Origin of the sequence: Nocardia panacis (assembly GCF_003598715.1) — a bacterium.
GTDB classification, from domain to species: domain Bacteria; phylum Actinomycetota; class Actinomycetes; order Mycobacteriales; family Mycobacteriaceae; genus Nocardia; species Nocardia panacis.
Genome location: NZ_QZFU01000016.1, coordinates 980,418 through 1,037,365 on the forward strand (window position 1 = coordinate 980,418; position 56,948 = coordinate 1,037,365).

The 56,948-nt window shown below is 68.4% G+C and carries 52 protein-coding genes, 1 tRNA gene and 2 pseudogenes (2 of these 55 cut by a window edge); 24 read left to right on the plus strand and 31 right to left on the minus strand.

Annotated features, from left to right (window positions below; translation table 11 throughout):
• On the minus strand, window positions 1–947 hold the 5' portion of the coding sequence (locus D5S18_RS12710; protein ID WP_120040690.1) for a DUF4407 domain-containing protein. Its footprint begins 661 nt before the window's first position; 947 of the gene's 1,608 nt are visible here — the first part of the coding sequence; it begins with the start codon at window positions 945–947; its stop codon lies off the left edge, out of view.
• A 197-nt stretch (window positions 948–1,144) separates the two neighbouring features.
• Between D5S18_RS12710 and aroQ the strand changes: the two genes are divergently transcribed.
• The 4 genes from aroQ to D5S18_RS12730 all read left to right on the plus strand — a co-directional run bounded on the left by aroQ (window position 1,145) and on the right by D5S18_RS12730 (window position 9,972).
• Window positions 1,145–1,732, plus strand: coding sequence for a gamma subclass chorismate mutase AroQ (gene aroQ, locus D5S18_RS12715; RefSeq protein ID WP_120040170.1), 588 nt, complete (start codon window positions 1,145–1,147; stop codon window positions 1,730–1,732).
• Window positions 1,733–2,630: 898 nt separating this feature from the next.
• Window positions 2,631–7,277 carry a glutamate synthase large subunit gene (gene gltB / locus D5S18_RS12720; RefSeq protein ID WP_120040172.1) on the plus strand — a complete coding sequence of 1,549 codons (4,647 nt, stop codon included), beginning with the start codon at window positions 2,631–2,633 and terminating at the stop codon, window positions 7,275–7,277.
• Window positions 7,270–8,739 carry a glutamate synthase subunit beta gene (locus tag D5S18_RS12725; protein ID WP_120040174.1) on the plus strand — a complete coding sequence of 490 codons (1,470 nt, stop codon included), beginning with the start codon at window positions 7,270–7,272 and terminating at the stop codon, window positions 8,737–8,739. Before gltB ends, D5S18_RS12725 begins: the two co-directional genes overlap by 8 nt.
• A gap of 333 nt (window positions 8,740–9,072) precedes the next feature.
• On the plus strand, window positions 9,073–9,972 hold the full coding sequence (locus D5S18_RS12730; RefSeq protein ID WP_120040692.1) for a cutinase family protein: 900 nt from the start codon (window positions 9,073–9,075) through the stop codon (window positions 9,970–9,972).
• Between the two features lie 63 nt (window positions 9,973–10,035).
• Here the strand turns inward: D5S18_RS12730 and D5S18_RS12735 are convergent, their stop codons facing one another.
• The 5 genes from D5S18_RS12735 to D5S18_RS34850 all read right to left on the minus strand — a co-directional run bounded on the left by D5S18_RS12735 (window position 10,036) and on the right by D5S18_RS34850 (window position 14,859).
• A complete protein-coding gene (locus tag D5S18_RS12735; protein ID WP_147403942.1) occupies window positions 10,036–10,314 on the minus strand; it encodes a hypothetical protein in 279 nt (92 codons plus the stop codon).
• A 123-nt stretch (window positions 10,315–10,437) separates the two neighbouring features.
• Window positions 10,438–11,046, minus strand: coding sequence for a histidine phosphatase family protein (locus tag D5S18_RS12740; RefSeq protein ID WP_120040694.1), 609 nt, complete (start codon window positions 11,044–11,046; stop codon window positions 10,438–10,440).
• Between the two features lie 45 nt (window positions 11,047–11,091).
• On the minus strand, window positions 11,092–11,316 hold the full coding sequence (locus tag D5S18_RS12745; RefSeq protein WP_120040179.1) for a hypothetical protein: 225 nt from the start codon (window positions 11,314–11,316) through the stop codon (window positions 11,092–11,094).
• Window positions 11,317–11,401: 85 nt separating this feature from the next.
• On the minus strand, window positions 11,402–14,722 hold the full coding sequence (gene lysX, locus D5S18_RS12750; RefSeq protein WP_120040181.1) for a bifunctional lysylphosphatidylglycerol synthetase/lysine--tRNA ligase LysX: 3,321 nt from the start codon (window positions 14,720–14,722) through the stop codon (window positions 11,402–11,404).
• Window positions 14,719–14,859, minus strand: a complete 141-nt coding sequence (locus D5S18_RS34850) for a hypothetical protein (protein WP_158607860.1) — start codon at window positions 14,857–14,859, stop codon at window positions 14,719–14,721. Before D5S18_RS34850 ends, lysX begins: the two co-directional genes overlap by 4 nt.
• Between D5S18_RS34850 and D5S18_RS12755 the strand changes: the two genes are divergently transcribed.
• Window positions 14,858–15,073, plus strand: coding sequence for an RNA-binding S4 domain-containing protein (locus tag D5S18_RS12755; RefSeq protein ID WP_120040696.1), 216 nt, complete (start codon window positions 14,858–14,860; stop codon window positions 15,071–15,073). The genes D5S18_RS34850 and D5S18_RS12755 overlap by 2 nt on opposite strands.
• A 3-nt stretch (window positions 15,074–15,076) precedes the next feature.
• Here D5S18_RS12755 and rraA read toward each other — a convergent pair whose 3' ends face one another.
• From rraA to D5S18_RS12785, 6 genes are all read right to left on the minus strand, one after another.
• On the minus strand, window positions 15,077–15,565 hold the full coding sequence (gene rraA / locus D5S18_RS12760; RefSeq protein ID WP_120040183.1) for a ribonuclease E activity regulator RraA: 489 nt from the start codon (window positions 15,563–15,565) through the stop codon (window positions 15,077–15,079).
• Window positions 15,566–15,633: 68 nt separating this feature from the next.
• Window positions 15,634–15,999 (minus strand): DUF5313 family protein, encoded by a 366-nt coding sequence (locus D5S18_RS12765; protein ID WP_120040185.1) that lies wholly within the window; start codon window positions 15,997–15,999, stop codon window positions 15,634–15,636.
• Window positions 16,000–16,065: 66 nt separating this feature from the next.
• Window positions 16,066–16,989, minus strand: a complete 924-nt coding sequence (locus D5S18_RS12770; protein WP_120040187.1) for a CopD family protein — start codon at window positions 16,987–16,989, stop codon at window positions 16,066–16,068.
• The gene (locus D5S18_RS12775) at window positions 16,990–17,529 is read right to left on the minus strand and encodes a copper resistance CopC family protein (protein ID WP_120040189.1); all 540 of its coding nucleotides are present in this window, start codon (window positions 17,527–17,529) and stop codon (window positions 16,990–16,992) included.
• Window positions 17,526–18,173 carry a YcnI family copper-binding membrane protein gene (locus D5S18_RS12780; RefSeq protein WP_120040698.1) on the minus strand — a complete coding sequence of 216 codons (648 nt, stop codon included), beginning with the start codon at window positions 18,171–18,173 and terminating at the stop codon, window positions 17,526–17,528. Before D5S18_RS12780 ends, D5S18_RS12775 begins: the two co-directional genes overlap by 4 nt.
• A 567-nt stretch (window positions 18,174–18,740) precedes the next feature.
• On the minus strand, window positions 18,741–19,373 hold the full coding sequence (locus D5S18_RS12785) for a DUF6474 family protein (protein ID WP_120040191.1): 633 nt from the start codon (window positions 19,371–19,373) through the stop codon (window positions 18,741–18,743).
• Window positions 19,374–19,762: 389 nt separating this feature from the next.
• On the opposite strand from D5S18_RS12785, the gene D5S18_RS12790 reads away from it, so the two are divergent.
• The 3 genes from D5S18_RS12790 to D5S18_RS12800 all read left to right on the plus strand — a co-directional run bounded on the left by D5S18_RS12790 (window position 19,763) and on the right by D5S18_RS12800 (window position 24,348).
• Window positions 19,763–21,409 (plus strand): TM0106 family RecB-like putative nuclease, encoded by a 1,647-nt coding sequence (locus D5S18_RS12790; protein WP_120040700.1) that lies wholly within the window; start codon window positions 19,763–19,765, stop codon window positions 21,407–21,409.
• Between the two features lie 9 nt (window positions 21,410–21,418).
• Window positions 21,419–23,377 (plus strand): molecular chaperone HtpG, encoded by a 1,959-nt coding sequence (htpG, locus tag D5S18_RS12795; protein ID WP_120040193.1) that lies wholly within the window; start codon window positions 21,419–21,421, stop codon window positions 23,375–23,377.
• A 155-nt stretch (window positions 23,378–23,532) separates the two neighbouring features.
• Window positions 23,533–24,348, plus strand: a complete 816-nt coding sequence (locus D5S18_RS12800; RefSeq protein WP_120040702.1) for a class I SAM-dependent methyltransferase — start codon at window positions 23,533–23,535, stop codon at window positions 24,346–24,348.
• Between the two features lie 102 nt (window positions 24,349–24,450).
• Here D5S18_RS12800 and D5S18_RS12805 read toward each other — a convergent pair whose 3' ends face one another.
• Entirely contained in the window at window positions 24,451–25,218 is a 768-nt protein-coding gene (locus tag D5S18_RS12805; protein WP_120040704.1) for an SDR family NAD(P)-dependent oxidoreductase, read from the minus strand.
• Between the two features lie 249 nt (window positions 25,219–25,467).
• Here D5S18_RS12805 and D5S18_RS12810 point away from each other — a divergent pair, with 249 nt between their 5' ends.
• The gene (locus D5S18_RS12810; RefSeq protein ID WP_120040195.1) at window positions 25,468–26,346 is read left to right on the plus strand and encodes an SDR family NAD(P)-dependent oxidoreductase; all 879 of its coding nucleotides are present in this window, start codon (window positions 25,468–25,470) and stop codon (window positions 26,344–26,346) included.
• A 220-nt stretch (window positions 26,347–26,566) separates the two neighbouring features.
• Window positions 26,567–26,683, plus strand: a pseudogene (locus tag D5S18_RS36115) (TetR/AcrR family transcriptional regulator); the annotation flags it as partial.
• Window positions 26,684–26,999: 316 nt separating this feature from the next.
• On the opposite strand, the gene D5S18_RS12820 reads toward D5S18_RS36115, so the two are convergent.
• From D5S18_RS12820 to D5S18_RS12830, 3 genes are all read right to left on the minus strand, one after another.
• A complete protein-coding gene (locus D5S18_RS12820; RefSeq protein WP_120040197.1) occupies window positions 27,000–27,764 on the minus strand; it encodes a TMEM165/GDT1 family protein in 765 nt (254 codons plus the stop codon).
• 465 nt (window positions 27,765–28,229) lie between these two features.
• A complete protein-coding gene (locus tag D5S18_RS12825; protein WP_120040199.1) occupies window positions 28,230–28,751 on the minus strand; it encodes a peptidase in 522 nt (173 codons plus the stop codon).
• Window positions 28,752–28,921: 170 nt separating this feature from the next.
• The gene (locus D5S18_RS12830) at window positions 28,922–29,545 is read right to left on the minus strand and encodes a superoxide dismutase (RefSeq protein WP_120040201.1); all 624 of its coding nucleotides are present in this window, start codon (window positions 29,543–29,545) and stop codon (window positions 28,922–28,924) included.
• A 175-nt stretch (window positions 29,546–29,720) separates the two neighbouring features.
• Here D5S18_RS12830 and msrA point away from each other — a divergent pair, with 175 nt between their 5' ends.
• On the plus strand, window positions 29,721–30,401 hold the full coding sequence (gene msrA, locus D5S18_RS12835) for a peptide-methionine (S)-S-oxide reductase MsrA (protein WP_120040204.1): 681 nt from the start codon (window positions 29,721–29,723) through the stop codon (window positions 30,399–30,401).
• Between the two features lie 86 nt (window positions 30,402–30,487).
• Here the strand turns inward: msrA and D5S18_RS12840 are convergent, their stop codons facing one another.
• Window positions 30,488–31,099: a hypothetical protein gene (locus D5S18_RS12840; RefSeq protein WP_120040206.1), complete on the minus strand. Its 612-nt coding sequence runs from the start codon at window positions 31,097–31,099 to the stop codon at window positions 30,488–30,490.
• A gap of 352 nt (window positions 31,100–31,451) precedes the next feature.
• Here D5S18_RS12840 and D5S18_RS12845 point away from each other — a divergent pair, with 352 nt between their 5' ends.
• Genes D5S18_RS12845 through D5S18_RS12860 form a run of 4 tightly spaced genes read left to right on the plus strand, consistent with a single transcriptional unit; the run spans window position 31,452 to window position 34,654 of the window.
• Window positions 31,452–31,811: a rhodanese-like domain-containing protein gene (locus D5S18_RS12845; protein ID WP_203236693.1), complete on the plus strand. Its 360-nt coding sequence runs from the start codon at window positions 31,452–31,454 to the stop codon at window positions 31,809–31,811.
• A 12-nt stretch (window positions 31,812–31,823) separates the two neighbouring features.
• Window positions 31,824–32,915 (plus strand): DUF4328 domain-containing protein, encoded by a 1,092-nt coding sequence (locus D5S18_RS12850; protein ID WP_120040208.1) that lies wholly within the window; start codon window positions 31,824–31,826, stop codon window positions 32,913–32,915.
• Window positions 32,912–33,679: a glycerophosphodiester phosphodiesterase gene (locus D5S18_RS12855; RefSeq protein WP_120040210.1), complete on the plus strand. Its 768-nt coding sequence runs from the start codon at window positions 32,912–32,914 to the stop codon at window positions 33,677–33,679. Before D5S18_RS12850 ends, D5S18_RS12855 begins: the two co-directional genes overlap by 4 nt.
• A gap of 54 nt (window positions 33,680–33,733) precedes the next feature.
• On the plus strand, window positions 33,734–34,654 hold the full coding sequence (locus D5S18_RS12860; protein ID WP_120040212.1) for a DUF5926 family protein: 921 nt from the start codon (window positions 33,734–33,736) through the stop codon (window positions 34,652–34,654).
• Between the two features lie 100 nt (window positions 34,655–34,754).
• On the opposite strand, the gene D5S18_RS12865 is transcribed toward D5S18_RS12860, so the two are convergent.
• The 4 genes from D5S18_RS12865 to D5S18_RS12880 all read right to left on the minus strand — a co-directional run bounded on the left by D5S18_RS12865 (window position 34,755) and on the right by D5S18_RS12880 (window position 38,843).
• Entirely contained in the window at window positions 34,755–35,309 is a 555-nt protein-coding gene (locus D5S18_RS12865) for a ferritin (RefSeq protein WP_120040214.1), read from the minus strand.
• A gap of 86 nt (window positions 35,310–35,395) precedes the next feature.
• Window positions 35,396–36,694 carry an LCP family protein gene (locus D5S18_RS12870; RefSeq protein WP_120040216.1) on the minus strand — a complete coding sequence of 433 codons (1,299 nt, stop codon included), beginning with the start codon at window positions 36,692–36,694 and terminating at the stop codon, window positions 35,396–35,398.
• A 65-nt stretch (window positions 36,695–36,759) separates the two neighbouring features.
• Window positions 36,760–37,527: a CPBP family intramembrane glutamic endopeptidase gene (locus tag D5S18_RS12875; protein WP_120040218.1), complete on the minus strand. Its 768-nt coding sequence runs from the start codon at window positions 37,525–37,527 to the stop codon at window positions 36,760–36,762.
• A 548-nt stretch (window positions 37,528–38,075) separates the two neighbouring features.
• Window positions 38,076–38,843 (minus strand): DUF2470 domain-containing protein, encoded by a 768-nt coding sequence (locus tag D5S18_RS12880; RefSeq protein WP_120040220.1) that lies wholly within the window; start codon window positions 38,841–38,843, stop codon window positions 38,076–38,078.
• 165 nt (window positions 38,844–39,008) lie between these two features.
• Between D5S18_RS12880 and D5S18_RS12885 the strand changes: the two genes are divergently transcribed.
• From D5S18_RS12885 to D5S18_RS12895, 3 genes are all read left to right on the plus strand, one after another.
• Entirely contained in the window at window positions 39,009–39,413 is a 405-nt protein-coding gene (locus tag D5S18_RS12885; RefSeq protein WP_120040709.1) for a hypothetical protein, read from the plus strand.
• 133 nt (window positions 39,414–39,546) lie between these two features.
• Window positions 39,547–40,461 carry a prephenate dehydratase gene (gene pheA, locus D5S18_RS12890; protein ID WP_120040222.1) on the plus strand — a complete coding sequence of 305 codons (915 nt, stop codon included), beginning with the start codon at window positions 39,547–39,549 and terminating at the stop codon, window positions 40,459–40,461.
• 25 nt (window positions 40,462–40,486) lie between these two features.
• Window positions 40,487–41,146: a histidine phosphatase family protein gene (locus D5S18_RS12895; protein WP_120040224.1), complete on the plus strand. Its 660-nt coding sequence runs from the start codon at window positions 40,487–40,489 to the stop codon at window positions 41,144–41,146.
• A gap of 55 nt (window positions 41,147–41,201) precedes the next feature.
• Here the strand turns inward: D5S18_RS12895 and D5S18_RS12900 are convergent, their stop codons facing one another.
• The 6 genes from D5S18_RS12900 to D5S18_RS12925 form a co-directional block, all read right to left on the minus strand.
• On the minus strand, window positions 41,202–42,032 hold the full coding sequence (locus tag D5S18_RS12900) for an ESX secretion-associated protein EspG (protein WP_120040226.1): 831 nt from the start codon (window positions 42,030–42,032) through the stop codon (window positions 41,202–41,204).
• On the minus strand, window positions 42,029–43,189 hold the full coding sequence (locus D5S18_RS12905; RefSeq protein ID WP_120040228.1) for a PPE domain-containing protein: 1,161 nt from the start codon (window positions 43,187–43,189) through the stop codon (window positions 42,029–42,031). The genes D5S18_RS12900 and D5S18_RS12905 overlap by 4 nt, the downstream gene beginning before the upstream one ends.
• Window positions 43,190–43,224: 35 nt before the next feature.
• Window positions 43,225–43,542, minus strand: coding sequence for a PE family protein (locus D5S18_RS12910; protein ID WP_120040231.1), 318 nt, complete (start codon window positions 43,540–43,542; stop codon window positions 43,225–43,227).
• A gap of 132 nt (window positions 43,543–43,674) precedes the next feature.
• Complete coding sequence (locus D5S18_RS12915; RefSeq protein WP_120040234.1) at window positions 43,675–44,025, minus strand: metallopeptidase family protein; 351 nt, start codon at window positions 44,023–44,025, stop codon at window positions 43,675–43,677.
• Window positions 44,026–44,038: 13 nt separating this feature from the next.
• Entirely contained in the window at window positions 44,039–45,127 is a 1,089-nt protein-coding gene (locus tag D5S18_RS12920; RefSeq protein ID WP_120040237.1) for a septum formation family protein, read from the minus strand.
• Window positions 45,128–45,210: 83 nt separating this feature from the next.
• Entirely contained in the window at window positions 45,211–46,920 is a 1,710-nt protein-coding gene (locus D5S18_RS12925; RefSeq protein WP_120040711.1) for an aldehyde dehydrogenase family protein, read from the minus strand.
• Window positions 46,921–47,012: 92 nt separating this feature from the next.
• On the opposite strand from D5S18_RS12925, the gene serS reads away from it, so the two are divergent.
• The 3 genes from serS (at window position 47,013) to D5S18_RS12940 (ending at window position 51,617) form a co-directional block, all read left to right on the plus strand.
• Window positions 47,013–48,272, plus strand: coding sequence for a serine--tRNA ligase (gene serS, locus D5S18_RS12930; protein WP_120040239.1), 1,260 nt, complete (start codon window positions 47,013–47,015; stop codon window positions 48,270–48,272).
• 164 nt (window positions 48,273–48,436) lie between these two features.
• A complete protein-coding gene (locus D5S18_RS12935; RefSeq protein ID WP_239003704.1) occupies window positions 48,437–50,224 on the plus strand; it encodes a putative bifunctional diguanylate cyclase/phosphodiesterase in 1,788 nt (595 codons plus the stop codon).
• A gap of 133 nt (window positions 50,225–50,357) precedes the next feature.
• The gene (locus tag D5S18_RS12940) at window positions 50,358–51,617 is read left to right on the plus strand and encodes an oxygenase MpaB family protein (RefSeq protein ID WP_120040241.1); all 1,260 of its coding nucleotides are present in this window, start codon (window positions 50,358–50,360) and stop codon (window positions 51,615–51,617) included.
• A gap of 9 nt (window positions 51,618–51,626) precedes the next feature.
• Here the strand turns inward: D5S18_RS12940 and D5S18_RS12945 are convergent, their stop codons facing one another.
• Both D5S18_RS12945 and D5S18_RS12950 read right to left on the minus strand, forming a co-directional pair.
• Window positions 51,627–53,168: a Rieske 2Fe-2S domain-containing protein gene (locus D5S18_RS12945; RefSeq protein WP_120040715.1), complete on the minus strand. Its 1,542-nt coding sequence runs from the start codon at window positions 53,166–53,168 to the stop codon at window positions 51,627–51,629.
• A gap of 42 nt (window positions 53,169–53,210) precedes the next feature.
• Window positions 53,211–54,119: a hypothetical protein gene (locus D5S18_RS12950; protein ID WP_120040243.1), complete on the minus strand. Its 909-nt coding sequence runs from the start codon at window positions 54,117–54,119 to the stop codon at window positions 53,211–53,213.
• A gap of 166 nt (window positions 54,120–54,285) precedes the next feature.
• Here D5S18_RS12950 and D5S18_RS12955 point away from each other — a divergent pair, with 166 nt between their 5' ends.
• The 3 genes and pseudogenes from D5S18_RS12955 to D5S18_RS12965 all read left to right on the plus strand — a co-directional run bounded on the left by D5S18_RS12955 (window position 54,286) and on the right by D5S18_RS12965 (window position 55,566).
• A complete protein-coding gene (locus D5S18_RS12955; protein WP_120040245.1) occupies window positions 54,286–55,032 on the plus strand; it encodes a lysophospholipid acyltransferase family protein in 747 nt (248 codons plus the stop codon).
• Window positions 55,033–55,069: 37 nt separating this feature from the next.
• A pseudogene (locus tag D5S18_RS12960) lies at window positions 55,070–55,183 on the plus strand (1-acyl-sn-glycerol-3-phosphate acyltransferase); the annotation flags it as partial.
• A 307-nt stretch (window positions 55,184–55,490) separates the two neighbouring features.
• Window positions 55,491–55,566 (plus strand) — tRNA-Gly (locus D5S18_RS12965).
• Between the two features lie 39 nt (window positions 55,567–55,605).
• On the opposite strand, the gene D5S18_RS12970 is transcribed toward D5S18_RS12965, so the two are convergent.
• Together D5S18_RS12970 and D5S18_RS12975 are read right to left on the minus strand one after the other, a co-directional pair.
• Entirely contained in the window at window positions 55,606–56,070 is a 465-nt protein-coding gene (locus D5S18_RS12970; protein ID WP_158607861.1) for a cupin domain-containing protein, read from the minus strand.
• Window positions 56,071–56,190: 120 nt separating this feature from the next.
• A protein-coding gene (locus D5S18_RS12975) for a heavy metal translocating P-type ATPase (RefSeq protein ID WP_120040249.1) crosses the window boundary here: on the minus strand, window positions 56,191–56,948 show its end. 1,489 nt of this gene lie beyond the right edge of the window; only the last 758 of its 2,247 coding nucleotides appear in the window; the start codon falls outside the window, past its right edge — the gene reads right to left on this strand; it ends in the stop codon at window positions 56,191–56,193.

The following is a 56,948-nucleotide window of genomic DNA, read 5'->3' on the forward strand; positions in this document are numbered from 1 at the left end:
GTGGCGGAAATGGAGGTGTCGGCGGCGTGGTCGGCCCGGTCCTGCGCGATGCGGGCGGCGAGGCGGCGATCGAAGAAGGTCTCGCCGCGCCACCAGCGCAGCAGCAGCGGCAGCAGTGCGAGCAGGATCCCGCCGAGCCAGGTGAGCGCGCGCAGCGCGAACGCGCCGCCGTCGCGCCGGGTGTGCGCGTTCATCGCCGACCAGCGGGCGCCGAGGCCGCGATCGGCGGCGGCGACGGCGCCGGATTCGGCGGTGGTGAGCGCCTTTTCGGCCGCGGCGACGCGTCGGTCGGCCGGATCGGCCTTGGCCTGGGTCGCGGTGAAGCGTTGGCGGGCCTCGTCGAGCATGTCCTCGGCGGTGCGGGCCTCGGGGCCGCGACCGGGGACGCCGGTGATCCTGGTCTGCGGGCATTCGGGTGTCGGATGGAATTCGCATCTGGCGATGACCAGTGTGCGGTCGATATCGGTTCGCGCGGCGGCGATGGCGCGACCCAGGGCGACCCGATCCGCTCGCGCGCGTTCGAGTTCGGTGCGCGCGGCCACCACGGCGGGTGCGGAATCGACCGCGCGCCGGGCGTTCTCGGCGATGATCCGGTCGACGGTGCCGCCGAACATGGCCAGTACCGCCAATTCGGCGACCACCGCGCCGATTAGGACCGCGACTCCGATTCGAACGGGCGGGCCGAGCCGGTCGGGCATCCGCCCCGGTTTCGCCGTGGCCAGTGCCCGCCCGATGGCCCCGGTGAGTATGGCGACCAGCACCGCCACCGAGATCGCCGCGCCCGCAGGCCAACTCCCGATCAGCGCACATCCGGTGACGATTCCGGCGACGACCGCGCACAGCAGCACGACCGCGCCCGTGACGGCATAGCCGGATCGCTCACCGCGTTCGAGGTCGGCGCCGCGCCCGGATCCGCCGAGCCAGCCGAATACGCCGGTGACCGTCATCGGATCCCACATCCTCCACGCCCCAGTCGTCTTCGCGTACCCGGCCACGATCGGTGCTGACAGCGTGACAGGCCGCGGCCCGACACACCGAGCACGCGTCCCGGTCTGTGGGCAGCCTCACATCGTTCCGAATCCGGTATGCCCGCGGTCCGCCTACGCTGGCTCGGTATTTCGTTGTCGAGGGGACGGAGTCGAGCATGCGGGTGCTTTTGGCGTCGGTCGCGGCGGCGCTGCTGGCCTCGGTGGTGGGCAGCGCGGCGGTGGGTAGTGCGGGCCTCGCGCGGGCCGAGGCGTCCGGGTCCCTGGATCGCCTGGTGGGACTGGTCGCCGACCGGCTCGACACCGCGGATTCGGTGGCCGCCGCCAAATGGGCGAGCGCGGGCGCCGATGCCGCGGTCGATGATCCGGCGCGGGAGGCGCAGGTGTACGCGGCGATGACGCGCCTGGGCGCCGCGAGCGATCTGCCCGAGAATTGGGTCGGCCAGGTGTTTTTCGGTCAGATCGAGGCGAGCAAGACGGTGCAGCGCGGCTTGCTGCTGCGCTGGCGTTTCGATCCCGCGCGGGCGCCCGCGGCGCCGCCGGATCTGTCCGCGGTGCGGCCGCGCATCGATGGGCTCAATGCCGAGATCGTGGCGGAGTTGGCCGCGCATCGCGCCGAGCTGGCGGCACCGGATTGCGCGCAGCGCTTGGCGCGCAGCGTCTTCGAGGCGTTCGCGTCGCGGCCCGGTGATGCGCTGCACCGGGTGGCGCTGGTGCGGGCGACGGTCGTGCTCTGCGCGGGGTGAACCGGAAGCTCTGGGCATTTTGCCCAGAAACCTTGCCGAAATATTTCCGGCTCGGGCAGCTCCGGTCGGAGTTACTGTCGAGTTCGGCGGCGAAGTACCCGAAATATCCTGTGGTCCGGGCCACTTCGTGACGGTTGCTGGTGGTGTGCTGAAAACCACAGGCCCCGAAAGAGTCCGGACGGTCGGATGGGTGTGGCCGCGCCCGGTCCCGCTGTCGGAAATCTCTCATTCGTGTCCGGTTTAACTCCGCGACGACCATCTGGTTTGTCCGCCCTCGCGCCGGGGAAATCCTCTTCGACGCAGGTGAACGGCAGTGCCGTCGGACCTGTGCTGTTGCTCGAGCCCATGTGCCGCCAGTGTGGGGAAGGTGCGCGCGCGGGTTCGGGGTCTCGATCGCGCCGCATTCGCTGCTTTACACTGAATAACGCGCACACGTGGAGGACCGAATGAAAAAGCCCAGCTAGACCAGGTTATTAGTGCAACCTAAGTTGGTTGGGCCACGGACCTGACTTATCGTTTGCTCTTACGCCGGACTCAAAAATGTTCGGCACCATCGCCCGCTCGGGCAGCCCCCAGCGTAGCGGGCGAGCACCCGCACGAAGGTAATGATCGTGTTAGAGATCCGTTACCGACGCAGCACCCACGACGTCACTACGGCGGGTGACACAACTGGAGACCGACTGCACCAGCGGTGCGGGTCCAGGCTCACCAGGCGAGATCCTGCGCGAGAACGCAGCGCCGGGGAGCACCGCGAATCGAACACCGAAACCATCAGCGCGGCTGGTTTCCGGAACGTACGGGCGCAGTCTTGACAGAGGCGTTCGACGCAGGCCGTTCATCTAGAGCCGAACGCTCTTCGTGACGGACTAGAGAAGGCCGATTTCTTGAAGGCAGAGGCATGACGCAACTACCTGGCCACAGGTCACCCGGAACCATCGGGCTCTACGACCCGGCGAATGAACACGACGCCTGCGGCGTCGCGTTCGTCGTCGATATGCACGGCCGTCGCAGCCGTGACATCGTCGACAAGGCTATTACCGCCCTGCTGAACCTGGAGCACCGAGGCGCCGCCGGCGCCGAGCCGAACTCCGGCGACGGCGCGGGCATCCTGATCCAGGTGCCGGACGCGTTCTTCCGCGCTGCGGTCGATTTCGAGCTGCCCGCCGAGGGTTCCTACGCCACCGGTATCGCCTTCCTGCCGCAGGCCCGCCGCGAGGCCGCGCGCGCCGCCTACGGCGTGGACCGGATCGTCAAGGAGGAGGGCCTCGAGGTTCTCGGCTGGCGCGAGGTGCCGATCGACGAATCCTCGCTGGGCGCGCTCTCGCGCGACGCCATGCCCACCTTCCGCCAGATCTTCATCGCCTCGCCGCGCGATTCGGCGGCACCGCTCACGGGGATGGACCTGGAGCGCCGCGCCTACGTCGTCCGCAAGCGGGTCGAGCACGAACTCGGCAGCGCGGGCGCGGGTGCGGGCGCGGTCGGCAAGGAGTCGGTGTACTTCCCGAGCCTGTCGGGCCAGACCTTCGTCTACAAGGGCATGTTCACCACGCCGCAGTTGCGCGCGTTCTACCTCGACCTGCAGGACAACCGGGTCGAGAGCGCCCTGGGCATCGTGCACTCGCGCTTCTCCACCAACACCTTCCCGTCCTGGCCGCTGGCGCATCCGTTCCGCCGGGTCGCGCACAACGGCGAGATCAATACCGTCACCGGCAACGAGAACTGGATGCGCGCGCGCGAGGCGCTGCTGCGCTCGGATGTGTTCGGCACCGATTCGGCGGGCAACAACCGACTGGAGAAGATCTTCCCGGTCTGCACGCCCGGCGCCAGCGATACCGCGCGCTTCGACGAGGTGCTGGAACTGCTGCACCTCGGCGGTCGCAGCCTGCCGCACGCCGTGCTCATGATGATTCCCGAGGCGTGGGAGCGCAGCGAGAACATGGACCCGGCGCGGCGGGCCTTCTACGAGTACCACTCGATGCTGATGGAGCCGTGGGACGGCCCGGCCTCGGTGTGCTTCACCGACGGCACCGTGGTCGGCGCCGTGCTCGACCGCAACGGCCTGCGCCCCAGCCGCGTCTGGGTGACCGAGGACGGCTTGGTCGTGATGGCCTCCGAGGTCGGCGTCCTGGATATCGACCCGTCGAAGGTGGTGCGCAAGGCGCGGTTGCAGCCGGGCCGGATGTTCCTGGTGGACACCGCCCAGGGCCGCATCGTCACCGACGACGAGATCAAGTCGCAGTTGGCGGCCGAGCAGCCGTACCAGGAATGGCTCGACGGCGGCGTCACCAAGCTGGCCGACCTGCCCGACCGCCCGCATGTGCACATGTCGCACGACCGGGTGCTCATCCGTCAACAGATCTTCGGCTACACCAACGAGGAACTGAACCTGCTGATCGCGCCGATGGCCAAGACCGGCGGCGAGGCGCTGGGCTCCATGGGCACCGACACCCCGATCGCGGTGCTCTCCGCGCGCTCGCGGCTGCTGTTCGATTACTTCTCCCAGTTGTTCGCGCAGGTCACCAACCCGCCGCTGGACGCGATCCGCGAAGAGGTGGTCACCAGCCTGAAGCGGGCCATCGGCCCGGAGGCCGACCTGCTGCATCCCGGTCCGGATTCCTGTCGCCAGATCGCCATCGAACAGCCGATCCTGGACAACGACGAGCTGTCCAAACTCATCCACATCAATGACGACGGCTCCCAGCCGTCGCTGCGCTCGGTGGTGGTGCGCGGCCTGTACCCGGTCGCCAAGGGCGGTAAGGGTCTGCGCAAGGCGCTCGAGGCCATCAACACGCAGGTGTCGGCGGCCATCGAGGGCGGCGCGCGCATCATCGTGCTGTCGGATCGGGAGTCCAACGAGAAGTTGGCGCCCATCCCGTCGCTGCTGCTGACCTCCTCGGTGCACCATCACCTGGTGCGCGAGCGCACCCGCACCATGGTCGGCGTGGTGGTCGAGGCGGGCGATGCCCGCGAGGTGCACCACATGGCCATGCTGGTCGGCTTCGGCGCGGCCGCCATCAACCCCTACATGGCCTTCGAATCCATCGAGGACATGCTCGAGCGCGGTGTGCTCGACCTGGGCACCGGCAGCCTGCGCGGGGACTACCGCAAGGCGGTGGCCAACTACAACAAGGCCGCGGGCAAGGGTGTGCTGAAGGTGATGTCCAAGATGGGCATCTCCACCATGGCCTCCTACAACGGCGCGCAGTTGTTCCAGGTGATCGGCCTGTCGCAGGAATTGGTGGACGAGTACTTCACCGGCCTGCGCTCGCCGCTGGACGGCATCGGCCTGACCGAGATCGCGGGCGAGGTGGCCCAGCGGCACGCGCTGGCCTTCCTGGAGAACCGCAACGAGCGCGCGCACCGCGAACTCGAGGTCGGCGGTGAGTACCAGTGGCGGCGCGAGGGCGAATACCACCTGTTCAACCCGGACACCGTCTTCAAGTTGCAGCACGCGACCCGCACCGGGCAGTACTCGATCTTCAAGGAGTACACCAAGCTGGTCGACGACCAGTCCGAGCGATTGGCCTCGCTGCGCGGCCTGTTCAAGTTCAAGACCAAGGAGCGCAAGCCGATCTCGATCGACGAGGTCGAGTCCGCCGCGGCGATCGTCAAGCGCTTCTCCACCGGCGCGATGAGCTACGGCTCCATCTCGGCGGAGGCGCACGAGACGCTGGCCATCGCCATGAACCGGCTCGGTGGTCGCTCGAATTCCGGTGAGGGCGGCGAACATCCGGCCCGCTTCGAGGTCGAGGAGAACGGCGACTGGCGGCGTTCGGCCATCAAGCAGGTGGCCTCGGGTCGCTTCGGTGTCACCGCGCACTACCTGACCAACTGCACCGATATTCAGATCAAGATGGCGCAGGGCGCCAAACCCGGTGAGGGCGGCCAGCTTCCGGCGCACAAGGTGTACCCGTGGGTGGCCGAGGTGCGGCACTCCACACCCGGTGTCGGCCTGATCTCCCCGCCGCCGCACCACGACATCTACTCGATCGAGGATCTGGCGCAGCTCATCCACGACCTGAAGAACGCCAATCCGCAGGCGCGGATTCACGTGAAACTTGTCGCGGAGCCGGGTGTCGGCACCGTGGCGGCGGGTGTGTCCAAGGCGCACGCCGATGTGGTGCTCGTCTCGGGCCACGACGGCGGCACCGGCGCGTCCCCGCTCACCTCGCTCAAGCACGCGGGCGGCCCGTGGGAGCTCGGCCTGGCCGAAACCCAGCAGACGTTGCTGCTCAACGGACTTCGCGACCGCATCGTGGTGCAGGTGGACGGTCAGCTCAAGACCGGCCGCGACGTCATGATCGCCGCGCTGCTCGGTGCGGAGGAGTTCGGTTTCGCCACCGCGCCGCTGGTGGTGTCGGGCTGCGTCATGATGCGCGTCTGCCACCTCGACACCTGCCCGGTCGGCGTCGCCACGCAGAATCCGCTGCTGCGCGAACGTTTCACCGGTAAGCCGGAATTCGTCGAGAACTTCATGCTGTTCATCGCCGAGGAGGTGCGGGAACTGCTGGCGCAGTTGGGCTTCCGCACCCTCGACGAGGCCATCGGCCGGGTCGATATGCTCGACACCGCCAAGGCGAAGGCGCATTGGAAGGCGAGCAAACTGGATCTGTCGCCGATCCTCGACAATGTCGAGACGGCGTTCATGTACCAGGACCGCCGCAATACCAAGGGCCAGGACCACGGCCTGGACAAGGCGCTGGACCAGCAGTTGATCGCGCAGAGCCGCGACGCGCTCGAGCGCGGCCGCGCGGTGCGGTTCGATACCAAGATCTCCAATGTCAACCGCACCGTCGGCACCATGCTCGGCCACGAGGTGACCAAGCTCTACGGCGGCACCGGCCTGCCCGACAACACCATCGACATCACCTTCACCGGGTCGGCGGGCAACAGTTTCGGCGCGTTCGTACCCGCCGGTATCACCCTGCGGGTGCACGGCGACGCCAACGACTATGTCGGCAAGGGCCTTTCGGGCGGTCACCTGATCGTGCGGCCCGCGCTGGACGCACCCGCCGAGTTCGTGGCCGAGCAGAACATCATCGCGGGCAACGTGATCCTGTTCGGCGCGACCAGCGGCCTCGCCTTCATTCGCGGCGTGGTCGGTGAGCGGTTCGCCGTGCGCAACTCCGGCGCCACCGCGGTGGTGGAGGGCGTCGGCGATCACGCCTGCGAGTACATGACCGGCGGCCGGGTCGTCATTCTCGGCGAGACGGGACGCAACTTCGGCGCGGGCATGTCCGGCGGTGTCGCCTTCGTCTACGACCCCGAAGGCGCCTTCGCCGACCGGGTCAATCCGGAGCAGGCGGGCGCGCTCGAGGCGCTTTCGGGTGACGACTTCACCTGGCTGCACGAGATCGTCGCCCAGCATCGGGATCAGACGGGTTCGGCCGTGGCCGAGCGCATCCTCGGCGATTGGTCCCAGCAGGTGAACCACTTCGTCAAGGTGATGCCGCGCGAATACAAGAAGGTGCTGCTGGCGATCTCGGAAGCCGAGAAGAGTGGCAAAGATGTCGACGAGGCGATCATGGAGGCCGCTCGTGGGTGACCAGCAAGGATTCATGAAGCACACCTCGCGTGAGCTGCCGACGCGACGGCCGGTGCCGCTGCGCCTGATGGACTGGAAGGAGGTCTACGAGGAGAAGTTCTCCCACGACACCCTCCGGACCCAGGCCAGTCGCTGCATGGACTGCGGTATCCCGTTCTGCCACAACGGCTGTCCGCTCGGCAATCTCATTCCCGAGTGGAACGACCTGGTCTACCGGGACCGCTGGCGCGAGGGTATCGACCGACTGCACGCCACCAACAACTTCCCGGAGTTCACCGGGCGGCTGTGCCCGGCCCCGTGCGAGGCGTCCTGTGTCCTCGGCATCAACCAGGACGCGGTGACCATCAAGCAGGTCGAGGTCGAACTCATCGAGAACGCCTTCGAGGAAGGCTGGGTCACCCCCGTCTACCCGACCCGGCTCACCGGTAAGCGGATCGCGGTCGTCGGCTCCGGCCCGGCCGGGCTGGCCGCCGCCCAGCAGTTGACCCGCGCGGGCCACACCGTGACGGTGTTCGAGCGGGCCGACCGGATCGGCGGCCTGATGCGCTACGGCATTCCGGAATTCAAGATGGAGAAGCGCTTCATCGACCGGCGGATGGCGCAGATGGAGGCCGAGGGCACCATCTTCAAGACCGGCGTCAATGTGGGCGTCGATATCACCGCCGAACAACTGCGCGAGCAGTTCGACGCGATCGTGCTCTCCGGTGGCGCCACCATCGCGCGCGATCTGCCGATTCCGGGCCGCGACCTGGACGGGATCCATCAGGCGATGGAGTTCCTGCCGTGGGCCAACCGGGTGCAGCTCGGCGACGAGGTCACCGACGCCGACGGTCTGCCGCCCATTCACGCGAAGGGCAAGCGGGTCGTCATCATCGGCGGCGGCGACACCGGCGCGGACTGCCTCGGCACCTCGCATCGGCAGGGCGCGGCCTCGGTGCATCAGTTCGAGATCATGCCGCGTCCGCCGCAGGAGCGCGCCGTCTCCACGCCGTGGCCGACCTATCCGCTCATGTACCGGGTGTCCTCGGCGCACGAGGAGGGCGGCGAGCGGGTGTTCTCGGTGAACACCGAACGTTTCGTCGGCGCGGACGGCAAGGTGACCGGACTCGACGCGCACGAGGTCAAGATGGTCAATGGTCGTTTCGAGAAGGTGGCGGGCACCGACTTCACCCTCGAGGCCGATCTGGTGCTGCTGGCCATGGGCTTCGTCGGACCCCAGAAGCCGGGCCTGCTCACCGATCTCGGTGTCGGCTACGACCAGCGCGGCAATGTCCAGCGCGACAAGAACTGGGCCACCAATGTTCCCGGCGTCTTCGTCGCGGGCGATATGGGTCGCGGCCAGTCGCTGATCGTGTGGGCCATCGCCGAGGGGCGGGCCGCCGCCGCGGCGGTCGACCGGTTCCTCGAGGGCGAGTCGGCGCTGCCCGCGCCGATCGCGCCGACCGCGGTCGCCCAGCGCTGAGGTTGCCGTGCCGACCCCAACCGGCTGACTCCAATCACGGGACGCCTGTGGACAACTCGTCCACAGGCGTCCTTCGTGCGGCCGGGGCGACGGAAATCGGACTACCTAGGCGGTTCGTCTGGCATCAGCCCGCGCGACCCTTTATTGTGTTCAGCGGCGTGCTGTTGATCTTGGCACTCGTTAGTGGACGACGCTCTCGTATAACGCACGTCATATCGTCTGGTCAGCCGAGTTAACCAGGCGTGCACGGGAAAGACATCCGTCGAGTTCAGCATCGGTGCGGCAACTTGTCGGTGGATGTCCCACACAGGGCGACATGTGAACTGGAGCGGTATGCGGTTGAGAAAGGTTGTCGCGGCCCTCGGTGCGTCCGCGGCGTTGACGTCCGGCATGGTCCTCGGGACCGGGTCCGCGAGTGCGGATTCCGGCTGCCCCAACCTGTATGTGGTTGCGATTCCGGGAACTTGGGAAACCGGCCACGAGAAGAAACCCCAGCCCGGCATGCTCTCGGGCGTCACCAACAACATGCCCGGTTCGGCCGAGGTCAACTACGTGAACTACGCCGCCACCGCGTTCCCGTGGGAGGGCGACGTCTACGCCCAGTCCAAGCGCGAGGCCGTCGACAATGCGCGCGGCATGGTGCTGAACATGGTGAGCCGCTGCGGCAACACCAAGGTCGCCATCCTCGGCTACAGCCAAGGCGCGGACGCCGCGGGCGATCTCGCCGCCGAGATCGGCACGGGTGTCAGCGCGATCCGTCCCGAGCGGGTGGCCGCCGTCGGCCTGATCTCCGATCCGCGCCGTTCCCCGACCGACGCCCAGGTGGGTCCGCCCGCCCCCGGCGCGGGCGCGAGCGGTCCGCGTATCGGCGGCTTCGGCTGGGTCAGCGACCGGGTGCGCACCATCTGCGACTCGGACGACCTGTACTGCTCCACCTCGGAGGACGATTTCGTCACCCGCTTCGCCGGATTCGCCGCGCAGAGTTCGGATCTCAATCCGGCCAACCTGTGGCGCTACCAGTTGGAGCTCGGTGCGATCACCAATGACCTGTTCGCGCACGGCGGCATTCCGACGCTGCAATCGCAGTTGACGGATTCGGCCAATCAGCAGCGGGCCAAGGATCTCGAGCACTTCTACAAGTCCCAGGCGCACACCCTCTACGGCAGCTACCCCGTAGGCGGCGGTCAGACGGCGGTGTCCTGGATGCACAACTGGATCGCGGGCCAGATCTGAGTCGCTACGCGAAAATCCCCTCCGCCCGATAGCGGAGGGGATTTCTCGTCTTCGTGGCTGGAATCAGCCCGCCGAACCGGAGGGCGGCGGCGGGGCGATACCGGGGGCGGGCGGCTGCCACCGGTGCTGACCGTGACCGTGGCCGTGACCGTGCCGGTGGTGATGTCCGGCATCGCCGCCCTGCTGATCGTCCTGCGCGACCGTCTGCGCGGTCTGGTCGGTCGCGGCGGGCGCCTCGGCCGAAGCGGTGGCGGCGACGGCGCCGAGCGGAATGGCGATGAGCGCCCCGGCCACTGCCACCTGAACGGCCCGACGACGCATGGATGTTCTGCTGAGCAACACGCGATTCCCTTCACTTGGTTGATGTCCCGCCGGGTGGCGGGCGCACCGTGTCCATGGAAGGCGCGTCGGCTGGGATCGCGGTGCGACCCGCCTGGCAATCGACTGTGCGTGCCTGTGAACGCGTCAGCCGATATTGCGCGGCAGCAGATCCCAGACGTGCCCGTTCTCGTTGACGGTGGCGGCCGTGCGCCGACCGGTGCGGGAGAACAGGATCCGAGTGATCGAGCAGTAGTCGATGGGGAAGGTGAGCGGGCGCGCCAAACCGAGCACGTCTTGCAGCAGGACATTGATCACGCCGCCGTGCGCGAAAGCCACCACCGTCTGCTCCGGTTCGGCGGCCGCGACGACCGTGCCGATCGCCGCGAGGACCCGGCCGGTGAAGGCGGCGGCGTCGATCTGCTCGGGTAGGTGGCCCGCCTTCACCCGCTCGTAGATCGCGCGGAACTCGACTTTGGCGTCCTCGATGGGGATATAGGAGGGCAGGTCGCGATCGTATTCGGCCAGATCGTCCACCACGTCGACGGTGTGTCCGAGCGCGGCGGCCAGCGGTGCGGCGGTCTGGCGCGCCCGCGACTGCGGACTGCTGAGGATCCGATCGATCCGATGCCGACTCAGGGCGGCGGGCACCCGCTCGGCCTGTTCGATTCCGATCGGGGACAGTTCCGGATCGGCCACGCCCTCGGCCCGCGTCACCCGCACCGGCTGCGCGTGACGCACGAGTATCAATTGCACGCGTTCCACTTTGCCGGACGGGATCGGGACCGGCGCGCCCGGTGCCTACCGATCGGCGGGCGGCTGCTTCTTCTTGCGGACGATCAACCACACGATCAGCGCGATGACCGCGATCACGCCCACACAGCACAGCCCGCCGATGAAGCGGAAGAATCCGCCGCCGCGACCGGTGCGCCTGGCCTGGTGGTCCACGGCGGCGGCCAGCACATCGGGACTGGCCCATACCGACGGATCCACCAGGTGCGCGGTGGTGAGCAGGTCAAGGTACATGGTGCTACCCCCGTTCGGAGCGGCCTGCGGCAGGCCGAAACACCAACAGTAGTACCGCCGTTCGTCCGGTGTGGCCGACGAATGTTCAGCGCGGCTTGACCAGCGGGAACGGCAGGGTCTCGCGAATGCTGCGGCCGGTGATGAGCATGACCACCCGGTCCACGCCCATGCCCAGGCCGCCGGTGGGGGGCATGGCATGCTCGAGGGCCTGCAGGAAGTCCTCGTCCAGTTCCATGGCCTCCGGATCGCCATTGGCCGCGAGCAGCGACTGTTCGGTGAGCCTGCGGCGCTGCTCGATCGGATCGGTGAGCTCGCTGTAGGCGGTGCCGAGTTCGACGCCCCAGGCCACCAGGTCCCATCGCTCGGTGACGCCCTCGATACTGCGGTGCGCGCGGGTCAGCGGGGAGACCGAGGTGGGGAAATCGATGTAGAAGGTGGGTTCCTCGGTGCGGGATTCCACGAGGTGCTCGTACATCTCCAGCACCACTTGGCCCGCGTCCCAGCCGTGCTGATAGGGCACATGCGCTTTGTCGCACAGTTCGCGCAGCGTTTCCACCGAGGTTTGCGGGGTGATCTCGGTGCCGATGGCCGTCGAGATCGCGCCGTGCACCGTCCGGACCGGCCAGTCGCCGGAGATGTCGACCTCGTCGAAACCGCCGTCGGGCCTCGGGCGCAGCGCGACCATCGCGCCATTGGCGGCCAGCGCCGCGTCCTGGATCAACTGGCGGCACAGGTGGCGCATGCGTTCGTAATCGCTGTGCGCCTCGTACGCCTCGAGGATGGTGAACTCCGGATTGTGGCTGAAGTCCACCCCCTCGTTGCGGAAGGTGCGACCCAGTTCGAACACCCGCTCCATCCCGCCGACGCAGAGCCGCTTGAGGTAGAGCTCGGGTGAGATGCGCAGGTAGAGGTCCATATCGTAGGCATTGATATGGGTTTGGAACGGGGTGGCGTTGGCGCCGCCGTGCACCTGTTGCAGGACCGGGGTCTCCACCTCGAGGTAGCCGAAACCGTGCAGCGAATCGCGCAGCGAGCGCACCACCGTGCTGCGCTTGGCCAGCACCTCGCGCGTCTCAGGATTGGTGGCCATATCCAGGTAGCGCTGCCGGACCCGCGCCTCGGGATCGGCCAGACCCTTCCACTTGTCGGGCAGCGGGTGCAGGCATTTGCCGAGCATCCGCCAATCCGCCACGAGCAGCGACAGTTCGCCCCGGCGGCTCTGCCCGATCTGCCCGCTGACCTCGACCAGGTCGCCCAGGTCGAACAGGTCGCTGAATTCGCCGCTGCGCTCGGCCCCGACCCGGTCCCGGTCGATGACGAGTTGGATCTCGCCGCTCCAGTCCCGCAGCACCGCGAAGATGACCCCGCCGTAGTCGCGAATCCGCAACAGCCGCCCGCAGATTCGCACCGTGGTGCCGCGCGGTGCGCGCCTGGCCTCCGCCACGGTGTGCGTCGGGGGATAGGCCACCGGGTACGCCTCGATACCCGCCGCGGCGAGCCGGTCCAACTTCTCCATCCTGACCCGCACCTGTTCGGGTCGGCGCGGCCCCTGGTCGACGCCCGCGAGGTCGGGGGCGTCCGGGGTGCTGCCGTCCACGTGCAGGCCCTGCATGGTGGGCGGCACCGCGCTGTGGGTGCCGGTGTGCACGGTGGTGTCGGGCTCCTTGCCGAAGCGGGGGAGGAAGCCCTCGGCCAGCGCGCCCGCCATGGCGACGCGCGGCAACTGCCTGCGCTCCTCGAACAGGAAGAACCTCGGCACCCAGTACGGCTGGTATTTCACATTGGAGCGGTACAGCGCCTCGAGCTGCCACCAGCGCGAGAAGAACAGCAGCACCCCGCGCCACAGCCGCAGGATCGGCCCGGCCCCGATGCGTCCACCCTCCTCGAATACCGAGCGGAAGACGGCGAAGTTCAACGACACCTTGGTGATGCCGTGCTGTTCGGAGTTCAGCGCCAATTGGGAGACCATCAGCTCGACGGTCCCGTTGGGGCTCTTGGGGTCGCGCCGCATGAGTTCCAGTGAGACCCCGGTGCGTCCCCACGGCACCATCGACAGCAGCCCGAGCACCCTGCCCTGCGGATTGATCGCCTCCACCAGCAGGCAGTCGCCGTCGAGCGGGTCGCCGAGGCGGCCGAGGGCCATGGAGAAGCCGCGTTCGGTCTCGGTGTCGCGCCAGGCCTCGGCGCGCGCGATGATCTGCGGGAACTCCTCGGTCGGAATATCGCGGTGGCGGCGCGCCCGCACGGTGATGCCGTGTTTGCGCAGCCGGTTGGCGGCCTGGCGGACCTGCTTCATCTCCGGACCCGCCATGGAGAACGCGCGGGTGTCGAGGATGGCCTCGTCGCCGAGCTTCAGCGCCGAGAGCCCGGCCCGGCGGTAGGCGGTCGCACCGAGTTCGCTCGCGCCCATCACCGCGGGCGCCCAGCCGAACTGGTCGGCCTGCCGCAACCAGGCGTCGATGGCCTGCGGCCACGCCTCCCGGATACCGATCGGGTCGCCGCTGGCCAGGCTGACACCCAGTTCCACGCGGTAGGTGATGGCCGCCTTGCCGCTGGGCGCGAACACCACCGCCTTGTCGCGGCGGGTGGCGAAATAGCCGAGCGAGTCATCCACATCCGAGCGCTCCAGCAGGCCGCGGATCGCGGATTCGTCGATCCCGGTCATGGCATTGCCTGCGCGCTGGGAGCGCAGCAGCACGATCACCGCGGTCAGCAGCGCGATCGCGCCGAACAGGCCGAGCAGGAAGTTGACGAACGGTTTGGGATGACCGTCGAAATGCTCGTTGTCCACCAGCACCGCCGCCGTGACCCGGTACACCGCCCACAGCGGGCGCTGCACCCCGGCGGGCAGCGTGCCGGGAAACAGTTCGACCAGACCCCAGCCCAGCAGGATCCCTGCGGTCAACCCGGCGGCCAGGGTGCCCAACGCCGTCCAGCCCGCGCCGCGCCGCACCCTGGTGTAGAACTCGCGCCACGCCGCTATCAGCACCGCAAGCACCCCGATGTGCACCAGCAGCGCCACCAGCGAGGAAATGCTGTCGTTCTCGATGAACTCGATGGCGTTGGCCAGCGCGAACAGCGTCTGATAGCCGACCAGCAGCCACCACGCGATGCGTTTGCGGGCCGCCAGGGCCCCGGCCATCAGACCCACCACCAGCGCCCAGACGAGGCTGGTGTCCGGCGCGTCGAAATAGAAGGCGTCGATATAGCGGCGCGGGACGTGGGTCAGATAGCGCAGCCCCGGCGACATACTCCACAGCAGACACAGCACCGCGAACACACCGAGGACGATCGCCGTGATGTGCGGCACCTCGCTGAGTCGTCCGTGCCCACGGTGCGGGATCGGCGGCGTCGGTCTCTCCGGTGATTCGGTGTCCGTGTGGTGCCGGGCTTGCGTGGAAGTCACCGCACCAGTGTGAGTGTTGCCCCCGGCGCGGTGCTCGAAGACCCGCGTGGCATGTCGCCATAGCGCAGGACCAGCCGGTCGTGGGTGGGGGGCCGCCGTTGGGCGGCGCGGTCGCGCACGGTAAGGATGTATCTCATGTCTGATCCAGTCGATGTGCCGATCGATGACGAAGTCATTCGACTCGGTCAGTTCCTGAAGCTGGCCAACCTGATCGATTCCGGCTCCGAGGCCAAGACGGTGATCGCCGCCGGTCTGGTGCGGGTCAACGACGAGGTCGAGCTGCGCCGGGGGCGCCAGTTGCACAGCGGGGATGTGGTCACCCTCGCGGGCCGCCGCGCCCGCGTGGGCTGAGCTTCAATCCTGCGCGCGGACGACGACGCCGTCTTCGTCGCTGTAGAGCATGTCGCCCGGTACGAAGGTGACACCGCCGAATTCGACCGGGACGTCCCGGTCACCCGAACCGGTCTGCGTGCTCTTGCGCGGGTTGGCGCCCAGCGCCTTGATGCCGATGTCGAGGGTGCGCAGGATGGCCGAGTCGCGGACCGCGCCGTTGACGATCACCCCGGCCCAGCCGTTGTCCACGCCGCGTCCGGCGATGATGTCGCCGACCAGTGCGGTGTGCACGCTCGCGCCGCCGTCGACGACCAGGACCCGGCCCGCGCCCGGCTCGCCGAGGGTCTGCTTGACCAGCAGGTTGTCCTGGAAGCAACGGATGGTGACGATGCGGCCCGCGAAGGCCGCTCGCGCGCCGAATTGCCGGAACTGGGTATCGCAGCTGCGAATCTCGGGGCCGATCTCGTCGGCCAGGTCGGCGGTGGCGATGACGTTGCTCTGTTCGGTCACGGGCTCGATCTTGCCGTGTCCGAGGCGCGGTGAGCGCGCGACCCCCCGTCAGCGATGCTGTGCGATTGCTAGCGGTGCCCGTGCTGCATTTGGTACTTGACGCGGTCGTGCTCGCGAACCTTGTTGTGGTTGATCCAATCCGGATCGAGGCCGTGCTGGATCATCCGGAACCTGCGCCAGACGTAGCTGAGCGAGACCACGAAGAAAGCCAGCGGGACCAGCATCATCACGAACATGCCGACCTTGAGCCCGAGGGGGCCGGGTAGCAGCAGGACCAGCGCCAACAGCGCGATGGTCGGAACGAGGAACCGGACGAGGTAGCGCTCCATGGCCCCGTGTCCGACGAGGTCGTGGATGACCCACTCGTGCAGCTCCGCGGGAAGCTCGCGGCCCAGATCGTAGGCGATCCGCTGCCCTATGGTGGGGGTTCTCATATCACAAGGCTATGCCTGTGTTGTTGGTCACCGCCAGGTTGCCGGCGTATTCGCCGGCCGGGTTGTTCAGGCGCTGACGGCCAGGGTGGCGGCCAGGCCGAACGCCACCGCCATGGCGCACACCTCGACCACCGCGCGGCGCAGTGAAGTCTCGGCATCCATCCGGTGCTCGCTCGCGCGCGGCACCCAGGTCCGCCGCCACCACCAGCCCAGCGCCAACAGACCGAGCAGGACGCCGGTCTTCGCGAGCATGATCCGCCCGTACCCGGTGTCGAACAGCGCGGAAAGGCCGTCGATTCGGACGAGCCCGTTGATGATTCCCGTCACCGCCAGGGCGGCCACCAGCCACGGCGCGACCGCCGAGTAGCGGGGCAGCGTCACCGCCCATTCGCCCCTGGTGCGCACCACCAGGGCCAGCGCCACCAGCAGCCCGAACCAGGCCGCGGCCGCCAGCGCGTGCACCGCGCCGAGCACCGAGCCGAACGGCTGCTGCGACATATGCCCGGTGATGGGTCGCAGCGCCAGCGCGACCCCCGCGAAGACCAGCACCAGATCGGGCGAGGCCGATACGGGTCTGCGGTAGGCCAGCATCGAATAACCCGCCGCGGCGCCGGTCCCGATCACGATGGCCAACCCGACCTGCCCGCCGCTCAAACGCAGCAGGAAGGTGCCGAAATCGTGTGCGCCGAGCCGGTGCGCAGGCACCCCGACGATCCCGGCCGCGTCGCAGACGAGCACCCCGAACTCGGCCACGCACCACAGCGCGGCGAGCAGGGCCAGCGGGCGCCACGCGGGCCGCAACCGCTCATGCAGCCGCGGCAGCGCGGCCAATCCGAGCACCGTCGCGCCCGCGCCGTCCGCGATGGCCCGCACCCCCGCCTCGACCGGCACCCCGCCGGAGCGGGTCAGCGCCCAGGCCACCACCACCCCGAGCAGCCCCGCGGGCACGACGAGCGGCAGTGGCGAGCCGAACGCGCGAACCCGATTCACCTATCCCTGCCGCGGCTTCCTGCGGCCGCCCCACAGGGCGAAGACGAGGCCGCCGCCGAACAGCACGGCCGCACCGACGATGAACACCCACACCGGGACCCCGCCGGAATCGCCGCCGTCGGAATTGCCGCTGCCCTTGGCCTTCGGACCCGGTGTGCCCGCGCCCGGCTTGCTCAGGGTGAAGGTCCTGGTCCCGCTGACGGGATGGCCGTCGGCGGAGGTCACGCGGTAGGCGATGGTGTACTTGCCCGCCGGTCCCAGTTCGCCGACCTCGATGCTGACGGTGTTGCCGTCCACCGCGGGCGCGCCCTTGGACCAGAGATTGTCGTCGGGGCCGACCACGGTGAGCGAGGGGAAGCTCGTCTGCAGCGCCTCGTTGAAGCTGACGCTGACCCTGGCCGGACCGCTGTCGACGGTCGCGCCGTCGGCGGGGACGCTGCCGGTGGGGGTGGAATGCGCGGCGGCATTGCCCGCGCCGAGCAGGCCGATTCCGAACAGCAGCGATCCGAGCGCGACCAGTCCGGTGAGCGCGCGCCTCATGCGCGCCTGCCCCGGATGACCGAGCCGAGACCGAGGCCGAGGCCGAGTACGCCGAGCGCCAGACCGATGCCGCCGAGCCAGCGGGCGGTGTTGTCGGGTTGCGCGGCCGCGTGGGCATCGGCGGCGGCGTGCGCGTCCTCGGTGTTCTCGGCTCCGGTGAGCGCGATGCTCGGCACCGGATGCTCGGGCTCCTCGCCCTTGCCGTCGTAGGTCTGATCCCAGGCGACGATCTTGCCGTCGCTGTAGGTCTGTTTGGCCGGGAAGGCGACCCGTTCGGCTTGCGGCAGCGGCCCGAGGGAGACGGCGAACCGCTGGAACTGGCCGGGCGCGATACCGTGCGATCCGGCGTCGGCGGTCCAGGTGATGGCGGTGATCTCGAACTTCTCGTTCTTGTCGACCTTGACCGACCAGCCCGGAATCGGTTCCGGGCGCGCGCTTTTCAGGTTGGGGACCGCGATCGAGAGCGCCGTGGTGGCGGCGGTGTCGGATTCGTCGGGCACCTTGAAGGTGGCGACCGCGTACTTACCCGGTGCGGCCGTGGGCGCGTCCACCGTGACGTGGGCCGCGGCGGTGCCGGCGCCGAGCAGTGTCAGCCCGACCGCCGCCCCGACCGCGCCGCAGGTGCGCGCGAAAGGGAGTCTCATGGAAAGTCCTTCTGTCCGAAGCGAAGTGGTGGCGGAATGCACCATCCTCGGCGGGGCGCGCGGACCGATCGCGCCATTCGGACGGGAGGAGGGGCGGGGCAGGCGCGCATCGGCGATGCGGGTGCGCGGCTGGGCGCGGCGCGGGCGGATGGGGCCGAGTAGCGCGCGGACCGCCTGTGCGATCAGGGAATACAGTCGGTCGGCGAGCAGTATCAAGGCGGCGGTGACAACGGTGGCCACCGCGTGCGCCGCGAACATCCATCCGGCGGGCAGCAGCCCGACTGTGCTGTGCCCGAGTGGTCCGGAGCCGTGTCCCAGCAGCCCCGACAGGGCGAAGTGACCGCCGAGTTGCCCCAGTGCGAGCAGCCCGATCATCGCGACCCGACCGACCCGCCGGGCGGCGGCCGCCCAGCCGATGACCGCCGAGACCAACAGCACCAGCGCCGATTCGGCCGATCCCGGCGCCCCGCCGCCCGCCGCGCCATGCGCGGCCACGGCCAGCGCCCCGACCGTGACGCCGACCAACCCGCCGCGCACGCGGCAGGTGGGGACGCCCGGTCGCATCGCTCAGCTCACGCCGAGGCGAGCCAGCACATCGGCCTCGATACCGGACAGCTCATGGGAGATGGAGGCGTGCACGGCGCGGCGCCGCGTGGCGGGCATCTGCTCGGCGGTCTGCACGGCGGCGCTCAGGCTGTCGAGGCGTTCGCGGGTGGCCGTGAGGAATTTCGAGTTCTCGTCACCCTTTTCGCCGACCTTCGCCAGCGCCGACTCGGAATTGGCGATGCGCGCCCGCAGCTTGGCTCCGTGCCCGCCGAAATCGCCGAGCTGATCGATGCCGATACCCAACTGCTGGGCGCGGCGCTGGTCGATCCGGCCGCGGACGAAGGTGGCGGCGCGGTAGGCCAGCGGCGCGAGCACCGGGACCAGCACCCGCGCGACGCCGATGTACTTCTTGATCTGACCGGGACTGAACAGCTCGCGCTCGGCGCGCGCCGCGGTCTTGATGGCGGCCTGCTCCTCGGCCTGCAGGGTCGCGATCTGCTGCTTGGCGACCTTGCGCTGGGTGCGTGATTCGGCGCGGTCGGCCTTGCGCACGTTCTTGGCGGCGAGTTTGGCCTCCAAGCCCGCCTTGTGCTTGAGGGCCTTGGCCTCGGCCCGGCGGCTCGGGCGCCGCTTGCGCTTCGTGAACAACCCCATCGAAGGCCCTCCGTATTGCTTGTCCGCCAAGCCTGTCTGCCCGGTGCACGCGGTGTCTGATTTCACGGCGTTCTGCGCTACCTTCTGCGGTCCCGTCGCTCACGCCGCGGTGTTCGATTTGCGGCGTTCGCGGGTTCCTTCGTGGTCACGCTGCGCTACCTCCTACGGTCCCGTCGCTCACGCCGCGGTCGGTCTCACCCTATCGGGTCGATGCGCCCGCCGGTGCGCAGGTGGGGGCGGTCGCGTTCTGTCGCGTCGCGAGCGGGACCGGTTTGTGTCATGCGGTTCACGGGTTTGTCGGGGGTGGGGACCATACTGCTTAGGTGTATTCGGGCATTGATGATCGCGCCGACAGCGGCGAGGGCGGCGGCGAGGACGCGGGTTCGGCAGTGGGATCCTCCGTCACGCCAACGGCTTTCGTCGACGCGCGCGCGCTCATCGGCTGCCGCCACCGCCTGCACCTCAATGCCGCCCATCCCGAGCGGCTGTCCGGTCTCACCGAGGATGCGGGGGTGCGTCAGCGCCGCGAGGCCGCCGCCGCGCATCGCACAAAAGTGCGCGACGCGCTCATCGATGCCGATCCGGGCGGCTGGGTCGTCATCGATGCGGAGCAGCGCGCCCGCGAGCGGGCCGCCGCCACCATGGCCGCGTGCGCCGATGGGACACACCACATTTGGGGTGCGCTGCTGCCGCAGGAGCCCGATACCGGTCGTCGCGGCGGTGCGGAGATCCTGCTGCGCGACCGCGACCGCGGCGGATACATCCCCGTCATCGTCGTCAATCACAAGGTCACCGACCCCCGCCAGCCCGAACCCGCGGATTTCCACCCGATGACCTCCGACCCGTATCTGTGGAATCCGCAACCCGATCCGCATCGCAAGATGCGCCAGCAGCCGCGCGATCAGCAGCGTCTGGCGCACCTGTACCGAATGTTGCAGCGCCACGGACTGGCGAGTCCGGCGCTGGTGGGCGGCGTCATCGGCTACCACTTCGATCGCATCCTGGTGCACGATCTCGGCCCGATCCTCCCCGATTACGACCGGCGCTACGCCGACCGGATCGCCGTGGTGCGCGGCGAGTTGCCCACGGTCCCCTCGAAAGTGCCCGAATGCCGCCAGTGCCCGTGGTGGTCGCGCGATGTCGAAGGCCCGAGTTGTCAGGGCTGGCTGGCCGAGCATCACGATGTGAGCCTCGTCGCGCCGGGTTCGCGGGCCGAGGTGCTGCGCGGCCACGGTGTGCAGACCATCGAGGATCTGTCGGCCTGGTCCGGTCCGGACCCGGAGGACTGGCAGCACGGCCCCTTCGACGAGGCGGTCGTCACCGCGCGCGCCTGGCTGGCGGGTGCGCCGCTGGTGCGTCGGGTGCAGCCGATCCGGGTGCGCCGCGCCGATGTCGAGGTCGATGTGGATCTGGAGAGCTACCAGGAGTACGGCGCGTACCTGTGGGGCACCCTGCTCGACGGTGTCTACCGCCCGTTCGTCAGTTGGGATCCGCTGCCCACCGAGGACGAGGGCCGCTCCTTCGGCGAATTCTGGACCTGGCTCACCGAGATCAGGGCGCAGGCCGCCGCCGCCGGGAAAACCTTTGCCGCGTACTGCTATTCGCGCACCGCGGAGGACAAGTGGCTCTACGAGTCGGCGCGCCGGTTCGCCGGTCGGCCCGGTGTGCCCACCGTCGAGCAGGTGCGCGCCTTCGTCGACGGTCCGCAATGGGTGGATATGTTCCAGGCCGTCTCCGAACAGTTCATCTGCCCGAATGGCAAGGGACTCAAGAAGATCGCCCCCGTCGCCGGATTCCACTGGCGCGATCCGGAGGCGAGCGGCGAGGCGTCGATGAGCTGGTATCGCCGCGCGGTCGGCTATGACGCCGCACCCGATCTCGGTCAGCGCACCCGCCTGCTGGAATACAACGAGGACGATGTCCGCGCCACCAGGGTGCTGCGCGAGTGGATGAGCGAGCGCGCCGACCGCGAGGTCCCCGCCCTGGCCGACTTCGGGGCTACTCCGCTGCTGCCCCGCGTTCCGTCGCGGGGATAGTATCGCGACGTGACAGAGCATGTCGAACAACTCGAGTTTCAGGCGGAGACGCATCAGCTGCTCGAGCTGATGATCCATTCGGTCTACTCCAATAAGGACACGTTCCTGCGGGAGCTGATCTCGAATGCCTCCGACGCACTGGACAAACTGCGGCTGGAATCCTTCCGTGACAAGGATCTGCACGTCGACACCTCCGATCTGCACATCGAACTGGAGGTCGACGAAGACAGGCGGATCCTGACGGTCCGGGACAACGGCATCGGGATGTCGCGCGCCGAGGTCGTCGATCTGATCGGCACTCTCGCCAAATCCGGCACCGCCGAGCTGCGCAAGCAATTGAACGAGGCCAAATCCGAGGCCGCCGCCGAGGAGCTGATCGGCCAATTCGGCATCGGCTTCTATTCCACCTTCATGGTGGCCGACAAGGTCACGCTGAGGACCCGCCGCGCGGGGGAGACCAGCGGCACCCGCTGGGAGGCGGCCGCGGGCAGCTCCACCTACGCCATCGAGGAGTTGGACGAGGCGCCGCAGGGCACTTCGGTGACCCTGGAGCTCAAGCCCGCCGACGAGGAGGATCACCTCTTCGACTACACCAAGGAGTGGAAGCTCCGCGAGATCGTCAAGAAGTACTCCGATTTCATCGCCTGGCCGGTGCGCATGCAGGTGGCGCGCACGGTCACCGAGGGCGAGGGCGAGGACCAGAAGGAGACGACGGTCCTCGAGGAGCAGACCCTCAACTCCATGAAGGCGCTGTGGACTCGTCCGCGCAGCGAGGTCACCGACGAGGAGTACCGGGAGTTCTACCGGCACGTCAGCCACGCCTGGGACGATCCGCTCGAGATCATCCCGCTCAAGGCCGAGGGCACCTTCGAATATCAAGCGCTGCTGTTCATTCCGACCTCCGCGCCGTTCGACCTGTTCATGCGCGAGCACAAGCGCGGTGTGCAGCTCTACGTCAAGCGGGTGTTCATCATGGACAACTGCGAGGAGCTGATGCCGGAGTATCTGCGCTTCGTCAAGGGTGTGGTGGACGCGCAGGATCTCTCGCTCAATGTCTCACGCGAGATCCTGCAGCAGGATCGGCAGATCCAGATGATCCGCAAGCGCCTTGTGCGCAAGGTGCTTTCGACCATCAAGGACCTGCAGGGCAACGAGGACCAGACCGGCTACCAGACCTTCTGGAAGGAGTTCGGCCGCGTCCTCAAGGAGGGCCTGCTGTCGGATTTCGACAATCGCGAAACCCTGCTCCAGGTGTCCTCTTTCGCCTCGACCGATTCCGAGGCGGAGTCGACCACGCTCGCACAGTACGTGGCGCGGATGCCCGAGGGTCAGGACAAGATCTACTACATGACCGGCGAGAGCCGCCAGCAGATCGAATCCTCGCCGCATCTGGAGGCATTCCGGGCCAAGGGCCGCGAGGTGCTGATCCTCACCGAACCGGTCGACGAGATGTGGGTGGGTTCGGTTCCCGAATTCGAGGGCAAGCCGTTCCAGTCCATCGCCAAGGGCGAGGTCGACCTGGAGACCGAGGAGGAGAAGAAGGAGTCCGAGGCCCTGCGCGAACAGCAGGACAAGGATTTCGCCGAGGTCCTGGGCTGGCTGGGTAAGACTTTGGATGCCGAGGTCAAGGAGGTGCGCCTGACCTCTCGGCTCACCACCTCGCCCGCCTGCCTGGTCGGCGATGTCTTCGATTTCTCCCCGCAGTTGGAGCGGATGTATCGGGCCTCGGGGCAGGCGCTGCCGGAGTCCAAGCGGATCCTGGAGCTCAACCCGACCCATCCGCTGGTGACCGGGCTGCGCGATGCCTACGCGGGCGATAAGGACGCGGCCGAGGCCGGATCGGCGACCGAGTTGTCGGAGACGGCCGAACTGCTCTTCGGCACCGCGGTGTTGGCCGAGGGCGGCGAGTTGAAGGATCCGGCACACTTCGCGCACATTCTCACCGATCGGCTCACCCGCACGGTGTGAGTCCGACGGCGGCGGTGTGGCAATCGGCCCGCACCGCCGCCGATTTCGGTACAGACCAGTCGGAATGTGAATGGGCGCAGGGCGATTCGTGCAGGTTCGGCATTCCCCGCTGCGGGATGCGGTTAGCCTTGGGCGGTCGAAAGGATCGTCAGCACATGTTCGCAAATCCGCTCGCCCGCGCCGAGATCTGGGATCAGGTGGCCGACGGCTATGCCGAATTCGCTCCGGCAATCATGCAGCCATTCTCGGCACGCGCCCTCGAATTCGCCGCGCCGACACCGGATTCGCGCATTGTCGACGTGGCGGCGGGCACCGGCGTCCTGAGCCTGCTCGCCGCGCCGGAGGTGGCCGAGGTGCAGGCCGTCGACTTCTCCGCGGCCATGGTCGAGCGGTTGGACAAGGCCGCGAGCGCGGCCGGGCTGTCGAATATCACCGCGCAGGTGGGCGACGGACAGGCCCTGCCCTACGCCGACGAGCGATTCGACGCGGCCTTCTCCATGTTCGGGCTGATGTTCTTTCCCCGGCGCGCCAAGGGTTTCGCCGAGATGTTCCGGGTGCTGCGGCCCGGCGGGGTGGCCGTGGTGTCGAGTTGGGCGCCGGTGCTGGAATCGCCGCTCATGCGCATGCTGTTCGGCGCCTGCCACGCGGCCGATCCCGCTGTGCACGAACCGAATCCGAACTATCTGAGCCTGGAGAATCCCGAGGTCTTCGAATCGGAGATGCGGGCGGCCGGATTCGCGGCCATCTCCATCCAGCGGCATTCGACGGCGCTGACCTTCCCGGATGGCGCGGCCATGTTCGACACCCTGGTGCGCAGCAGCGCGCCGATGAGGGTGCTGCGCCGCGATTTGGGCGAGCGGCGCTGGGCCGAGCGGACCGAGGTCATGCGCGCGTACCTGCTCGAGAACTATCGCCCGCACCATCCGCTGTCGACCACGGCCCTGATGGGTGTCGGCCATCGGCGGGAATGACATGGTCGCCGTCGCTCGGCTTCGGGCCGCGGTAACCCACGAAGGCCGCCCCGAGCACTGCTCGGGGCGGCCTCCTCGCTGTCGGTAGCGCTGCGGACTCGACTAGCGCGGCGCCATGCGCAGCGCGCCATCCATGCGGATGGTCTCGCCATTGAGGTAGTCGTGCTCGACGATGTACTGCGCCAACTGCGCGTACTCGTCGGGGCGACCCAGGCGCGACGGGAACGGCACGCCCGCCTCGAGGCCCTTGCGGTATTCCTCGGTGACGCCCGCCAGCATCGGGGTGTCGATGATGCCGGGGGCGATGGTGTTGACCCGGATGCCGAACTGGGCCAGGTCGCGCGCGGCGGGCACGGTCATACCGTGCACACCGCCCTTGGAGGCGGAGTAGGCGATCTGGCCGATCTGGCCCTCGAACGCGGCCACCGACGCGGTGTTGATGACCACGCCGCGCTGGCCGTAGTCGTCCACCGGATCGGTCTTGGCGATGGCATCGGCCGCCAGTCGCATGACATTGAAGCTGCCGAGCAAGTTCACGGTGATGACGGTGCGGAACAGTTCCAGATCGTGCGGGCCGTTCTTGGACAGGATGCGTCCGGCCCAGCCGACGCCCGCGCAGTTGACCACGATGCGCAGCGGCACACCGGATTCGACCACCTTGGTGATGGCCGCGGCGACCTCGTCATTGCTGGTGACGTCGGCGGCGATGAGGGTGACCCCGGCGGGGACGTTCTCGCCCGCCCGCTCGATGGACTGCGGCACGTCGAGGCCGAAGACGGTGGCCCCCTGATCGGCGAGACGCTTGGCGGTGGCGGCACCCAGGCCGGATGCCGCTCCGGTGACAATGGCGGCGGAACCGGAAATCTCCACGGTGGTCCTCTCGTTCGTGACAGCCAGTTGGCCTTTCGTCAATTGCACCCTAGCCGGTGCGTGCTGCGACCCCGATCACCGCACCCGCTCATCCGATCCGGCTCGAGTGCGCGGCGCGTGCGCGAGGTTTGTCCGGTCCGCGGTCGAAATCTATTCACCGACAACCGAATTCGCGGATCATTTCAATTCGTGGCTTCCTTCGGAAAGTTATTTGCGAACACCCATGTTCATCGGTGGTACCTTGCTGCTATGAGGCTGTTCTCCCGCGCGTCGGTCGGCGGGCGCAAGATTCTGATCACCGGGGCAGCGCGGGGGATCGGCGCGGCACTGGCCCGGCAATTGCATGCGGGCGGGGCTCGAGTGGCCCTGCTCGGTCTGGAACCGGAACTGCTCGCCGAGGTGGCCGCCGACTGCGGCGACGCGCCGTGGCGCTACTGCGATATCGCCGATCCCGCCCAGGTCGACCGGGTGATCGCCACCCTCGTCGACGAACTCGGCGGACTGGACGCGGTGGTGGCCAATGCCGGTGTGGCCCGGCAACTTCCGCTCATCGGTGGCGACCCGCAGGTCATGGAGGAGACCTTGGCGGTCAATGTGCTCGGCGTCTACTACACGCTGCGCGCGGCGGGTCCGCACATCGGACATGCCGAGGGCTACGCGCTGATCATCTGCTCGCTCGCCGCCGCCGTCCACCTACCGCTCGCGGGCGCCTACAGCGCGTCCAAGGCGGCCGCGGAAGCACTCGGCAACACCGTGCGCGCCGAGATCCGCCACACCGGCGCGCGGGTCGGCATCGCCTACTTCGCCGAACTCGACACCGATATGACCGCCCGAGGTTTCGACACCGCCGCCGCCCGCGCCATCCTCGGCCGCGACACCGTCTCCGGCGTCGCACCGCTCGGCCCCGCCATCGACGGGCTGGAACGGGCCATCGCCCGCCGCCGCCGCCGGACCGTCTCGCCGTGGTGGGTCGCCATGGCGCTGCCGCTGCGCCCACTCGTGCAGCGCCTCGTCGACTATTCGCTGCGCCGCGGCGTGGCGCACGCCATGGAGATCGCCAGGGTCGAGCAGCCGCCCTGCACCACCGACCAGCCGCCGCGACCACACCGCACGCGGCGGCCGACCTGAAAGCCGAGGCAGCCCACGCCGCGGCGAGCCGAATACCCCGAGCCGGATTAGCCTGAACAACCCACGCCGGGTCCGAACAACTCCGGCCGAGCCGAGCCTGGACAACACGGAGCAGCGCATGACCGAATCGGGTGCCACCACTCGCCAACTCCCGCGCGGCAGACACGGTCTGCCGCGCGAGCAGGTGATCGCTTCGCAGCGCGAGCGCATCCTCGACGCCATGGCCGCGGCCATGACCGAGAACGGCTATGCCGGAACATCGGTCGCGGCCGTCCTCAAGCGGGCGGGTGTCTCCAGGGAGACCTTCTACGAGCAGTTCCGGTCCAAGGAGGACTGCTTCGATGCCGCCTACGAGCGGGCGGTGGGACTCATGCTCGGGCATCTCGCGGCGGCGGGCATGGCCACCGAAGCCGTAGCCGTCCCACTCGACCGGATCGATCGACTCCTCGCCGCGTACCTCGACGGACTCATCGCCGAACCCGCCTACGCCCGGCTGTTCCTGGTCGAGGTCTACGCGGTCGGCGCCACGGCGGTAGCCCGGCGCGCCGAACTCCAGGAATCCTTCGTCGACCTGGTGTGCCAGGTGCTCGGCGCGCGATCGGAACCGCAGCGCTTCGCCTGTCGAACGCTGGCGGCGGGGCTCGGCGCGATGGTCACCGCTCGGATCGCGGCAGGCGATCCGGAAGGTCTACCGGCCCTGCGGGCACCGCTGCTGGATCTGCTGCGTCGCAGCGGAGATCTGTACGGGACGTTCGGCGCGCCCGCAGCCTCAGCATGACCGCGCCCGCGACCGCGGGAGCGAGCAGCGCCAGACCCGCCACCGCGGGGCCGGACAGTCCCGGCGCGGCGGCCGTGAGCAGCGAGGCCGCGCCGAAGTAGAGGAACAGCAGACCCGACCCGATCCCGATGACATGTTCGGGCAGATGCTTGCCGATCAACAGTCCGATCGCCATGGCCAGCGCGTCGGCGAGCACCATGCCGATCGTGGAGCCGATCCACACCGCGACCCAGTCGTAGTCGGTGGCCAGCGCCGCCGCCGCGAACATGGTGCGATCACCGAGTTCGGCCAGCAGGAACGCCGAGAGCACCACGAAGAAAGGCGGGATCCTGGTACGTGTGCGCGCCGGCGCGTCCTCGTCCTCGGAGCCGCCGCCGAGGTGTTCGCGCAGCGCCCACAAACCGACGCCGAGGAAGGTCAGCGCCGCGAGCAGTTCGATGGCCCTGGTCGGCAGCGCCGCGCCGAGGAAATAGCCGACGCCCACCGAGAGCAGATGCACCAGCGCCGAGGAGGTCGCGATCGCGGCCAACACCACCCACCAGCGGTAGCGCATCGTGAAGGTCAAGGCCATGAGCTGGGATTTGTCGCCGAATTCGGCGAGGAAGACGATGCCGACTGTCAGCAGGACGGTGGCGATCATGGGGGCGCTCCTGAGTCTTCGGCCTGTCTGCCGGAGTTCGGAAAAGCCTCCGGCCGACAACCATCGGGGTTGTTCGGGCCGAAGGTCTCGCCCACCGAAGAACATTCGGTTCACGCCGCCGGATCCCCGCCGGGCGGTGGATCAGTATGTCGACTGCGTGATTGGGGGCTACTCCCCTTCGCTGCTGCCGACTCTACCCGCCCGAACCGCATCGCGCCAACACGTCGAATGCGAAATCACAATGGGCACAATAAGTTTGGCAATCCGGCCGGGAGTTTTCGGTGACCCGTCACGGCAGCGTGCGGGCCTGCGGATCGCCCGATTTCGCCCGCCCGGCCGCGCCGATATGGCGAGCCGGGCGCATGCGACAGGGCCGAGTCGTCGCGACAGGGCAGGGTCGTCGCGACAGGGCTGGGGTCGGTCCGACCGGCAGAGCCACGTGACGGCAGCCGGTCCGCGTGGCGATCAGGCGGCCAGCAGCATGGCCAGCACGGCGGTATCGGGATCGCTGATCGGATCGAGGCCGACCCGGCTCACCAGCGAGGTGATCGTTCCGTCCGATTCCGCCTCGACCCAGGCCGCTCGATGCTCCAATCCCAGATGCGGAACGCCCGGCAGCAAGACGCAGCCGGAGGCCGCACCGGCGCATTCGGGCAGCGATGGCCTGGTCTCCGACGGTGGATGCAGCATGAGCAGCGCGGGCGGCACGTGATCGGCGAAGCGGCCCGGCGCGACCGCCTCGGCGCCCAGCACCGGCCCCTCGGCCAGCACCAGGCCGACCGTGCCCGGCCGCGGATCGTCCGGTAGCTCCTCGCGCACCCCGAAAACCGTCGAGGTGACCAGCAGCCCCGGCAGGGTCGCCACTCTGACGGCGAGCACCAGGACCTGCGCCCATTCCTTGGTGGTGTCCGGCCATCGGCCGGAGATGATGAATCCCCGCAGCAGACCGCGGGAATGGAACGGTGTGATACCGATCGGTCCATTCATGGTGCCTCCCGTGCAGAACCGGGGGCGGTCTTGCCCGTCCGCTGAACTGTGGATTCCCGAATATGCGCCACGAATCACCTGGCACACAAGTACCAAAGAGTGCTAATTGGACAACGAAAAAGGAGCCCTCGGACACCTTTAGGTCTCCGAGGGCTCCTCTGGCGGATGTACTACCCGAAGATCAGGCCCTTGGCCTGGCCGACGGCGCGGGCGAAACGATCCTGAACATCGGCCCAGTTGACCACATTCCAGAACGCGGTCACATAGTCGGCCTTGACATTCTTGTACTGCAGGTAGAAGGCGTGCTCCCACATATCGACCTGCAGCAGCGGCACGATACCCAGCGGCACATTGGCCTGCTGGTCGTACAGCTGGAAGGTCAGCAGCTTCTGACCCAGGGTGTCGTAGCCGAGCACCGCCCAACCCGAACCCTGCAGACCATTGGCCGCCGCGGTGAACTGCGCACGGAACTTGTCGAAGGAGCCGAACTGGTCGTCGATGGCCGCGGCCAACTCGCCGACCGGCTTGTCGCCGCCGTTGGGGGACAGGTTCTTCCACCAGATCGAGTGGTTGACGTGACCGCCGAGGTGGAAAGCCAGGTTCTTCTCGTTCAGGAAGATGGCGGCGTGATCGCCGGATTCGCGGGCTGCGGCCAACTTCTCCAGCGCGGCGTTCGCGCCCGCGACGTAGGCGGCGTGGTGCTTGGAATGATGGAGTTCGTTGATCTGCCCGGAGATATGCGGTTCCAGGGCGCTGTAGTCGTAATCCAGATCTGGCAGCGTGTACTCAGCCACGATGTCCCTTCCTATGTCGGGCCTGTCCACCCTCAATCGCGGGCGGGCAGGCCATCATTCGTACACCCGATCGGTACCAACCGGGCCGTACACCCCCGCATTCCGGGATGCGGGTCGGATGTGGACCATGCCACGGCGGTGGGGCGGGCCGATACCGTACGCGTAGCATCGAATCATGTCGTGGTACGACGAGCTAGTAGGGCGGGTGCGCCTGCCGGAACCGGCCATGGTCTCGCCCGAGCAGGCGCTGCCCGGTCGGGCCGAGCCCTTGGTGACACCCGAAACACACTATGTCAACGGACATCCCATCCACCCGCCATTCCCCTCTGGGCTGCGGACGGCCATTGTCGCGATGGGCTGTTTCTGGGGCGCGGAGAAGGGTTTCTGGGAACTCGACGGCGTGTACACCACCGCCGTCGGCTACGTCGGCGGCTTCACCCCGAACCCCAGCTACGAGGAGGTGTGCAGCGGACGCACCGGGCACACCGAGGCGGTGCTGGTGGTCTTCGATCCCACCGTCATCGACTACGCGGGCGTGCTGCGGCACTTCTGGGAGAATCACGACCCCACCCAGGGCATGCGCCAAGGCAACGATCGCGGCACCCAGTACCGTTCGGCGATCTTCCCGCTCGACACCGACGAGGCCCGGATCGCGCGCGACACCATGGCGGCCTACGGCGAGCGGCTGAACGCGGCCGGTTACGGAGCCATCACCACCGAAATCCTGCCCCTGCCCGATGTTTCGACCTTCTATTACGCCGAGGGCTACCACCAGCAGTACCTGGCCAAGAATCCCGGCGGCTACTGCCCGGTGCACGCCACCGGCGTGAGTTGCCCGGTGGGCCTGGGAGCCTGAGAGGCCGGAAAACCGCATTCCACAGGGAAATACCGCGCACTCGCTCGGCGGATGCGCGGTATTTCCCTGTGCGGCCTCGTTGCCGCTCAGAGCGAGGGCGGGATACCTGGTTGCAGCATCCGCGGATCGCCCTTGTCGTGCGCGCGCCACCAGCGCACGCCGTCGGCGATGAAATTCGGCAGCGGGATCTGGCGGCCGTCGATGTGCTCGATGGTCATATTGTCGAACCAGACGCGCACATCGAGTTCGCGCGGATCGATGCCCTCCTCCTGGGAGAACTCCAGTACGTGCGCGGAGACGCGCTGATCGATGAGCGTGTCGAAGCTGAGCAGTTCGCTCCACAGATCCCAACCGCTGTCGTCCAGGTCGATGAATTCCCAGCCGTGCAACCTGCCGCCGCCGAAGCTGTGGATGGCATCGGCCAAGCCGTCGAGCGTCAGTGCCAACACTCGGGGGTCGACGTCGTCCCACTTCTGGATGCGCAGTGAGGCCGCGACCCGGCTGACGCCGGTGAAGGTCAGCCGGACCTGTGTGGTCTCGGGGAGCGACCGATCCGGGCCGAGCCGCAGCACCTCCAGGTCGAGCAGTAGTCGGCGGCCGGGTTCATCCACCTCCAGACCGAGGCAGATCGCCTCGGCCAGTGCGGTGTTGAGGCCGGTGGTGTCCATTCCGTTGAGTAGCCCCCTGCTCACGTTCATAGCGTCAGGCTACCGAGAACACCCCCCGGAACCCGGTATTTCATTTTTTCGCTAGTGTTCTCGTTTTTTTGTGGAACCGATCGCGGGATCCCTACGTCCAAGTAGTTATCGAGTCCGCCTCAGGCGAGATTCGAGGTCAGGGGCGAAGGACCGCTCCGGGATGGCTAGGAGGGGAGTCTCGGATCGGTCGTTCGCCCCTCGGCTATTCGTCGACGATCCGGTGCCCGCGCCTGTGGATCAGGCTGTGGATATGTGGATAACTTCGACCGAGATATCCACAGCGGGCGCCGCCGATATCCACAACGGAAGCCGCCCGATGCCGGTCCGGCCGCAACCATGGCAGGATCGAACCGTGACGAGCTCCGAAGTTCCCTCGGTGCCGATCGAAGACGTCCCCGTCGAATTCGATCGCCCCGATCCCGCCGTGCGGGCCACCCTGCTCGACGTGCGCGAGGACGACGAGTGGCGGCTCGGTCACGCGCCGGGCGCGATCCATATCCCGATGGTCGATATCCCGTCCCGCACCGAGGAATTGGACTACGACACCGAGCTCTACGTCATCTGCCGTCAGGGCGGGCGCTCCCTGCAGGTGGCCGAATACCTCGCCCATATCGGTTACGACGTCATCCAGGTGCGCGGCGGCATGGTGGCCTGGCAGCACGCGGGCCGTCCACTGGTCGGCGACGGCGAGCAGCCGCCCAAGATCTACTGACGAGGAGGCGCGGTGAGTACGGTCGTGCAGCCGTGTGCGCGCTGCGGTGCGCGGTGGGCCGTGCAGGGCGCCCCGCAGCACTGGTGTCCCCGCTGCCGGGGTGTGCTGCTCTCGCCCGCGCCCATCGATGCGCCGCCGGAGCGGCGCAACTATCGCTGGGTCGCCCGCAGACCCGACCAGCGGGCGCGCCGTCCCGGATCGGGCGGCGCGCGGGCCACCGGCACCCCGAGCTACGCCGAGATGCCGCGCTGGGGGTTGCGCGATACGCCACCCGCTGCGGCCGCGGCTCGGCGCTTGCCGCTGGCCCGGTTCGAGGTGCGGTCGAGCGGGTTGCTGGTGGCGGCGGCCGTCGCCTTCGGAGTCGCCGCGCTCGCCGAGCTGCTGCGGTATTCGATCCTGCTGCACAACCGAACCCGGCTGATCGATCCGCTCGTGCTCGCCCTCTCGGACTATTTCGTGATCGCGGCGGCGGCCGTCGCGCTGGTCGGCGGGTTGTTCGCCGCGCTGGGTGCGCTCGGTTGGCTGATCGCGATGCGGGAGCGGGCCTTCGGTGCGCGCGGCGGCCGCGATCCCCGGCCGGTCTGGGCACTGGCCTTGGGATGTCTTGTGCCCGTGGTCAATCTGGTGTGGCCCGGCGTCTTCCTCATCGAGACGCTCGGTCCGCGCCCGGAGCCGCACGCGCTGCGCGCGGTGCGGATCTGGTGGGCCGGGTGGGTGGGCGGCGCGCTGCTCGCCGCGGTCGCGGCGCTGTGGCATCTCGCGGATTCCCTGCAGGCCAAGGCCGATGGCGTCCTGGCGGCCATGTACACCGACCTGGCCGCGGCGGGTATGGCGGTGCTGACGCTGTGGGTCATGCGGCTCATGGAGGGTCGCGACCTGCGCGGTCGGGAGCGGATCGCGCACCGCTGGGTCGTCGCCGTCGATCCCGCGCAGCCGGTGATCGCGCCGGTGCGTCCGGCATCGGCGAACGCGCTGCCGCAGGGGGCGGAAGGCGCCGTGCGGGCACGGGATGAAGCCGGCACGGCAGGCACCGGGGCGCAGCAGGACACGGCACAGCGCGCGGTCGTGGATATCCGGGAATACGAGGAGGTTGTGGCCAAGTGAGCCAGGACAGTCGGGCACCGTTCGTCGTCGCGCACCGAGGCGCCTCGGCGGCGCGGCCGGAGCACACGCTCGCCGCCTACGAGTTGGCGCTGGAGGAGGGTGCCGACGGCGTCGAATGCGATATCCGCCTGACCCGCGACGGTCACCTCGTCTGCGTGCACGACCGCACCGTGGACCGCACCTCGTCGGGCACCGGCCTGGTCAGCGAGATGACGCTGGACGAACTGCGCGAACTCGATTTCGGCGTCGACGGCGCACCCGCCGCGGTGCTCACCCTCAGCGAGCTGATCACCCTGGTGCTGGATTGGCGCAGCAGGCCGACCAAGCTGTTCATCGAGACCAAACATCCGGTGCGCTACGGCGCACTGGTGGAGAACAAACTGCTCGCCGAATTGCAGCGATTCGGCATCGCCACCCCGGCCTCGGCCGATCATTCGCGCGCGGTGGTCATGTCCTTCGCGGCCACCGCGGTCTGGCGCATTCGCCGCGCCGCGCCGCTGCTGCCGACGGTGCTGCTCGGCGAGTCCTCCCGCTACCTCGGTGGCAGCGCCGCCACCACGGTGGGCGCGACAGCGGTCGGCCCCTCGGTGAAGACGCTGCGCGAACATCCCGACCTGGTCGATAAGGCGGCCGCGGCGGGCCGGGCCACCTACTGCTGGACAGTCGACGACCCCGATGATGTGCGCCTGTGCGCCGACCTCGGGGTCGGCTGGGTGGCCACCAACCATCCCGGTCGCACCAAGGCCCTGCTGACAGCCGTCTGATCCGAGGCCGTGCCTGCGGGGTGGGCGTCGCCACACCCTGTAGGTTTTTCCTCCGTGGGTAAAAGCAAGCGGAATAGTCCGAAGCCCGGTGGCAACCGGGCCCAGCGCCTGGCCGAACGGCGGGCGGCGCTGGAGCAGGCGGCACAGGCCGTCACGCGCCCGTTCGAGGGTCTCGCCGCCGAATGCGACCTGGTGGCCCTGCAGGAGTTCGTGCCGTCGGCCACCGCGACCCTGAAACTGGTCGCGGGTGCGGGCGCGGAACGTCCGGTGGTGCTGGGCACCGTACTGCCCGGCGCGGTGGCCGCGCTGGTGCGGGCGGGTGACGAGCCGACCGGCTATGTCGGCGCGCAGGTCCAGTACCGCGGCGCGGATCCCTCGGCCGACCTGGCCGCGTCCATCCTGTGGACCCAGTCCGCCGAGCCGGGCGATTCGCTCAGCGATCCGGCGGCGGTGGCGGGAGGTCCGCGCCTGACCGAGGTCATCGATCCCGGCGCGGACCTCGACATCACCGTGCACCAGGATTTCGACTGGTGGGTGCCCGCCGGGGTGGAACCCGATCCGCAGGTGGCCGCCACCATCGAGCAGGCCAGGCAGGCGATCATGCCGTCGGCGCGGTTGGCCGTCGGGCCGGACGCGATCGGCGCGCCCTGGTGGGTCGATGCCGGTGAGAAGGCGCATCTGCGCTGGGTGCGCCCGGAATCGGAGGACGCGCTGATGCTGGCCCTGGCCCGCGTGCACGCCGCAGGCGGATTGGGACTCGGCGAGGGTTCGCGCTTCGCGGGCTCCTTCCGTACGCACGGTGTGCTGGTGCCCGTCTTCGACCTGGATCGGGAGCGCCACGCCGACGAATGGATCAAACCCGCCATGGAATTCGGGGTGCGGCTGGCCGAGGCGCTGGCCTCGGATGCGCCGCTGTCCTCGGACGAGCGCCGCTCGCGCGACGGGTTGCGTTCGCGTCAGGTCACTCTGCGCTGAGTTCGCTATTTGCTGAGTAAATGCCCGATACTTCGCATACGCGAAAACTGCGGTAGGTCCGGCTATTTCGGACCTACCGCAGTTCTGCTTCGAGACCGGGCTAGGAGGGCAGTACGCCGCCCGCGGCGGCAGGTGCGCCCGAAGTATCGGCCGGGCCGCCCATTTCGCGGGCGATGAAATCCTCCAGATCGAACAGATTCGCGCCGGCGCGATCGGCGATATTGAGCAGGGTGGACATATTGGCGACCTCCTCGACCTGCTCCTTCAGGAACCACTGCATGAACTGCTCGCCGAGGTAATCGCCCTCCTCGCGGGCGGTGCTCGCCAGTTGGACGATCTGATCGGTGACCGCCTTCTCCTGTGCGAGGGCCATGGAAATGGCTTCGCGGGCATTCTCGAATTTCGACTCGGGCAGATCGATGCCGGTGAATTCGACGTTCATATCCCGATCGACGAAATACTGCACGATCATCATCGCGTGATTGCGCTCCTCGACCGCCTGGTTGTAGAAGCGCCGAGCCAGTTGCGGCAGATCAGCATTGTCGAACCACACCGCCATGGCAATGTACTGATGTTCGGCATTGAATTCGTGCCTGATCTGGTCGTGCAGCAGGCTGTGGAATTTGCTGTGCGGGGCTTCCGGGTGGCTGGACATACTGCGACAATATCGCTGGTCAGGCCCGCATGTCATCCAAGTGCAACCTTATTGAGGCTAGTGTTGCCTAATAATTCCGGTCGGAATCACCGAGTCAGCAGGTCCTCGGGGATGGGGCGATCATTCGCGAGGTCGTCGAAGAAGTTCGCGGCCTTTTGTTTGTCCCAGAGCAATACATTGCCGGAATCGGTGTCGGCGAAGCCGCCGATCGGCACCGTGGTGGTGACCAGGTCGCCGCGCAGCGCCCGGGCCAGACTCGCCAGATCCCAGATGTGGTCGCCATTGTCGACCCTCATCGTTTTGGCGGTATCGCTGACCAGCGGCCACAGCGTGAACGGATTGGCCAGCACACCCGCGCCGGTCGCCTTCTTCAGCAGCGCGGCCATGAACATGCGCTGATGCTGGATGCGGTCGATATCGGCGCGCGGGGTGGCGCGGCTGCGCACGAAACCCAACGCCTGCGGACCGTTGAGTCGCTGACAGCCCGCGGGCAGGTTGATCCCGGCCAGCGGATCGTTGATCGGTTGTTCCAGACACAGGTCGATTCCGCCGAGGGTGTCGACCATGGTCGCGAAACCGCCGAAACCAATGCCCGCGTAGTGGTCGATGTGCACGCCGGTGGCCTGTTCGACGGTCTGCGCCAGCAGCGCGGGACCCCCGAAGGCGAAGGCGGCATTGAGTTTGTCCTTGCCGTGACCGGGGATGCTCACATACGAGTCGCGGGGCAGGCTGATCAGCGTGGCCGGGCCGGACCTCGGCAGATGCACCAGCATGATGGTGTCGCTGCGTTCCGGACCGACATCGCCGCCGGTGGACAGTTCGCGCTCCTGTTCGGGGGTCAGGCCCTCGCGGCCGTCCGATCCGGTGAGCAGCCAGTTGGTGCCGGGGGTGTCGCCGAGGCGGCCCGGATAGTTGGTCAGGGCCGGAATGCGATTCAGCGAGGTATCCAGTTTGACGATCATGCCGATGACGGCGATCACCAGAACCAGCACCAAGGCGAGCGACCAGCGGAATAGGTGGAGTTTGCGGCGGCGCCGCGGCGGTTCGGACCTGCGCTTTCCAGGCAGTGGTTGCGGGGTGCGGCGCGGCGGCGCGCTGTGCTGCCTCGGCTGCCGAGTGGCTGCTCGGTCGCGATTCGGGTTGTGCGGGGCGGCTGGATTGTGCCGGGGACCGGGCGAATTCGGCGGTGCCCCCCTATTCTTCTGGGCATTGTCCTGCGACTGCGACCAGGCCAGCGGTGGTCGATAGGTTTGACCGTCGCGCCGCATCACCTGGGTTGGTTCGATCCGCCGCTCCGGCGGGCGCTGATTTTCCCGCTGTTCGCCGGGGCGGCCTCGGGGTGGCGGCACCCGGCGCGTCCGCGCATTCGGGTCGTCGCCGTTCATCCTGAAAACTCTACTTGTCCGGGCCGGATACCTTCACGAAACCGGCTCTGCGCAGCCGCTTTGCGCTATGGCAACCACGAGACGTGGCCGCGCAGAACGGTATAGCCGATGTAGGCGACCGCATCGATGGTGGTGTGCGCCACAATCAGCGGCCACAGTCGATTCGTCCGCTGCCAGTAGCGTCCGAAGACCAGGCCCATCACCACATTCCCGATACCACCGCCCAGCCCCTGATACAGGTGGTAGCTGCCGCGCAGAAGGGCCGAAGCCGGCAATGATGAATTCTCCGACCAGCCGAGCCTGCGCAGTCTGGTGATGAGGTAGCCCACCACCACGATCTCTTCGGCGACCGCATTCGCCGCCGACGCGATGATCAGGGCGGGCAGTCGCCACCAATGGTCGCCCAGCGAACTGGGCACGATTGTGACGCTGACATGCAACGCGTGCGCGACCAGATACAGCGCCAGCCCCGGCAGACCAATGACCGCCGCCAAAACCGAGCCATGCCAACCATCCCGAAACCGAATCCGCGCCAGCCCGATCATCCGCGGTCCGATTCCACTGCGCCACAACAGATAAAGACCGAGCGCCGCCCAAGCCACCAGCCGCAGCGCGCTCGTCAGTTGGAACAGCAGATCGATCAGCGACTGCGCCGCCCGCGAGGGATTGAGCGCCACCGTCTGCCCACCGACACCGCCCGGTCGCAGCGCACTGTCGAGCAGCGACAGCGCCGCATTCACCCCACTGAGCCCGAAAGTGACCAGCAGAATAATGGCGATCTCGACTCGCAACGAGACCCGCTCGCGCGCCGACAGATCAGGGGCTTGGTGCATGACTCGAATCTATGCGGTGCCGCTACCCGCACCCACCCAACGGCCGCCCGCCACCCGGCCCAATCCTCCAGTGCCCAACCTGGCGCCCGGCCACTTACCGCATCTCAATCCAGACCTTGGCCACATTCCCGTATCCCCAACCCGGCACCCGGCCACATACTCGCATCCCCAACCCCGCGCCCGGCCACATACTCGCATCCCTAACCCGGCGCCCAGCCACATTCAAGCACCCCTCAACCTCTCGGGAGCGAGTCTTACGAGCGACGTTCGCGGCCGTCTCGTGTTCGAGCGGCCGAAGCGCATGCGCCGCAGGCGCGAGTCTCGGCCGCTCGAACGCGAGACCAAAAGGCCGCGAACAGCCGCGCGAAGCGCGGCCAATCAAACACAGCCGGCGCCTCCTGAACCAGCGCGCCACAGGTTTTGACGCGAATCCCCATAGCGATCGGCACCATCACCGCGCCCCGTCGGGCAACGGTTGGTGCGCACGTGGTCGGGTGAGTTCTAGCGCGGTACCCGGTTAGTGGACGGAATGCCGGGGATACGGCCAACTAGATCCGCCGCAGACCATTCAGAAACGGGCACCCCGCCAACGTGCGTACCGCGCGACTAAGCGACTCGACATCGGTGACCGGTGCGCTGAAAGGGATTCGGTAGTCGTGGTCGGTGTCCATCCCCTCGATGCGCAAGGTGAGTCCGTAGCGGTCGATGGCCAGTGGGTGGACGACTCCGTGTCGCAGCCGAGTGGGCAGGTGGCGCGCCAACTGTGCGACCACGTCCGCGTGATCGGCCGACATGTGTTGCAGCCAAGCCGATTCCATGACGCAGAACGGGTCGGCTTCGGCCTGTCGGAGATCTTCGGTGCCGACCGAATCGGCGCCGGTGGCGTCGGCGACCACCGCCGAATCGATGACCAGCCGCAGCAGGGTCGCGCCGTGCCCGACATCGAGCAGCACCGGATGCGGATGGACTCCGGCGACCTCGCCCGCCAAGGCTCGCTGGGCGCCTTCCGGCACCGCGCGTACCCATCCCCGCAACCACACGAGCGCGCGCACCGGCTCGCGCAGCGGCAGTGGTGCGTGGTCGGTGAGTTCCAGTACTGCGGGTGCGCCCGTTTCTCCGGAACGACCGGCCAGGACCGCGGCCATGGAGGCGGTGGGGACGGCGATGACCGCGTCGCCGCGATGTCGGATGACGTGGACCGAGGTGGGTGTCGGATCGATACCGGGCATGGCCAGCACCGCCTGCTCGGCATGTGCGCACGCGCTGTGCACCCGCTCGGCGGCGGACGGTGCGACGGTCGAAGCGGGACTCGGCATACGAACCTCCGGAGTGGTGAGCGACTGACCCGATCGAAATCTCGGGTCCCCTCGAAATTAGGTTAACCTAAGCTAAGTGACCGACCGAACATTGGCAAGGGTTTCCAACAACCGGATCCCATCCCACCCGGCCTGCCTGCGGTGCACACGGGATACGGTGGGCTGATGGTGGACAGCGCGGCGCGGGAACCGGTCATGATCTCGCTGGGACCGCCCGCGCGGCGGAGCCTGACCGAAGGACTGATCCGGGGGATCGGCGCGGCCGAGGCGCTGGAACTCGATCGAATGTCGGAGTCCGCGATAGCCGACTTCCTGGCCGAGATCGTGCACGCCGAGACGGGTTTCGTGGCCCGAACGGACAGCGGCGGGTCGGCGCTGGCCATAGTCGCGGGCACCGTCGCGGCGCTGTGCGGCGAGGATATCCGTCGGGCGCTGCGGGATCCGGATCTCGTTTTCCTGCGCGGTCTCAAACCGTCCGCCATCGAGGCGACGCGCGCGGTTCTGCTCGCAGTGGAAACCGGCGCCCCCGAGACGGTGGCCTCGGCACTCGCACCGCTGAACTCGCGCTGATCTCCCTTGCCGGTATTCGCCGAACGCCACCGCGATTCGGTCGCGACACCGCCGAGGTCGGCAAGAAACGCCACTGTGGTTGGGAAGTCGCGATGGCCGGGATCAGGGATATCGCGCAAGTAGTGTCGTAGGCGTGCCCCGTATCGCCTACTTCGGTCCGTCCGGAACCTTCACCGAGATGGCCCTCGCCGACCTGGAAGTCGCGGCCGTCTTCGACGGACCCGTCGAGCGGATCGCCGCGCCCAGTCAGGGCGCCGCGCTGGATCTGATCCGGTCCGGTGCGGTGGACGGTGCGGTGGTGCCGATCGAGAGTTCGGTGGAGGGATCGATTCCGGCCACACTGGATTCGCTGGCGGTGGGGCCGCGCCTGCAGATAATCGCCGAGACGGAGCTCGATGTCCGGTTCACCATTCTGGCTCGGCCGGGCACCAGCCTCGACGCGGTCCGCACGCTCGCGGCCTATCCGGTGGCGGCGGCGCAGGTGCGGGAGTGGGTGGCGCGCATCATGCCCGAGGCGCGGCCCTACGTCTCGGCCTCGAATGCGGCGGCCGCCGAGGATGTGGCGGCGGGTCGGGCCGACGCCGCGGTCTCCACCGCGCTGGCCGGGGCGCGGCTGGAGCTGGCGACCCTGGCGGCCGGGGTCGCCGACCACGAGGACGCTGTCACCCGCTTCGTCCTGGTGACCAAGCCGAGGCCGGCCCCGGCCCCGACCGGTGCCGATCGCACCTCCATCGTGCTGGAACTGTCCAATGAGCCCGGTTCGCTCATGCGCGCGTTCGCCGAATTCGCCACCAGGTCCATCGATCTCACCAGGATCGAATCACGGCCCACCCGAACGGGTTTCGGAACATACCGCTTCTATCTGGACTGCGTCGGCCATATCGAGGACACCGCCGTTTCCGAGGCGCTCAAGGCGCTGCATCGCACCTGCCATGTCCGTTTCCTGGGCTCCTGGCCGGCATCCGCGCCCACCGGCACCCCGCCGCCCGACGACGAACCGCACGCCGAATGGCTGACCCGATTGCGCGCGGGGGTGGCGGACCTGTGAACAGACCTCGAAGGGTGCGCGCGTGATGGGCGGCAGATTGGTTCTGGTCCGACACGGCGAGACCGAAGGCAATGTGGCCAAGATCCTGGACACCAGGCTGCCCGGCCTACCCCTGACCGAACGCGGTGCGGCACAGGCGAAAACCTTTGGCGCGGGTCTCGCCGCCGCACCCGCCGCGCTGTTCTGCTCGACGGCATTGCGCGCCCGACAGACCGCGGGCTTCATCGAGGCGGCCACCGGCGTCCCCGCACAGGTGCTGGCCGACGTGCACGAGGTGCAGGTGGGTGCTTTGGAAGGGTTGGGCACGCCTGCGGCGCACACCGACTTCCAGCGGATCTATCGCTCGTGGCATGCCGGGGAGCTGTGGACGCGGGCCCCGCGCGGTGAATCCGGGTACGAGGTGCTGAGCCGCTTCCTGCCCGTGCTTGGCAGGCTGCGCGAGGAGTGCCTGTCCGGTGCGGGCGGCGATGTGGTGCTGGTGAACCACGGGGCCGCCATGCGTCTGGTGTCGCGCATCCTCACCGGTGTGCCGCTGCTCTTCGCGACGAACAACCACCTGGACAACACCGACACCATCGAGCTGACCCCGCTCGCCGACGGCGGATGGGAATGCACCCGATGGGGGCGCTACACGCCCCCATTCGGGTATCCGGTTTCGGCCGTCGCCGACGACCCCATGGGTTGAGCCGAATCGGCTGTGGCGCAGGGCCGCTCGGCGGCGCCCACTGGGATCTGTCGGTTTAGTAGCCCTCGGGTTTGCGCGGGAACTCCTCACGCAGCGGCAATCCGGTGATCAGGTCCTGGATGGCGGTGCGCAGTCGCGCGGTGGTGCCACTGCTGAACGACGTCCACTTGACCCCGTCGTCCGAAGTGGTTGCGGTGGCCAGGAATCGGCCGTTGCGGGTGTCGAAGACGGCGAGGTGATTATCGGTGACCTCGCGGGTGCCGTCGCCGTAGACGACGCCGACGATCTCCGCGTGCGAGGTGCAGTGCACCATGGCCGAGGCGATGACCGGGGCGTCGCGGGGCGGATTGCCGACCTCGGTGAGCCGCGCGGTGGTGGCCGCCGCATCGCCCGCGTCGTCGAAGATCGGGACCAGCAGTTCGGTGGGCGCGTTGAGTCCGGTGAGTTCGAGCGGTTCGGCCGGACCCAGGGCCGTGACGAACGGGGCGGGCAGATCGTCCTCGACCTCGTCGATGACGTAGGACTCCGGACCGCGCAGGGCGAGGGCCATCACCTCATCGCCCTTGGCCAGGCACATGCGACTGACCTGCCCCTGGACGTGCAGCCGCAGCGCGAGGACCCAGTGCGGGCGGTAGAGGGCGCGCAGCCGCTCCTCCAGTTCGCGGTGCACCGCCCCGTCGAGCAGGAGATCCCGCTCGACGAGGGATGCGGCGGCCGCGGCCATCGCCCTGTCGTGGTCGGCGACATTGTCGTAGCGGCCGCGGGCATCGAGAACCACGGGCAACTCGTCGATCTCCAGCGTCTCCAGGACGTACTGCATCTCGTCTAGCGACAGCGTCACCGCCGCGAGCATGGACGGGCCGCGGCCCGCACCGAGGATTGTCACTTAGCGGGTCCCGCCGGATCGCCGCCGATGACTCCGTCGGCCGTGCAGCGACCATCGGTGAAGTTGTCGCCGCGCAGGTACCCCGGGGTCTTGTGCAGGGATTCCGCCTCCTGCTCCTCGTGCACCTGGCGGCCCAGCAGCGGGTTGCCGGGAGCCGAGGCATTCGGCTGACGCATCTCGACCCGCGCCACGGCCGGGTTGTCGCTTTCGGGGCTGCCGGGGGCCGCGCCCGCCGCGGGCGCGCCCGCACCGGCGCCCCAACCTGCGGGGAGTTTGAGCGAGCCGACGCTCACCGAAGCCGCGGTCCGGGTGGAGCCACCGGCGACCGCGGCGACACCCGCGGCCATCCCACCTCCCATGAGGGTCATGGTGGCGGGGGCAGCGGCGCTCATGGCGGGCGCGGCGGCCATGCTGGTGGCCGCCGACAGCGCGCTGCTCGCCGCCGTGCCCACGGTGCTGACACCGGTGGTGGCCAGCGAGCCGACGACATTGGCCGCCTGGGTGGCGATGCTCGCGACGGCCGGATTGTTGATGAACGCGCCCGCGGCGGAGATGGCCGCCTGGATCGGGTCGGCCTGGGCCTGCGGCGGGGGCGGCGCGTCGGCCCGGCCCGCACCGGCCGCGATGGTGGGCGGCTGGATGAAATCGGTGGGGGTGGCGACCGTGGCGGTGGTGGCCGCCTCGTAGGTTTCCATCGTCATGGCCGCGCGCAGATCGAGTGCGGCCTTCGCGGCCTCGGCCGCCTCGGCGGAGCCGTTGAGCACGCCGCCGGTGGAGTAGGCCGCCACCCGCGCGCCGTCGGCGACGGCGATCTCCGCGACATTGGGCATGGCGATGGAGGCGATGGTGTAGGCGTTGGCATTGGTGAAGGTCTTGGCGGCCATCGTGGCGGCCTGGACGCCCTGCTGCTCGGCCCAGCCGGTGAACCCGCCCAGTTTGCCGAGCACCGCGAGACCGTTCAGGCCCTCGAGGCCGACGCCGACCTCGGCGATGACGCGCGCCACGGTGGCCGTCGCATCGATCCAGGCGCCGGTGAGCGCACCCCACGCGGTGCTGGCCGCGTAGATCGGCACGGCGTGCGCGCCCGTATTCAGCGTGGCGGAATTGCCCTCTGCCATGCGGGGCAGCCAGAACACCCCGGTAGCTCCTGCTGTCATCTTTCTTCTCCCCTGCTGTGCTTACCGGTGTGCGGCTAGATGGTGGCGGTGGTGGCGGCGATGGTGGCCGCGCGGACCGTGTCCTGGGCCAGATACTCGGCCAGTTGGACGCGCAGTGTGGCCGCCGCGTGATGCAGCTCGAGGACGGCCTGCGCGACCGAGCCGTCGTGCGTGCCTGCCACATTGTTGAAATGGCCCGCCGCCAGCAGCGACACCTCGTCGATGCCGGAGGGGACGACGTGCGTGGCCGGACCGGAGAGCGCGGCGATGCCCGCCAGCCGATCGGCGACCAGGTCCAGCTCGGCGGCTGCGGCCAGGATGACCTCGGGTGAGACCAGTACGTTGCCAACCATGTCCCTCGAACTCCTTCTAGTGGCGGCGGTGGGGCGGAACCACGAGATTTCCCCCTACGAGTGATTGGACGCGACGGTGAGCCGTTCGGTTCCATCGAATCCAGAATTCTTCTGCCGGGTTCGGCGAAAAGACTAGCCCCATCCCAACTGATGCAGTCGCTGTTCGTCAATGCCGAAATAATGTGCGACTTCGTGCAGCACGGTGATGGCCACTTCTTCGACGACTTCGGCTTCCGCCGAACAGATTTCGAGAATGGCCTCCCGATAGATGGTGATCGTGTCCGGCAGCGCGCCGCCGTAGTGGCTGTCGCGTTCGGTGAGCGCGACCCCGTGATACAGCCCGAGCAGATGCCGATCCTCCGGATTGCGTGCTTCGATCAGCACGACCACATTGTCGATGGCGCGCGCCAACTCCGGCGGGATCAGATCGAGCGCCTCGCCGACCAATTCCTCGAATCGGCTCTCCGACATGACAACCGGCATTGGACCGCCTCGATTATCGCGGCTGGGGCTGCGGCGGCAGCGGCGCCGCGCCGGGCAGCGGAGTCGGGGTGGAGCGGCCGTTGTTGGGCGGCGGCACCGGGGCCTGACCGTTGATCTGGATATCGCCCCGCGCCGATCCGGTGATGGGTGCGAACCCCTCCCGGTCCGCGCCCTTGCCGATCATGCAGTCCAGCTTGCGATTTCCCGCCAGCCAACTGCGCGCGTCCACGAAATCGAAGAAGAGGGTGAGGGTTTTGTTGCGGATGACGTCCGGCGCGCCGAGATAGTCGTTGGCGGCCTTGGCGCATTCCTCGCCCACGTACTTGTCCTGTTCGTCCTTGGACGGGGGCGAACCCTGGAAGCGTTTGCTCAGGTCGACGGTGGCCGCGATCTCGACGGCGTGCGCTTGGGCGCAGTCGACCGGATCGGTGGGCAGGTTCTGGTTGATGCCGAGGCAGGTGCCTTTGTCGTAGACCCTGGACTGATCCGGATCCAGCGCGCTACCGGTGGATGGCCGTGCCGCATCGCCCGCTCCGCGCAATTGCAGCCCGCAGCGCAGGGTGCGATCACCGTGCTTCCAACCCTCCGGGCTGGGGTACATCAGGCCAACGGTATAGCGGCCGCGCGGGTCGTAGCGGCCACCGAGGTACTGCTGCACCGCGGGCATGCAGTGCTCCTCTTTGAGTTCGGTGAGCCGCAGCGAATCCGGCCAGCGCGAGCCGGGGCCGAATTCCACGCCGGGATATCGGCTCATATCGATATCGGCGGCCACCTCGAACAGGTGCCTGCCGGTGCATGCCACCTTCGTCAGGTCGGTGCGTTCGGGTTTGGACCAGGTCAGGCAGTCGCCACGATCGGCGGTGCCGAACTGGCGGTCCAGCACCGTGGAGCCGGGGGCGGCCGGGTTGTGCACCTCGAGTCCCTTGTCGTTCTTGAATCCGGTGACGAACAGCGTGACCAGGGCGGCGACCACCGCGCCCCCGGCCACGGCCAGCAGACCCCAGCGCAGGTGCGGCGCGGACAGATGGGTGCCACGCGCGCGACCGGACAGGGGCGGGCGCGCACCGGGTTCGGGCGACGGGGCTTGGTCATCGGCAGGCATCGTGATCCATCATGGCAGTGATCTGCTCGAAGTCCCGGACCCGGTGCCGCGACCGGCCCGGATTCCGTCAGGGGGCGGCGGATTCAGCCACGCAGCGCTGCCCGGAAGACGCCGAGCAGTCGGGTCGGATTGCCGTCGCCGTAGAACTCGGCCAGTTTGCGCCCGGTCTCGGCGGCGGTGGCGTGGTTGACGAACCACGGCGGTTTCGGTGAGAGCGCGAATTCACCGCCGAGCAGCGAGCGCGGCGCGGGCCGGAATGGGCCGCGCACCACGGTGCGTTCGACGCCGTCGAGCAGGAAAGCGTTGTGCACCACGCCGATTCCGCTCTGTACATCGGCTGGGGTGTGGCCGGGATAGGCGCCCCACGCCGCGCGCGGAGCGAGGAAACCCAGCGCCGACCAGGTGTTGACCGCGATGGCGCCGTAGCGAAGGCGTTCCAGCGCGCGGTCGAACTCGGCGCCCAGGGCGCGGCGGGTGGCCGGATCGATGAGGATATTCGCGCCGAGCGTGCCCGCGACCTCCGCGTTGGCGAATTCGATCGCGCGGTCGAGAAAAGCGCCGCACTCACCGCCGGGCAGTTCGACGACGCCAAGGACCGGCGCGAAGTATTCGGTGCGCAGCAGCGGGGTGTCGGTGCGGGGCAGCCCTTCGACCAGCACCCGCCTGGCGTCCGGGCCGAGCTGGTCGGCATCGGGATAGGTGGCCAGCGCGGCGGCGACGCGGGTATCGCTGCCCGGATAAAAGGCGGGTCGGGGCGGCGCGGCGGCGATGGCGCGGCGCAACTCGGTCAGGAACCGGTCCTTGTGCGGCCAGTTCGCCGCGACGACCACCACCTGGGTGGCGATGCAGTTGTAGCCGCCGTTGTGCAGGCGCTGGGTGGCCACGTGCGCGGCCTGATAGCGCAGGTCGGCGGGGGACCAGTCGCCGGGGACCACGATGGTCGGCGAGACGCCGCCGAGTTCACTGGTGATGGGCTTGTCCAGCAGGGGTTTGTTCTCCACGCGCCGCCGGGCGGCCGCCGCGCCTGCGCCCCAGACGATGGCGTCGTGCGTTTGGGCGCTGCCCGTCATGTGCACGTGCGCGACATCGGGGTGGTGTACCAGGTAGCCGCCCGCGTCCGCGTCGCCGGTGAGCAGGCGCACCGCGCCGAGTTCGAGGTACGGGGCGAAGATCTGCTCGAAGACCGGCAGCATGGCGTCGGTGATCGGGTTGAGTTTGAGTGCGACCACCCGGTTGTGCGCGTGCAGCTCGTAGAGGACGTCCAGCAGCGGGATCGACATGATGTTGCCCGCCCCGAGCACCACGCCGATCCCGCCGGTCGCGGCGGGTTCGAGCTGGGCGAGTCCGGCCCGGCGGCGCGCGGTGTCCGCGTCGATGCCCGGCCGCAGCCACACCTCGCCCCGGAAGCCGCTGAGCAGCAGCCGGTCGTAGATGTCGTGCGGCAGGATCGGCACCGCGACGCGACCGCCCGGCGCGGTGCCGAGTGCGAGCCCGGCCAGTGGACTGTGCCCGGCCGCCAGGGCGGTGAGGGTGGCGCAGAGCGCGCCCGCGGCTTGCAGCAGCGTGACCGGTCCCGACATCCACTCCTCGCCGACCAGCGGGGAATCCGCGTCGAGTCGTTTGACGGTGCGGGCGGCCGCGACCCAGTCGGCGGCGTGCCTCGCGGTGCGGGCGTGCAGGTCGTCGAGGAGTTCGCGGCGGCGGCGCAGGGGGGTCTGCGCCCAGGCTTTCTCGCCCGAGGCCAGATCGGCCAGCGCCGCATCGATGGCTGATTGGTCGAAAGTCGTTCCCACGAGCCAACTATCCCGCGCGGGCGGGCGCGGCGCGGGCCAACGGCGGATATCGACGTGAATCACCGCGGGGCCGCCCACTACGCTAATGGGCCATGATCGACCTCCGATTCCTGCGGGACAACCCGGACGCGGTCCGTGCTTCGCAGCGCGCCCGCGGCGAAGATCCGTCCCTCGTCGACGCCCTGCTGAAGGCGGACGCGGCGCGCCGGGCCGCGGTCGCCACCGGCGACCAACTGCGCGCCGAGCACAAGGCTCTCGGCAAGCTGGTCGGCAAGGCGTCCCCACAGGAGCGATCCGCCCTGCTCGGGCGGGCGCAGGAGATGTCGCAGCAGGTCAAGGCGGCCGAGGTGGCGCAGACCGCCGCCGACGCCGATCTGGACGCCGCGCACCGCGCCATCTCGAATGTGGTTCAGGAAGGCGCGCCCTCGGGCGGTGAGGCCGATTTCGTGCTGCTGGAGACGGTCGGCACGCCGAGGGAATTCGATTTCGAGCCCAAGGACCATCTGGATCTGAGCGAATCGCTGGGCATCATCGATATGGAGCGCGGCGCGAAGGTGTCGGGTTCGCGCTTCTACTTCCTCACCGGCTACGGCGCGCTGCTGCAACTGGGTCTGTTGCAGTTGGCGGCGCAGCGGGCGGTGGCCAATGGGTTCACCATGATGATTCCGCCGGTGCTGGTGCGGCCGGAGATCATGGCGGGCACCGGCTTCCTCGGTCAGCATTCGGCCGAGGTGTATCACCTGGCCGATGACGATCTGTATCTGGTCGGCACCTCGGAGGTTCCGATGGCCGGCTACCACTCCGAGGAGATCCTGGATCTGAGCGCCGGTCCCAAGCGGTACGCGGGCTGGTCGTCGTGTTTCCGTCGGGAGGCGGGCAGCTACGGCAAGGACACCCGCGGCATCATCCGGGTGCACCAGTTCGACAAGGTGGAGATGTTCGTCTTCACCACGCCGGATCAGGCCGATGCCGAACATCGGCGGCTGCTGGCGTGGGAGCGGGAGATGTTGGCGGCCGTCGAGGTGCCCTATCGGATCATCGATATCGCGGCGGGCGATCTGGGCAGTTCGGCGGCGCGCAAATTCGATTGCGAGGGTTGGGTTCCCAGTCAGAACACCTACCGCGAACTCACCTCCACCTCGAACTGCACCACCTTCCAGGCGCGCAGGCTTTCGGTGCGCTATCGCGACGAACACGGAAAGCCGCAGATCGCAGCGACTTTGAACGGTACGCTCGCCACGACGCGCTGGATCGTCGCCATTCTGGAGAACCACCAGCAGGCCGACGGTTCGGTGCGGGTCCCCGAGGCCCTGGTCCCGTTCGTCGGCACGGACGTGCTGCGCCCGCAATAGGTCCCGGCCTCTAGTCGCTGTCTCGCGCGCCACGTCGGATTCACGGGATGTGGCAACCGCCGGGATACGTTGTGTCTAGGCTGTTCCCCGTGCGAGGAATCGGGTCTCGCGGCGATACCCGAACCCGGGTGCGGGCCGCGTCTGCGTTGGCGACGGCGATGGTGATGTCTCGGACCACCGGGGCGTTCTACGTGATGGGTGGTGCGCTCGGGCTGCTCATCACGGCCATCGCGCCCGGCCAGGAGGGCGATAGAGGCCTGGTCGGGTGGGCGGCGGGCATCGCATTCCTGTTGGGCCTCAGTCTGATCGGCTGGGGTCCTCGGGTGCCGCACGGCATCCACCACGCCTATGTCGTCATCGCGACGGTGCTGGTGACGATCGCGGTGTACGCCTTCCCGAATACGGTGGGGGCCATCAGTCTTGCCGCGTTCTATGTGTTCATCGCCTGTGACGCGGCGCTTTTCTTCTCCTGGCCGTTGGCGGCGGCGCATATCGGGTTGGCGATCCTGCTGTGTCTGTGGGTATTGCCCGCCCGGCCGGTCGTTCCCGGCCTGCCGTGGTGGTCCGGGTTGATTCCGGCGGGGGTCACCTTCGGCGTCGGCACGGTGGTCGGCGTGTTGACCAGGATGGCTTCGCAGGCCGATATCGACGTGCTGACCGGATTGCTCAATCGGCGCGGTTTCGATCGTGCGCTCAATGCCGCCATCCAGCAGGCCGCGCGGGGTGGGCAGGGGTTGGCGCTGGTGCTGGTGGATCTCGATCGCTTCCAGAAGATCAATGATCATCTCGGTCATCGCGCGGGGGACGCGGTCCTGCAGCGGGTCGCCGACACCTGGTCCAAGATGCTGGCGCCCGGTCAGCGGTTGGCCCGCTACGGCGGGGATGCTTTCGCGCTGCTGCTGCCCGGCACCACTGAGCAGGCGGCCATCCTGCTCACCGAGCAGTTGCGGGCCGCGGTGACGACGGGCTGTTCGGCCGGTGTCACCTCGTGGCAGCCGGGCGAGTCGGGCTCACTGCTGGTCAGCCGGGCGGATGTGGGCCTGTACCGGGCCAAGCAGGCGGGGCGCAATCGCACGGTGCTGGAGTCGTCGCGGCAGTTGCCGCTGGCGGTGGAGTTGCGCGAGGCGATCGATCGGGGCGCGCTGGATGTGCACTATCAGCCGATCGTCAGCCTGACCGAGGGCGGTGGCAAGGCGGTCGGGGTGGAGGCGCTGCTGCGCTGGTCGTCGAGTGCGCAGCCCGATGTCACCACCGAGGGTTTGATCCGGGTCGCCGAGGAGTACGACCTGATCGCCGATCTGGACGAGTTGGTGCTGCGGCGGGCGTGCGCGGACGCGGCCCGATTGCAGGAGACCTTCCAGCAGTTGGATCTGACGTTGAATGTGAATGTCAGCGGGTTGGAGTTGGCCGAATCCGGTTACGCGGACCGGGTTTCCGGCATTCTGGCCGATACCGGTTGGCCTGCCGATCAGTTGGTGCTCGAGGTGACCGAGAGCGAGTTGGCGGCCGAATCCCAAACGGCCATCGCGAATCTGCACACGCTGCGGGAGCGGGGTGTGCGCATCGCGATCGACGATTTCGGCACCGGCTATTCCTCGCTGAGTCGTTTGGCCACGCTGCCCAGCGATATCTTGAAGGTGGATCAGTCGTTCGTGGCGGCGATTCGGTCGGATTCGCCCGCGCCGCCGCTGCTGGGGGTGATCGCGGCGCTGTCGAGCGCGCTGGATCTTCAGGTGATCGCCGAGGGTGTGGAGACGGAGTATCAGGCGGCGGTGCTCACCGAGTTGGGATTCGCGCTGGCCCAGGGGTATCACTACAGCGATTCGCATCCGGTGGCCGAGCTGATCAGCGATCTCAATCAGGGCAATGGTCGGGTGGGCGGGGGTTCGGTGGAGCGCGAGTTGGGTGGGGAGGCCGAGTTCTCCGCGAATGGCTGGGTGCCGCTGGGGTAGGCCCTGTCTCGGCCGCATCCGTTGTCGACGGGTGCGGCCCTTTTTGTGTCCGCATATCTGGTAGAGACTCTTGCCAGATATGCGCCCGCTGTGGGACGGTCATCACGGATGCCGAATCGAATGGGGCGATGCAATGACGCACGAGGATCCGACCTACCTGCCGACACCCCGGCTGTTCACCGAATTCCCGTTCCGATACGCGGTGCCGCTGCTCGCGCCGGGCGATCTGCGCTGCACCGCCGCCCAGCGGGATTCGCTGCGCGAGTACGCGCGACTGGGCGACCCGCTCGCCGATGACGTCGTGGCCATGATCAAGCGGCTGCCGCCGGGCGCGGGGCGGCGGATGTTCGAGACGGCGGTCCAGTTCGGGATCGCCGCCGTCCCGGACGCACCTGCGGAACTGGTCGCCTTTTTCGAACAGGTGGAGTCCGAGCCCTACTGGCTGGATCGGGCCAAACTCGATCGCGGCGCGCGGGTGGTGGAGCGCACCGGCGTCTGGGGCGGTATCGCCATGGGGATGTTCGCGCTGATGGGCGGCTATCTGGCCGCGCGCGCCGACAAGACGCTGGTCGGCACCGGCGACCTGGCCGCCATGGCGCCGCGCCGCTTGGCCGAGACCACGCAGTGGTGGCTCGATGTGACGACACCCGGTGGGCTGCACCGCAATTCGATCGGCTACCAGAGTGTGCTGCGGGTCAGGCTGATGCACGCGCTGGTCCGCGCGGGGATGAACAATCGCCCCGACTGGGACTACGCCGCATGGGACCAGCCGGTCAACCAGGTGCTCACCCTGGGCACCCTCGGGCTGTTCTCCATGGCCAATCTCGTTGGCGCGCAGGCGCTCGGGCTGCGCTTCACCGCGCGGGAGAAGGATGCCGTCTTCCAGCTGTGGCGCTATGTCGGCTACCTGCTCGGCCTGGACCCGGCCATCCTGCCGACCAGCGAGACCGACACCTGGCGCGCCTTCTGGATCCTCGCCGACACCGAATTCATTCCGGATGAGGATTCGCGCCGCCTCGCCCACGCGCTGATGCCCGCCGCCGCAGGGCTTTTCGTGGGCGAGCGCACGGTGCTCGAGCGGGCGGCGCACCGGCAGATCGGCAACTTCATGCTGGCCTACAGCCGAATCGTGCTCGGTCGCGGCAATGCCGATTTTCTCGGACTGCCGGACAGTCGCTTCTTCCAGGGCGCGGTCATGGCGGTCGCGGCGGTCAACGGCGCGCTGGAGGTGCCCCGCAGACTGGTGCCGGGCGCGACCCGGCTACAGGAGCGGTTGGGTGCGCGGGTGCGGGCCGGGCTGGTGCGCGGTTCGGTCGGCCGCAGCGGCGGCGACCGAACCTACGCGCGGCACGACGGTTTCGCGGGGGAGCGCCGTGCCGTGCGCGTCGGGTAGAAAGCGAACTCAATCCAGTTTGCGCGAGCGCAATTCGTGCCCCTTGGAGGTCTTGCAGCGCCCCGACTCCAGATCCCACTGCCAACCGTGCAGGTTGCAGGTGAGGGTATTGCCGTCCACCACACCGAATTTCGACAGGTCGGCCTTCAGGTGCGGGCAGCGGCGCTGCACCTGCCAGCCCGCGAGTTCGGTGGAGGCGGAATCGTCGTGCGCTTCGGCGAACCAGCCGTCGGCGTAGGCGATCCGCTCATCGGTGAGGCATTTGAAGAAGGTGTAGAGGAATTCGTTGTAGCCGCCGATGCGCCAGGTGGTGAAGCGGGTGGACAGGAAGATGGTGTTCACCCAGTCGGGCTCGTTGTCGCGCAGGACGGTGCGCACGAGTTCGGGCGGGATGCGGAATCCGTAGCGGTACTTGCCCTCACCTTCGATGGGCTCGCGGACCGCCCGCTTGGGGAAGTCGAGCACCAGCGTCTCATCGCCCATGACCAGACCGACCGGATAGCCGATGCCGTCACAGATCAGATCGGACTGGGCCATGATCGGCTCGAACAGCGCCCGCAGCGGCTCCAGCAGCGAATCGCCTTGCGCCGGAGCCCAAGTCGCCTTCTCCGCGGCCAGCACCGGCGTCATGCGCCGCGCCATATCCGCGATGTAGGCGGCCTTGTCGGCGTAGATCGTGTCCGGGTCGACCGGGTGGGTCAGGCTCAACTCCTTGCCCACCACATCCACGACCGAACCCGGAATCATCAGGACGCCACCCTCGTGACCGTGGATGCGCATCTGCTCCAGGAAGACCATGGCGTCGGGGAAGATATTGCCCTCGTCGCCGCGATCGTCATTGAGGTAGCGCAGTTCGTCGTCCAGGAAGACCGGCGGACCGGCCGAGGGCACCACCCAGGTCGCGTCGACCTGCTCGATATAGCTGCGCGCCCGGTCCATGCCGCGCTGCCGCTTCTGCTTGCCGAAATTGGTCTTGGTGCGGGCCGGGATGTCGTACACCATCGGATACCAGATCGCGCCCGAGAACTGGAGCAGGTGGATATCGATGTGGCCGAAGGCCGCGCCGAGCACATCCATATCGACCGGACGGGCGTCGTTCATGTTGAAGCAGGTGGTCTCGCCATCGGAGACGACCAGACCGGAATCGCCGATCGGCCCGTCGGCCGGGGCGCGCAGGGCGATGATCATGATGTCCAGGTCGCCGCCCGGCCCGGTGATGGTGTGCTTCTCGGAATTCTCGGTCTCGAAGAATTTGTGGAAGCCGAGCTGCTCGAGTTCGCGACGCAGATCCGGCACCGGATAGTCCGGCAGCAGGACCGTTGCGTCCTTATTGACGTGTTCGGCCAGGTTCTTCGCGTCGAAGTGATCGCGGTGCAGGTGCGAGACGTAGAGAAAATCGCAGCGGCCCAGTTCGTCCCAGTCGAGGCCGGTGTTGTCCGGGAACGGGACCCACGACGCGAAATAGGCGGGATTGACCCATGGATCGCATAGGATCGTCCCGGCCTTGGTGCGGATGTGGAAGCCGGCGTGTCCGACGCTGGTGATCTGCACGAGCTGTTCCTCCTGACCGTTGCCGGTCATCCAGGGTAGTTGTTACGGGGAGACGTCGCCGACGCAGTAGCCCTCGGCGGTCTCGGCGAGGGTGAAGGTGCGAGTCGCGACCACGCCCGCCGCATTCGTCACCGGCACCTGCACGCTCACATAGTCCGCGTGCAGTCGCTGCGAACTCAATTCCTGGTCGGTGAATTTGGTCACGCCGGTGAGCTTGCCCGGATTGCCCGCCAGTGGCGGCGTGACGGCGCGCCCGCTGCCTGTCGGATCCCAGTCGGTCGAAGCCTTGCACACCAAGGGGTACGCGCCCTCTTTGTCGGTCGGATCGAGCGGGGTGCCGACGAAGCGGGACAGATAGCGCCGGACGGTGTGGCGGGCATCGGCCTCGTTGAAGGCGATCTCGGTGCCCGCCGGATAGACGCGCGGGCAGGCGTAGCCGGATTCGACGGCGGCCGGATCGACGACGACGGTGGTGGCGTGCGACTTCCAGGTGAGGGCGTCGGCGCTCGCCACGCCCGGCTGGGCCAGTGCGGTGAGGATGGCCTGCTTGTCCTCGTACATGTCCGCGACATTGCGCGGCGCGAGAGTCCAGCATTTGGTCTGGAGTTCGGCCGTGGTGGCGGTGCGCAGATCCGCGGCCCAACTCTGCACCGCCGCGGCGGCCAGTGGCCGACCCGGCACCGCGCCGACCGGTGGCGCGTCCGCGGGCGGAACTGTGGTCGTGCCGGTGGGCGTGGCGACCGGCGCCGTGGCGGCGGGCGCGGTGGGTAGCGCGGCCGCCGGGGTGGTGGTGGCGTGATCGAACCTGGATGGACGATTCGCGTCCTCCGCAATGCCGACGGCGCTGTCGCAACCCGCGACCGCGACCGTGCTCGCCAGGAGCGCGCCGCACCAGACCCGCTGCCACGTCTCGCGGCGGCGGATACGCGTATTCGGTTGCGCGGGTTGCACTTCGGAATCCTCTTTCCTCGGCGACGGCACGGCGGGCAGGCGCAGCGTAACCCCGCGGCGACCCGACACCCACGGCGGCCCACCGAGCCTACGATGCGCGCGGAATTCGGCGGGTCGGCCCGCCGCACTGCCGGATGAGACAGTCAGCGACTACGCTAGCGGAATTGTGGAACCCGTCTATCGGACCGTCATCGGCCTGGCCCGCACCGTCTTTTTCGTTCAGGGACTGAAGTTCACCGTCAAGGGCGCTGAACGCATTCCCGCGACCGGTGGCGCGGTCATCGCGGTCAACCACACCGGCTATATGGACTTCACCTATGCCGGGCTGCCCGCCCGCACACCCAAGCGCTATATCCGCTTCATGGCCAAGAAAGAGGTCTTCGACGACAAGATCTCCGGTCCGATCATGCGGGCGCTCAAGCATATTCCGGTGGATCGGGCGGCGGGCGCGGATTCCTACCAGGCGGCGGTGGAGTATTTGCGGCGCGGCGAGTTGGTCGGGGTCTATCCGGAGGCCACCATCAGCCGCAGCTTCGAGATCAAGGATTTCAAATCCGGTGCGGCGCGCATGGCCATCGAGGCGGGGGTCCCCATCATTCCGGTGGTGATCTGGGGTGCGCAGCGCGTCTGGACCAAGGGTTTCCCGAAGCGACTGGGACGCACCAACACTCCCATCTCGATCGCGGTGGGCGAACCGATCGAACCCGATGAGCCCGCCGCCGAACTCACCGAGCAGTTGCGCACCACCATGCGGGAGATGCTGGTCGAGGTGCAGCGCGACTACGCGCACGAACAAGGCGCGTACTGGGTTCCGGCCCGGCTCGGCGGCAGTGCGCCTACCCTCGAAGAGGCCGACGCGATGGATGCCGCCGAGGCCGCGGCCAAGGCCGCCAAGCGAGCAGGCAGGCAGTAACGGAGTTCAGGTGCGGCGCGAACCGGTCTTCGACCCCGGCGCGCGCTGGGTTCCGGCGCGCCTGGGCGGCACCGCTCCCACCCTCGAACAGGCCGCCGTCCTGGAACAGGAGGAGATGGCCCGCCGCCGCGCCAGGGCCGCCGGGCGCTGATGTCACAGCCGACGAAGCGGGCGATACCGTGCCGGGGCCGCGTTCCCGGTCGGCCTGCTCGGCCCGAGTACGTTGAGTTGAACCGGAAGTTGGTGCGGGTGACGACTGAGGCGGGGGTGCGGCCTTCCGCTGACCTGCCCGAACCGGGACCGGCGGCCACCCTGCGTCCGCCGGTCCCGCGCCGGTCGCCCGCCTGAAAAGCCGACGGCCGGCTGGGTTGTCAGGGTACGGGACATCTCGGTTTGGTGTCTGCGGGGCGGGGCGGCTAGAGTTCTCGCTCGCAGCCCGAAGCAGTTCGGAGCGGCAGGCGAATGTAGCGCAGTTGGTAGCGCATCACCTTGCCAAGGTGAGGGTCGCGGGTTCGAATCCCGTCATTCGCTCCACGATTTCGCGGGCCGGGTCACCATCGGGAGGCCCGATTCTCAGCGCCAGTCGGGTTCGCCGTCGAAGTGGACGTCGTAGGTGTCGTGCAGGTCGTCCATGCTGTCCCAACCTGCTTCGCCGCGCGCGATGCGGCCGAGTTGGCGGAAGTATTCGAAGCGGACGATGCCGGGGGTGAGCACCGCGAAGAATTCGGCGGGGCCGTCGGCGCTCGCGCCGAAGGCGTGCACGACATTCGGTGGGACGACGACCAATCCGCCCTTGTCGACGCGGTGCCGCTGCCCGTCGACGAGGAATTCCATTGTGCCGTCGAGGATGTAGAAGAACTCGGTGGACAGGGTGTGATGGTGCGGGCGGGTTCCGTCGGCGCCTGCTTGCAGCAGCAGCCGGTTGGCGCCGAACAGGCCGTTGGTGCGTTCGCTGTCCTCCAGGAGCCAGAAGGCGCCGTCGCCGGGCAGTCGTACGGCTTCGACGTCGCGTTCCTGGATGATGAAAGGCTTTGTCATGGGCTTCATTTCGGGTCGGTGGAGGTTTGACCCGAATCAACCGGACCGTGGTCCGATTTATTTCCGCGGTCGCGAAAGCGGCGGCACCCGGATGGATGCCGCCGCTTCGCGTCTCGCCGCTCAGTCGGCCGTCGAACGGAACCGCCGCAGCCGCAGGCTGTTGCTGACCACGAAGACCGAGGAGAAGGCCATCGCCGCCCCCGCGAGCATCGGGTTCAGCAGGCCCGCCATCGCCAGCGGGATCGCGCCGACGTTGTAGGCGAAGGCCCAGAACAGATTGCCCTTGATGGTGCCCAGGGTGCGGCGCGAGAGGCGGATGGCGTCGACGGCGGCGCGCAGATCCCCGCGCACCAGGGTCAGATCACCGGCCTCGATCGCCACATCGGTTCCGGTGCCCATGGCCAGCCCGAGATCGGCCTGCGCCAGCGCCGCCGCGTCATTGACGCCGTCGCCCACCATGGCGACCACCCGACCCTCGGCTTGCAGCCGCTTGACGGTGTCCACCTTGTCCTGCGGCAGCACCTCGGCGATGACTTCCTCGATACCGACCTGATCGGCGATGGCGCGGGCGGCCGCGGCATTGTCGCCGGTCAGCATGATCGGGGTGAGGCCGAGGGCGCGCAGTTGCGCGATGGCCTGCGCCGAGGTGGGCTTGACCGCGTCGGCGACCACGAGCACGCCGCGCGCCCTACCGTCCCAACCGATCGCGACGGCCGTGCGACCGGCCGCCTCGGCTGTCCGCAGGGCCTGCTCCAGCTCGGCATCCAGGTGCAGCGACCAGTCGGCCAGCAGCCGGGCGCGTCCCACCACGACCGCGTGACCATCGACCACACCCTGCACACCCAGACCCTCAATATTGGCGAATCCGTCCACGGCCG

Excerpts from the sequence above, each read along its gene's own strand:
- aroQ (WP_120040170.1), top strand. The coding sequence starts at position 1,145 with ATGCGGGTGCTTTTGGCGTCGGTCGCGGCGGCGCTGCTGGCCTCGGTG.
- gltB (WP_120040172.1), top strand. The coding sequence starts at position 2,631 with ATGACGCAACTACCTGGCCACAGGTCACCCGGAACCATCGGGCTCTAC.
- D5S18_RS12730 (WP_120040692.1), top strand. The coding sequence starts at position 9,073 with ATGCGGTTGAGAAAGGTTGTCGCGGCCCTCGGTGCGTCCGCGGCGTTG.
- D5S18_RS12745 (WP_120040179.1), bottom strand. The coding sequence starts at position 11,316 with ATGTACCTTGACCTGCTCACCACCGCGCACCTGGTGGATCCGTCGGTA.
- D5S18_RS12755 (WP_120040696.1), top strand. The coding sequence starts at position 14,858 with ATGTCTGATCCAGTCGATGTGCCGATCGATGACGAAGTCATTCGACTC.
- D5S18_RS34850 (WP_158607860.1), bottom strand. The coding sequence starts at position 14,859 with ATGAGATACATCCTTACCGTGCGCGACCGCGCCGCCCAACGGCGGCCC.
- D5S18_RS12765 (WP_120040185.1), bottom strand. The coding sequence starts at position 15,999 with ATGAGAACCCCCACCATAGGGCAGCGGATCGCCTACGATCTGGGCCGC.
- D5S18_RS12775 (WP_120040189.1), bottom strand. The coding sequence starts at position 17,529 with ATGAGGCGCGCGCTCACCGGACTGGTCGCGCTCGGATCGCTGCTGTTC.
- D5S18_RS12780 (WP_120040698.1), bottom strand. The coding sequence starts at position 18,173 with ATGAGACTCCCTTTCGCGCGCACCTGCGGCGCGGTCGGGGCGGCGGTC.
- D5S18_RS12785 (WP_120040191.1), bottom strand. The coding sequence starts at position 19,373 with ATGGGGTTGTTCACGAAGCGCAAGCGGCGCCCGAGCCGCCGGGCCGAG.
- D5S18_RS12800 (WP_120040702.1), top strand. The coding sequence starts at position 23,533 with ATGTTCGCAAATCCGCTCGCCCGCGCCGAGATCTGGGATCAGGTGGCC.
- D5S18_RS12810 (WP_120040195.1), top strand. The coding sequence starts at position 25,468 with ATGAGGCTGTTCTCCCGCGCGTCGGTCGGCGGGCGCAAGATTCTGATC.
- D5S18_RS12820 (WP_120040197.1), bottom strand. The coding sequence starts at position 27,764 with ATGATCGCCACCGTCCTGCTGACAGTCGGCATCGTCTTCCTCGCCGAA.
- D5S18_RS12825 (WP_120040199.1), bottom strand. The coding sequence starts at position 28,751 with ATGAATGGACCGATCGGTATCACACCGTTCCATTCCCGCGGTCTGCTG.
- msrA (WP_120040204.1), top strand. The coding sequence starts at position 29,721 with ATGTCGTGGTACGACGAGCTAGTAGGGCGGGTGCGCCTGCCGGAACCG.
- D5S18_RS12840 (WP_120040206.1), bottom strand. The coding sequence starts at position 31,099 with ATGAACGTGAGCAGGGGGCTACTCAACGGAATGGACACCACCGGCCTC.
- D5S18_RS12865 (WP_120040214.1), bottom strand. The coding sequence starts at position 35,309 with ATGTCCAGCCACCCGGAAGCCCCGCACAGCAAATTCCACAGCCTGCTG.
- D5S18_RS12870 (WP_120040216.1), bottom strand. The coding sequence starts at position 36,694 with ATGAACGGCGACGACCCGAATGCGCGGACGCGCCGGGTGCCGCCACCC.
- D5S18_RS12875 (WP_120040218.1), bottom strand. The coding sequence starts at position 37,527 with ATGCACCAAGCCCCTGATCTGTCGGCGCGCGAGCGGGTCTCGTTGCGA.
- D5S18_RS12880 (WP_120040220.1), bottom strand. The coding sequence starts at position 38,843 with ATGCCGAGTCCCGCTTCGACCGTCGCACCGTCCGCCGCCGAGCGGGTG.
- D5S18_RS12885 (WP_120040709.1), top strand. The coding sequence starts at position 39,009 with ATGGTGGACAGCGCGGCGCGGGAACCGGTCATGATCTCGCTGGGACCG.
- D5S18_RS12895 (WP_120040224.1), top strand. The coding sequence starts at position 40,487 with ATGGGCGGCAGATTGGTTCTGGTCCGACACGGCGAGACCGAAGGCAAT.
- D5S18_RS12905 (WP_120040228.1), bottom strand. The coding sequence starts at position 43,189 with ATGACAGCAGGAGCTACCGGGGTGTTCTGGCTGCCCCGCATGGCAGAG.
- D5S18_RS12910 (WP_120040231.1), bottom strand. The coding sequence starts at position 43,542 with ATGGTTGGCAACGTACTGGTCTCACCCGAGGTCATCCTGGCCGCAGCC.
- D5S18_RS12915 (WP_120040234.1), bottom strand. The coding sequence starts at position 44,025 with ATGCCGGTTGTCATGTCGGAGAGCCGATTCGAGGAATTGGTCGGCGAG.
- D5S18_RS12920 (WP_120040237.1), bottom strand. The coding sequence starts at position 45,127 with ATGCCTGCCGATGACCAAGCCCCGTCGCCCGAACCCGGTGCGCGCCCG.
- serS (WP_120040239.1), top strand. The coding sequence starts at position 47,013 with ATGATCGACCTCCGATTCCTGCGGGACAACCCGGACGCGGTCCGTGCT.
- D5S18_RS12935 (WP_239003704.1), top strand. The coding sequence starts at position 48,437 with ATGTCTCGGACCACCGGGGCGTTCTACGTGATGGGTGGTGCGCTCGGG.
- D5S18_RS12940 (WP_120040241.1), top strand. The coding sequence starts at position 50,358 with ATGACGCACGAGGATCCGACCTACCTGCCGACACCCCGGCTGTTCACC.
- D5S18_RS12970 (WP_158607861.1), bottom strand. The coding sequence starts at position 56,070 with ATGACAAAGCCTTTCATCATCCAGGAACGCGACGTCGAAGCCGTACGA.